55 protein-coding genes (1 of these 55 running past the window's edge) are annotated in these 57,671 nt (G+C 28.6%); 29 read left to right on the top strand and 26 right to left on the bottom strand.

The genetic code is table 11. The features are described 5' to 3' along the window. The 9 genes from ABJG40_RS00400 to mraZ form a co-directional block, all read right to left on the bottom strand. On the bottom strand, positions 1–505 hold a 505-nt coding region (locus ABJG40_RS00400), incomplete at its 3' end, for a glycosyltransferase (RefSeq protein WP_348022597.1). Continuing rightward, positions 489–1,673 (bottom strand): FtsW/RodA/SpoVE family cell cycle protein, encoded by a 1,185-nt coding sequence (locus ABJG40_RS00405; RefSeq protein WP_348022598.1) that lies wholly within the window; start codon positions 1,671–1,673, stop codon positions 489–491. The genes ABJG40_RS00400 and ABJG40_RS00405, both read right to left, overlap by 17 nt. Before the next feature lie 49 nt (positions 1,674–1,722). Next, complete coding sequence (gene murD, locus ABJG40_RS00410; RefSeq protein ID WP_348022599.1) at positions 1,723–3,057, bottom strand: UDP-N-acetylmuramoyl-L-alanine--D-glutamate ligase; 1,335 nt, start codon at positions 3,055–3,057, stop codon at positions 1,723–1,725. After that, the gene (mraY, locus tag ABJG40_RS00415) at positions 3,058–4,284 is read right to left on the bottom strand and encodes a phospho-N-acetylmuramoyl-pentapeptide-transferase (protein ID WP_348022600.1); all 1,227 of its coding nucleotides are present in this window, start codon (positions 4,282–4,284) and stop codon (positions 3,058–3,060) included. Positions 4,285–4,290: 6 nt separating this feature from the next. Beyond that, the gene (locus tag ABJG40_RS00420) at positions 4,291–5,754 is read right to left on the bottom strand and encodes a UDP-N-acetylmuramoyl-L-alanyl-D-glutamate--2,6-diaminopimelate ligase (protein WP_348022690.1); all 1,464 of its coding nucleotides are present in this window, start codon (positions 5,752–5,754) and stop codon (positions 4,291–4,293) included. 1 nt (position 5,755) lies between these two features. Next, positions 5,756–7,720: a penicillin-binding protein gene (locus ABJG40_RS00425; protein ID WP_348022691.1), complete on the bottom strand. Its 1,965-nt coding sequence runs from the start codon at positions 7,718–7,720 to the stop codon at positions 5,756–5,758. A gap of 59 nt (positions 7,721–7,779) precedes the next feature. Then, positions 7,780–8,106: an FtsL-like putative cell division protein gene (locus ABJG40_RS00430; protein ID WP_348022601.1), complete on the bottom strand. Its 327-nt coding sequence runs from the start codon at positions 8,104–8,106 to the stop codon at positions 7,780–7,782. 1 nt (position 8,107) lies between these two features. After that, on the bottom strand, positions 8,108–9,007 hold the full coding sequence (gene rsmH, locus ABJG40_RS00435; protein ID WP_348022602.1) for a 16S rRNA (cytosine(1402)-N(4))-methyltransferase RsmH: 900 nt from the start codon (positions 9,005–9,007) through the stop codon (positions 8,108–8,110). Further along, on the bottom strand, positions 8,994–9,461 hold the full coding sequence (mraZ, locus tag ABJG40_RS00440; RefSeq protein ID WP_348022603.1) for a division/cell wall cluster transcriptional repressor MraZ: 468 nt from the start codon (positions 9,459–9,461) through the stop codon (positions 8,994–8,996). Before mraZ ends, rsmH begins: the two co-directional genes overlap by 14 nt. Positions 9,462–9,662: 201 nt before the next feature. On the opposite strand from mraZ, the gene ABJG40_RS00445 reads away from it, so the two are divergent. Genes ABJG40_RS00445 through ABJG40_RS00455 form a run of 3 tightly spaced genes read left to right on the top strand, consistent with a single transcriptional unit; the run spans position 9,663 to position 11,739 of the window. Then, positions 9,663–10,430: an alpha/beta hydrolase gene (locus tag ABJG40_RS00445; RefSeq protein ID WP_348022604.1), complete on the top strand. Its 768-nt coding sequence runs from the start codon at positions 9,663–9,665 to the stop codon at positions 10,428–10,430. Between the two features lie 2 nt (positions 10,431–10,432). Further along, positions 10,433–11,044: a ribosome biogenesis GTP-binding protein YihA/YsxC gene (gene yihA / locus ABJG40_RS00450; RefSeq protein WP_348022605.1), complete on the top strand. Its 612-nt coding sequence runs from the start codon at positions 10,433–10,435 to the stop codon at positions 11,042–11,044. A 5-nt stretch (positions 11,045–11,049) separates the two neighbouring features. Next, positions 11,050–11,739 (top strand): RluA family pseudouridine synthase, encoded by a 690-nt coding sequence (locus tag ABJG40_RS00455; RefSeq protein ID WP_348022606.1) that lies wholly within the window; start codon positions 11,050–11,052, stop codon positions 11,737–11,739. Here ABJG40_RS00455 and ABJG40_RS00460 read toward each other — a convergent pair. Beyond that, positions 11,736–14,117 (bottom strand): penicillin acylase family protein, encoded by a 2,382-nt coding sequence (locus ABJG40_RS00460; protein ID WP_348022607.1) that lies wholly within the window; start codon positions 14,115–14,117, stop codon positions 11,736–11,738. The genes ABJG40_RS00455 and ABJG40_RS00460 overlap by 4 nt on opposite strands. Before the next feature lie 99 nt (positions 14,118–14,216). Here ABJG40_RS00460 and ABJG40_RS00465 point away from each other — a divergent pair, with 99 nt between their 5' ends. The 4 genes from ABJG40_RS00465 (at position 14,217) to ABJG40_RS00480 (ending at position 18,045) form a co-directional block, all read left to right on the top strand. Continuing rightward, positions 14,217–15,344 carry a DegT/DnrJ/EryC1/StrS family aminotransferase gene (locus tag ABJG40_RS00465; protein WP_348022608.1) on the top strand — a complete coding sequence of 376 codons (1,128 nt, stop codon included), beginning with the start codon at positions 14,217–14,219 and terminating at the stop codon, positions 15,342–15,344. A 10-nt stretch (positions 15,345–15,354) separates the two neighbouring features. Continuing rightward, positions 15,355–16,365, top strand: a complete 1,011-nt coding sequence (gene galE / locus ABJG40_RS00470) for a UDP-glucose 4-epimerase GalE (RefSeq protein WP_348022609.1) — start codon at positions 15,355–15,357, stop codon at positions 16,363–16,365. A 100-nt stretch (positions 16,366–16,465) separates the two neighbouring features. Continuing rightward, complete coding sequence (locus tag ABJG40_RS00475; protein ID WP_348022610.1) at positions 16,466–17,401, top strand: TIGR01212 family radical SAM protein; 936 nt, start codon at positions 16,466–16,468, stop codon at positions 17,399–17,401. A gap of 134 nt (positions 17,402–17,535) precedes the next feature. Next, positions 17,536–18,045 carry a hypothetical protein gene (locus ABJG40_RS00480; protein WP_348022611.1) on the top strand — a complete coding sequence of 170 codons (510 nt, stop codon included), beginning with the start codon at positions 17,536–17,538 and terminating at the stop codon, positions 18,043–18,045. A gap of 203 nt (positions 18,046–18,248) precedes the next feature. Here ABJG40_RS00480 and fabD read toward each other — a convergent pair whose 3' ends face one another. Beyond that, entirely contained in the window at positions 18,249–19,136 is an 888-nt protein-coding gene (gene fabD / locus ABJG40_RS00485; protein WP_348022612.1) for an ACP S-malonyltransferase, read from the bottom strand. Positions 19,137–19,316: 180 nt separating this feature from the next. Here fabD and ABJG40_RS00490 point away from each other — a divergent pair, with 180 nt between their 5' ends. From ABJG40_RS00490 to ABJG40_RS00540, 11 genes are all read left to right on the top strand, one after another. Continuing rightward, positions 19,317–20,003 carry a queuosine precursor transporter gene (locus ABJG40_RS00490; RefSeq protein ID WP_348022613.1) on the top strand — a complete coding sequence of 229 codons (687 nt, stop codon included), beginning with the start codon at positions 19,317–19,319 and terminating at the stop codon, positions 20,001–20,003. Between the two features lie 65 nt (positions 20,004–20,068). Then, positions 20,069–20,779: a DUF547 domain-containing protein gene (locus ABJG40_RS00495; protein WP_348022614.1), complete on the top strand. Its 711-nt coding sequence runs from the start codon at positions 20,069–20,071 to the stop codon at positions 20,777–20,779. A gap of 69 nt (positions 20,780–20,848) precedes the next feature. Continuing rightward, a complete protein-coding gene (locus ABJG40_RS00500; protein ID WP_087522060.1) occupies positions 20,849–21,184 on the top strand; it encodes an arsenosugar biosynthesis-associated peroxidase-like protein in 336 nt (111 codons plus the stop codon). A gap of 69 nt (positions 21,185–21,253) precedes the next feature. Continuing rightward, entirely contained in the window at positions 21,254–22,309 is a 1,056-nt protein-coding gene (gene arsS / locus ABJG40_RS00505; RefSeq protein WP_348022615.1) for an arsenosugar biosynthesis radical SAM (seleno)protein ArsS, read from the top strand. A 48-nt stretch (positions 22,310–22,357) separates the two neighbouring features. Next, positions 22,358–23,734, top strand: a complete 1,377-nt coding sequence (locus ABJG40_RS00510) for a sodium:solute symporter (RefSeq protein ID WP_348022616.1) — start codon at positions 22,358–22,360, stop codon at positions 23,732–23,734. Beyond that, positions 23,719–24,546 carry a metallophosphoesterase family protein gene (locus ABJG40_RS00515; protein ID WP_348022617.1) on the top strand — a complete coding sequence of 276 codons (828 nt, stop codon included), beginning with the start codon at positions 23,719–23,721 and terminating at the stop codon, positions 24,544–24,546. The genes ABJG40_RS00510 and ABJG40_RS00515 overlap by 16 nt, the downstream gene beginning before the upstream one ends. Positions 24,547–24,565: 19 nt before the next feature. Next, the gene (gene arsM, locus ABJG40_RS00520) at positions 24,566–25,534 is read left to right on the top strand and encodes an arsenosugar biosynthesis arsenite methyltransferase ArsM (protein WP_348022618.1); all 969 of its coding nucleotides are present in this window, start codon (positions 24,566–24,568) and stop codon (positions 25,532–25,534) included. A gap of 102 nt (positions 25,535–25,636) precedes the next feature. Beyond that, positions 25,637–26,131: a rhodanese-like domain-containing protein gene (locus ABJG40_RS00525; protein ID WP_348022619.1), complete on the top strand. Its 495-nt coding sequence runs from the start codon at positions 25,637–25,639 to the stop codon at positions 26,129–26,131. Positions 26,132–26,317: 186 nt separating this feature from the next. Continuing rightward, positions 26,318–26,929: a TIGR04282 family arsenosugar biosynthesis glycosyltransferase gene (locus ABJG40_RS00530; protein WP_348022620.1), complete on the top strand. Its 612-nt coding sequence runs from the start codon at positions 26,318–26,320 to the stop codon at positions 26,927–26,929. A gap of 6 nt (positions 26,930–26,935) precedes the next feature. After that, positions 26,936–27,637, top strand: a complete 702-nt coding sequence (locus ABJG40_RS00535; RefSeq protein ID WP_348022621.1) for a DM13 domain-containing protein — start codon at positions 26,936–26,938, stop codon at positions 27,635–27,637. A 90-nt stretch (positions 27,638–27,727) separates the two neighbouring features. Beyond that, positions 27,728–28,543 carry a purine-nucleoside phosphorylase gene (locus tag ABJG40_RS00540; RefSeq protein ID WP_348022622.1) on the top strand — a complete coding sequence of 272 codons (816 nt, stop codon included), beginning with the start codon at positions 27,728–27,730 and terminating at the stop codon, positions 28,541–28,543. Here ABJG40_RS00540 and ABJG40_RS00545 read toward each other — a convergent pair whose 3' ends face one another. The 6 genes from ABJG40_RS00545 to ABJG40_RS00570 form a co-directional block, all read right to left on the bottom strand. Continuing rightward, complete coding sequence (locus ABJG40_RS00545) at positions 28,544–29,272, bottom strand: metallophosphoesterase family protein (RefSeq protein ID WP_348022623.1); 729 nt, start codon at positions 29,270–29,272, stop codon at positions 28,544–28,546. A gap of 173 nt (positions 29,273–29,445) precedes the next feature. Then, complete coding sequence (locus tag ABJG40_RS00550; RefSeq protein ID WP_348022624.1) at positions 29,446–30,720, bottom strand: outer membrane protein assembly factor; 1,275 nt, start codon at positions 30,718–30,720, stop codon at positions 29,446–29,448. Next, entirely contained in the window at positions 30,720–32,153 is a 1,434-nt protein-coding gene (locus ABJG40_RS00555) for a hypothetical protein (RefSeq protein ID WP_348022625.1), read from the bottom strand. Before ABJG40_RS00555 ends, ABJG40_RS00550 begins: the two co-directional genes overlap by 1 nt. An 8-nt stretch (positions 32,154–32,161) precedes the next feature. Beyond that, complete coding sequence (locus tag ABJG40_RS00560) at positions 32,162–32,995, bottom strand: universal stress protein (protein ID WP_348022626.1); 834 nt, start codon at positions 32,993–32,995, stop codon at positions 32,162–32,164. An 81-nt stretch (positions 32,996–33,076) separates the two neighbouring features. After that, on the bottom strand, positions 33,077–34,081 hold the full coding sequence (locus ABJG40_RS00565) for a glycoside hydrolase (RefSeq protein WP_348022627.1): 1,005 nt from the start codon (positions 34,079–34,081) through the stop codon (positions 33,077–33,079). A 24-nt stretch (positions 34,082–34,105) separates the two neighbouring features. Continuing rightward, positions 34,106–34,978 (bottom strand): hypothetical protein, encoded by an 873-nt coding sequence (locus ABJG40_RS00570; RefSeq protein WP_348022628.1) that lies wholly within the window; start codon positions 34,976–34,978, stop codon positions 34,106–34,108. A gap of 158 nt (positions 34,979–35,136) precedes the next feature. Between ABJG40_RS00570 and ABJG40_RS00575 the strand changes: the two genes are divergently transcribed. The 8 genes from ABJG40_RS00575 (at position 35,137) to ABJG40_RS00610 (ending at position 44,162) form a co-directional block, all read left to right on the top strand. Then, positions 35,137–36,486, top strand: coding sequence for an FAD/NAD(P)-binding oxidoreductase (locus ABJG40_RS00575; protein WP_348022629.1), 1,350 nt, complete (start codon positions 35,137–35,139; stop codon positions 36,484–36,486). Between the two features lie 63 nt (positions 36,487–36,549). Next, complete coding sequence (locus ABJG40_RS00580) at positions 36,550–38,172, top strand: 4Fe-4S binding protein (RefSeq protein ID WP_348022630.1); 1,623 nt, start codon at positions 36,550–36,552, stop codon at positions 38,170–38,172. Positions 38,173–38,236: 64 nt separating this feature from the next. Next, positions 38,237–38,698 (top strand): hypothetical protein, encoded by a 462-nt coding sequence (locus tag ABJG40_RS00585; RefSeq protein ID WP_348022631.1) that lies wholly within the window; start codon positions 38,237–38,239, stop codon positions 38,696–38,698. Continuing rightward, a complete protein-coding gene (locus tag ABJG40_RS00590) occupies positions 38,695–39,390 on the top strand; it encodes a glycosyltransferase family 2 protein (protein WP_348022632.1) in 696 nt (231 codons plus the stop codon). Before ABJG40_RS00585 ends, ABJG40_RS00590 begins: the two co-directional genes overlap by 4 nt. Next, positions 39,390–40,880, top strand: a complete 1,491-nt coding sequence (locus ABJG40_RS00595; protein ID WP_348022633.1) for a cellulose synthase family protein — start codon at positions 39,390–39,392, stop codon at positions 40,878–40,880. Before ABJG40_RS00590 ends, ABJG40_RS00595 begins: the two co-directional genes overlap by 1 nt. Next, a complete protein-coding gene (locus ABJG40_RS00600) occupies positions 40,880–42,232 on the top strand; it encodes a mannosyltransferase (protein ID WP_348022634.1) in 1,353 nt (450 codons plus the stop codon). The genes ABJG40_RS00595 and ABJG40_RS00600 overlap by 1 nt, the downstream gene beginning before the upstream one ends. Before the next feature lie 65 nt (positions 42,233–42,297). Beyond that, positions 42,298–43,326 carry a LacI family DNA-binding transcriptional regulator gene (locus tag ABJG40_RS00605; RefSeq protein WP_348022635.1) on the top strand — a complete coding sequence of 343 codons (1,029 nt, stop codon included), beginning with the start codon at positions 42,298–42,300 and terminating at the stop codon, positions 43,324–43,326. Between the two features lie 23 nt (positions 43,327–43,349). Then, positions 43,350–44,162, top strand: a complete 813-nt coding sequence (locus tag ABJG40_RS00610) for an HAD family hydrolase (RefSeq protein ID WP_348022636.1) — start codon at positions 43,350–43,352, stop codon at positions 44,160–44,162. Here the strand turns inward: ABJG40_RS00610 and ABJG40_RS00615 are convergent. From ABJG40_RS00615 to ABJG40_RS00625, 3 genes are all read right to left on the bottom strand, one after another. Beyond that, positions 44,159–45,001, bottom strand: a complete 843-nt coding sequence (locus tag ABJG40_RS00615) for a glucosaminidase domain-containing protein (protein WP_348022637.1) — start codon at positions 44,999–45,001, stop codon at positions 44,159–44,161. The genes ABJG40_RS00610 and ABJG40_RS00615 overlap by 4 nt on opposite strands. Further along, positions 44,998–45,957: a pyridoxal-phosphate dependent enzyme gene (locus ABJG40_RS00620; protein WP_348022638.1), complete on the bottom strand. Its 960-nt coding sequence runs from the start codon at positions 45,955–45,957 to the stop codon at positions 44,998–45,000. Before ABJG40_RS00620 ends, ABJG40_RS00615 begins: the two co-directional genes overlap by 4 nt. A gap of 356 nt (positions 45,958–46,313) precedes the next feature. Beyond that, entirely contained in the window at positions 46,314–48,230 is a 1,917-nt protein-coding gene (locus ABJG40_RS00625) for an ABC-F family ATP-binding cassette domain-containing protein (protein ID WP_348022639.1), read from the bottom strand. A 75-nt stretch (positions 48,231–48,305) separates the two neighbouring features. On the opposite strand from ABJG40_RS00625, the gene ABJG40_RS00630 reads away from it, so the two are divergent. The 3 genes from ABJG40_RS00630 (at position 48,306) to ABJG40_RS00640 (ending at position 51,452) form a co-directional block, all read left to right on the top strand. Next, positions 48,306–48,680: a DUF983 domain-containing protein gene (locus tag ABJG40_RS00630; protein WP_348022640.1), complete on the top strand. Its 375-nt coding sequence runs from the start codon at positions 48,306–48,308 to the stop codon at positions 48,678–48,680. A gap of 130 nt (positions 48,681–48,810) precedes the next feature. Continuing rightward, entirely contained in the window at positions 48,811–50,826 is a 2,016-nt protein-coding gene (locus ABJG40_RS00635; RefSeq protein WP_348022641.1) for a sensor histidine kinase, read from the top strand. Continuing rightward, entirely contained in the window at positions 50,823–51,452 is a 630-nt protein-coding gene (locus tag ABJG40_RS00640) for a response regulator transcription factor (RefSeq protein WP_348022642.1), read from the top strand. Before ABJG40_RS00635 ends, ABJG40_RS00640 begins: the two co-directional genes overlap by 4 nt. A 334-nt stretch (positions 51,453–51,786) precedes the next feature. On the opposite strand, the gene ABJG40_RS00645 is transcribed toward ABJG40_RS00640, so the two are convergent. The 6 genes from ABJG40_RS00645 to ABJG40_RS00670 all read right to left on the bottom strand — a co-directional run. Next, the gene (locus ABJG40_RS00645; RefSeq protein WP_348022643.1) at positions 51,787–52,824 is read right to left on the bottom strand and encodes an FAD-binding oxidoreductase; all 1,038 of its coding nucleotides are present in this window, start codon (positions 52,822–52,824) and stop codon (positions 51,787–51,789) included. A 208-nt stretch (positions 52,825–53,032) separates the two neighbouring features. Continuing rightward, positions 53,033–53,887 carry a gliding motility protein GldN gene (gldN, locus tag ABJG40_RS00650; RefSeq protein WP_348022644.1) on the bottom strand — a complete coding sequence of 285 codons (855 nt, stop codon included), beginning with the start codon at positions 53,885–53,887 and terminating at the stop codon, positions 53,033–53,035. Between the two features lie 16 nt (positions 53,888–53,903). Next, positions 53,904–55,430, bottom strand: a complete 1,527-nt coding sequence (gldM, locus tag ABJG40_RS00655) for a gliding motility protein GldM (protein ID WP_348022645.1) — start codon at positions 55,428–55,430, stop codon at positions 53,904–53,906. 44 nt (positions 55,431–55,474) lie between these two features. Further along, positions 55,475–56,113 carry a gliding motility protein GldL gene (gene gldL / locus ABJG40_RS00660; protein WP_348022646.1) on the bottom strand — a complete coding sequence of 213 codons (639 nt, stop codon included), beginning with the start codon at positions 56,111–56,113 and terminating at the stop codon, positions 55,475–55,477. Between the two features lie 25 nt (positions 56,114–56,138). Beyond that, positions 56,139–57,512, bottom strand: a complete 1,374-nt coding sequence (gene gldK / locus ABJG40_RS00665) for a gliding motility lipoprotein GldK (RefSeq protein ID WP_348022647.1) — start codon at positions 57,510–57,512, stop codon at positions 56,139–56,141. Between the two features lie 106 nt (positions 57,513–57,618). Next, positions 57,619–57,671: the final stretch of a formimidoylglutamase gene (locus ABJG40_RS00670; protein WP_348022692.1), read on the bottom strand. 1,108 nt of this gene lie beyond the right edge of the window; 53 of the gene's 1,161 nt are visible here — the last part of the coding sequence; its start codon lies beyond the right edge, outside the window — the gene reads right to left on this strand; the stop codon is at positions 57,619–57,621.

The raw sequence follows: 57,671 nt of genomic DNA on the forward strand, positions 1-57,671 counted from the left end.
GAACAGGATTTCCTGTTTTTACAATTTTTTCTACCGGAAAAAAACGCTCTAAATTATCATATGCAACACAAATTTTGTGAGCCCTTTTACTTAGTAACTTATTGGTAATTCCTGGATAAGAATTTTGTTCTTGAATTAAAGTTGGTATACCTTTAGAGTTTGCAACAATTAATGTTGGTCCGCTTGCAAAACCACCTGTACCAATAGCAACATCTGGTTTAAATTTTCTAATAATCTTAGATGCATTTCGTAAACTGCTTATCATTTTAAAAGGAAAAGATAAATTATCTACCGTTAATTTTCTTTGAATTCCAGAAATCCACAAGCCTTTAATTTCATACCCCGCTTGCGGAACTTTTTCCATCTCCATTTTATCTTTTGCTCCTACAAATAAAAAATTTGCATCAGGATAACGTAATTTTAATTCGTTAGCAATTGCTATTGCAGGATAAATATGCCCACCAGTTCCACCACCAGAAATTAATATATTAATCGATTGTTTCATGAAGTATATCTAAAGGGTTATCATCTAAAATATCTTCTTCTGTTTCAGTTTTTGATGCACTTACGCTTAGAATCATTCCTAAAGCAAAACACGTCATCCAAATAGAAGTACCTCCACTACTAATTAGTGGTAATGTTTGACCAGTAACAGGAAATAAATTTGTTGCTACAGCCATATTTATTGTTGCTTGAAAGATAATAGGAACACCTACACCTAACACCAATAAAGTTCCGAAAATTGTAGTTGTTTTTTTTATAACCACAAATATTCTAAATAATAAAATAAAATATATAGATACTATTAAAAAGCCACCAAATAAACCATATTCTTCTACAATTATTGCAAAAATAAAATCTGATGTTGATTGTGGTAAAAAATTCTTTTGTATGCTTTTTCCTGGTCCAACACCAAATGTACCACCAGTTGCAATTGCTATTTTAGCTTTTTCAACTTGATACGATTCTTTGCCTTCTTCATCAGAAAAACTTTCTATTCTACTTTGCCAAGTTTGTACTCTATTTGGCATTGCATCTGGAAAAGCTTTTGCTATTAAAACAAAAATTGATAATAAAACGATTCCTGCTCCTAAAATAAACCCTATGTATTTTATTGGATATCCTCCTATAAAAGTTACCATTAAAATCATTACAAAAATAATAGCTGTTGTAGAAAAATTTGCTGGTAAAATTAACATTAATACAATAGCTACTGGCAGCCAAAGTTGCCACAAACTCTCTTTAAAATTAATTAATTGTTCTTTATTTTTTGCTAAATATCTTGCCACATAAACCATTAAAACTAGACCTGCTAAAGTAGAAGTTTGAAAACCAATTCCTCCAATTCTTATCCACCTACTTGCATTTGCTCCTCCAATTGTAGTTCCTTGAGCTAAAGTAAAAATCAACAAAACAATTACTACTGGCAACATTAAAACAGAACCACCAGAAAAATATCTATAAGGCACTTTATGAACACCATAAATAATTGCAAAACCCATCATTAACAAAACAATATGTTTTACCAAATGCCCTAATGTAGAACCAGAACCAACAACATACACCAAGTTTGTACTTGCACTATACACAGGCATAAATGAAAATATTGCCAAAATAGCAACAATTGCCCAAATGGTTTTATCTCCTTTTATATGTTGGAATATAGTTTTCATTAATAAATTTCTTTATACTTTGATATTTAAATTATAGGTTTCAACAATTTTAAAGACTCCTTACTGCATTTTTAAATTTACGCCCTCTATCTTCATAATTTTCAAATAAATCGAAACTAGCACAAGCTGGCGACAACAAAACTGTTTCTCCTTTTTCTGCTAATTTATGAGATACTTTTACTGCTTCTTCTGCACCAGCAGTTTCTACAATAATATCTACAACATTACCAAAAGTATTTTTAATTTTATCATTGTCTAAACCCAAACAAACTATTGCTTTTACCTTTTCTCTTACCAAGGGCAATAAATCATTATAATCATTACCTTTATCTACACCACCAACAATCCACACTGTGGTTTTATTCATACATTCTAAAGCGTAAAAAACTGCATTTACATTAGTTGCTTTAGAATCATTTATATATTCTACACCTCTTATTTTTGCAACATTTTCTAAACGGTGTTCTACACCTTCAAAATCTTCCAAACTTTCTAAAATTGTTTGTTTTCTTACTTTTAGCAATTGAGCTGCCATGGTTGCTGCCATAGCATTTTTTGTATTGTGTTTTCCTTTAACTGATAAAGTTGATAACGGCATAGTAATTATATCTTTATTGATGTTGATTATTATATTATTATTTTCTAAAAATGCTCCATATTCTAATTTTCTTTCAATAGAAAATGGAACTAATTTTGCTTCTGTTTTATTTTCTTTTAACCAATTATTGATTGCTTCATCATCTGCATCAAAAATTAAATAATCGGTTGCTTTTTGATTTTTTGTTATTCTAAATTTTGACGCTACATATTTTTTAAAATCATAATCATATCTATCTAAATGATCTGGTGTTATATTGGTAATAATTGCAATATGACTATTGAATTTTTCAATTCCATCTAACTGAAAACTACTTAACTCTAACACATAATTCTCATAAGATTGTTCAGCAACTTGTTGTGCAAAGCTGTCTCCAATATTACCTGCAACTCCTACATTTAAACCTTCTTTTTTTAAAATATGATGCACTAACAATGTTGTTGTTGTCTTTCCGTTTGAACCCGTGATTCCAATAATAGTAGCATCTGTAAAATGAGATGCAAATTCTATTTCTGACATAACAGGTATAGAACTCTCTATAAGCTTTTGAACAAGAGCTACTTTATCTGGAATTCCTGGACTTTTCATAACAACATCAGCATTTAATATTTTGCTTTCAGTATGATTTTTCTCCTCGAAATTTATTTCATTATTTATAAGAACTTTTTTATATTTTTTAGATATTTCTCCTTTATCAGAAACAAAGACTTCATATCCTTTTTGCTTTCCTAAAAGCGCTGTACCTACACCACTTTCTCCTCCACCAAGAATTACTAATCTTTTCATTTATCTTAATTTCAAGGTAACAATGGCAAAAACCGCTAATAGAATTCCTACAATCCAAAAACGAACAACAATTTTACTTTCGTGATAACTTAGTTTTTGATAATGATGATGTAATGGAGACATTTTAAAAATTCTTCTTCCTTCTCCAAACTTCTTTTTTGTGTATTTAAACCATGAAACTTGCATGATTACACTTAAGTTTTCAACTACAAAAATCCCTGCTAATATTGGCAACAATAATTCTTTACGAATTGCAATAGCAATAACTGCTATAATTCCTCCAATTGTTAAACTACCTGTATCACCCATAAAAACTTGAGCAGGATATGTATTGTACCATAAAAAACCAATTAGCGCTCCTGCAAAGGCAAGAATAAAAACAGTCATTTCACCAGAATTTGGTATATACATTACATCTAAATAATCTGCAAAAATGATGTTACCAGAAACCCATGCAAACACTGCTAAAGTGACTACAATTATGGCTGAAGAACCTGCTGCTAAACCATCAATACCATCTGTTAAATTTGCCCCATTAGAAATACCAGTTACAATAAATACAGTGATTAAAATAAAAACTATCCATCCATATTTTTCATAACCATCACCTAAAAAACTTAAAGCTTTAGAGTAATCTAATTCATTATCTTTAAAGAAAGGAACTGTTGTTTTTGTAGATTTATGCGCTTCACCAAAAACCTTCTTTCTTCCATTTTCTTGCATCACTTGTTGATCAACAGGTAATTGTTCTTTTATGGTAACTCCATCATTAAAATAAAGCATAGAGCCAACTATTATTCCTAAACCAACTTGACCTAAAACTTTAAATTTACCACTTAAACCACCTTTGTCTTTTTTAAAAACTTTAATATAATCATCTATAAAACCTATTAAACCCATCCACACTGTAGAGATTACTAAAAGAATTATATAAATATTATCTAATTTTGCTAATAATAAAGCAGGAATTAATGTTGCTAAAATGATGATAATTCCACCCATAGTAGGTGTTCCTGATTTTTGTTTTTGTCCCTCTAAACCTAAATCTCTAACAGTTTCACCAACTTGTTGTTTTCTTAAAAAATTAATAATTCTTTTACCAAAAATTGATGATATTAATAATGATAAAATAAATGCTGCAGCTGCTCTAAATGTGATAAACTGAAATACACTTGCCCCAGGAAAATGAAATTGACTTTCTAAATATTCGAATAAATAATATAGCATTCTTAATTATTTTTTTAATTGATTGAAACAGTTCTTAATTTCCTCTAAATCATCAAAATGAGTTCTAACTCCATTTATTTCTTGATAATTCTCATGGCCTTTTCCTGCAATTAATATGATATCTCCTCTATTAGAAAACTTACATGCTGTTTTAATTGCCTGACCTCTATCTAAAATTGATATTGTTTTTTTATAATTCTCTGGGGAAACACCAGATTCCATCTCATCAATAATGGTTTGAGCATTTTCTGTTCTTGGATTATCTGAAGTAAAAATCGCTTGATTACTTAATTGAGAAGCAATGTGTGCCATTTTAGGTCTTTTTGTTTTATCTCTGTCTCCACCACAACCAACTACCGTAAACAAACTTTCATTACCAGTTCTAATGTCGTTTATAGTTTCTAATACATTTTTTAACGCATCTGGAGTATGCGCATAATCTACAATTGCAGTAACATTATCTTCTGAAATCACATACTCGAAACGACCGCTAACATTTTCTAATTGACTGATAATTGTTAAGATTTCTAAAATTTCTAAACCTAATAATTCTGCTGTTGCAAAAATTGCCAACAAGTTGGATGCATTAAACTGACCTATTAACTTAGTCCAAACTTCGGTATCATTAATTTTTAAAAGCGTTCCAGAAAATTGCTTTTCTAAAATCTTAGCCCTATAATCTGCAAGTGTTTTTAAAGCATACGTTTTCTTTTTAGCCTTTGTATTTTGCAACATAAAATCGCCATTCTTATCATCTATATTTGTTAAAGCAAATGCTGATTTTGGCAAAGAATCAAAAAAAGTTTTTTTTACATTCCTGTATTCTGCAAAAGTTTCATGATAATCTAAGTGATCATGAGATAAATTGGTAAAAATTCCTCCAGCAAAAATTAATCCTTCTGTTCTTTTTTGATGAATTCCATGAGAGCTCACTTCCATAAAACAATAATCTACACCTGCTTCAATCATTTTATCTAAAAATGAATTTATAGTAACAGAATCTGGAGTTGTATGTGTTGCTTTAAATTCAGTTTCATCAACTAAAATTTTTACTGTTGATAAAAGTCCAACTTTATAACCTGCTTTTTTAAACAACTGATATAACAACGAAGCTATTGTAGTCTTACCATTTGTACCTGTAACACCTATAAGTGGCATTTTCTCAGAAGGATTATCATAGAAATTAGCAGCCATTATAGCCAAAGCAACATTTGCATCTGCAACTTGAATATAACTAACTCCTTCTTTTTTATTTTCTGGACATTCTTCACAAATAATTACAGTTGCTCCTAAATTAATTGCTTTGTCTATATATAAATGACCATCTACAGTTACTCCTTTTTGAGCAACAAAAACATCATTATTTTCAATTTTTCTAGAATCGAAAACAACATTATTTACCTGAATATTTGTATCATCAAATACTTGATTAATTGAAACCTTATATAATATGTCTTTTAAATTTTTCAGCTTACGAAAGTTTTAAAATGATGGTTTTACCTTTTATTAATTTCTCTCCTTTTTTAAGTGATTGAGATTTCACTTTCCCTACTCCAGTAAACTGAACTTTTAACCCAATGTTTTCTAACAATGCCAATGCATCCATACCAGACATACCTCTTACATCAGGAATTGTTTGATACTCCTTACTTATTTTATCATCAAATTTTTTAAATTGATTGTTTATATCTACAAACTCTACTTTACTATCTACAGATTGATTATCTACAGGCGTAGTTGTATATATTTTTTGCGCAATTTCTTTAAACACTGGCGCAGCAACTGTTGCTCCATAATATCCTTTTTCTTTTTTAGGATCATGTACAACCACAATGCAAGAGTATTTTGGTTTATCAGCAGGAAAAAAACCTGCAAATGACGCTACATAATGTTTTGTTGAGTAATAACCACCTTCCCATTTTCCTTCTTTATTTTTGGTTCTAGGAATGTATTTTTTAGCTGTTCCTGTTTTACCTGCCATAGAAAAATTAGAAGAATAGATATTATCTGCAGTACCTTTAACAACAACATCTTCCATTACCTTTTTAATCTTATTTAAAGTTTCATTAGAAGCAATTTTAGAATTTAAAATTTCTGCCTCAAAAACCTTTTCAGTTTTATCTTGCCTTCTTAATTCCTTAATAAATCTTGGCTTCACCATTACTCCATTATTAGCAACAGCATTGTAAAACATTAAAGTTTGCATTGGCGTTACAGAAACCCCATAACCCCAAGACATCCATTCTAAAGAAATTTTACTCCAACTCTTATCTTTTGGTTTTGGAACATAAGGTTTCCCTTCTCCTTTTATCTGAAATCCAATAGGTTTTGTAAAACCATATTCTTCAAGTTTATCTATAAACTTTTGAGGCTTATCATCGTAATATTTTTTTATCAACTTAACAATACCAACATTAGAAGAAACCTCAAAAACTCTAGCTGCAGAAATTTTACCATAACCACCTCTTCTTGAATCTTCTACTTTTCTATTATGAATATAAATTTTTCCTTTTTCAGTATCAACTACAGTTGAAGTATCAATTACCTTATCATCTAAGGCAATCATTAAACTTGCTAACTTAAAAGTAGAACCTGGCTCATGACTTTCCCAAACAGCATAATTCCTTTTTTCATAATAAGTTCCTTTAGAAGTTTTTCCTAAATTAGAAATTGCTTTTATTTCTCCTGTTGCAGTTTCCATAACAACTGCACAACCATGATCTGCTTCAAAATACTCTAACCTACTTAACAACGCATGATGTGTTATATCTTGAATATTTACATCTAACGTTGTTATAATATCATGACCATCAATAGGTTCTTTTTCATTTACATCATTAATAGGTTTCCATTGATTTTTGGCAATTTTCTGTTTCCAACGCAAACCATTTTCACCTTCCATATAATCTGCAAAAGCCCCTTCTATACCTGCTTCACCTCTATAATCATCATACCCAATTGTACGAGCTGCAATTTTACCAATTGGATGCGCTCTCACAGTTTTATGTTCTGCAATAAAACCTCCTTTATAAACTCCTTTATTAAAGATTGGAAATTGCTTCATTTTTAGATAATCTGTATATCCAACATTTCTAGCTATTAATAAATACCTACTTTTTTTATTTTTTGCTCTATTTAATTTCTTTTGATAAAAAGCCGGAGTTTTACCCAACAACCTTGACAATTCTTGAGACAACCCAACTACATTCTTTTCAAAAACCCCACTTCTAACAGCAGAAACAACATCCATTCTAATAGTAAATCTAGACATAGAAGTTGCTAATAAATTCCCATCAGCAGCATACACATTACCTTTATTTGCATATATGGTATCTTGTTTAATAGTTAATTCTGTAGAAAGTTTTCTGTATTTTTCTCCTTCTGTATACTGAATAGAAAAAACCCTAAATACAATCACCAACAAAAACAGCGTCATAAAAGCAGCTACCAAGTAGAATTTTGTAAGTATGCTTTTTTTATGAGTTGCCAATTTTATTAATCTTTTATAGTTACTTTAATTTTTTTTGGAGGGGACTTTAAAGGTTGTAAACCTCTATTTTTTGCTTTTTCTCTGATATTTGATTCCATTTTCATTCTCATCAAAATAGTACCAGTATCTACATATTCTGCCCTTAACTCTCTTTTCTCTTTATTCAATTCAGAAATTCGAATTACTTTTTTATCAGCTTTATGAGCACTTGTTATCATAACTAACAGCAGCATTACTACAAAAATGATAATCCTCCAGTTTTTAAAAGCAGATTCATCCGTAAGAAAACTTCCTCTCAGAAAATCATACACTCCTTTTTTAACTTTAGACATTTTATTTTTTTAATGTTGCTATTCTTAATTTAGCGCTGCGAGCCCTATTGTTTAGTTTAATTTCCTGTGGGGTAGGCACTATTAACTTTCCAACTTTTTGCAACGGCTCATTACTATTTCCAAAAACATCTTTTTCGGGCTCACCACTAAATAATCCTGTTCTTATAAACCTTTTTACCAATCTATCTTCTAAAGAATGATAAGAGATCACACTCAACCTACCTTCCTCTGTTAATAAATTTGGCACCTGTTTTAAAAACTCTTTTAAAACTTCCAATTCTTCATTTACTTCTATTCTAATTGCCTGAAATATCTGAGCAATAATTTTATGCTCTTTTGCTTTTGGCAAATACCTTTGCAATACTTTTCTTAACTGAAAACTTGTATCAATTTTTTCTTCTTGCCTTTTCTCTACTATTGTTTTTGCTATATTTCTAGAATTTCTTAATTCACCATACAAAAACAATATTTCAGCCAATTTCTCTTCAGAATAATTATTGATAATTTCTTTTGCTGAAATTTTAGATTTCTGATTCATTCTCATATCTAAATCACCATCAAAACGTGTAGAAAAACCCCTTTCTGCTTCATCAAATTGATGAGAAGAAACTCCCAAATCTGCCAAAACACCATCTACCTTTCTTACACCATTAAACCTTAAAAATCTCGATATATATCTAAAATTTTCCGGAATCAAAACAAAACGCTCATCATCAATAATATTACCTTGCGCATCTGGATCCTGATCAAAACCAAATAACCTTCCATTTTCTCCAAGTCTTTTCAAAATCTCTTTTGAATGACCTCCACCCCCAAACGTAACATCTACATAAACACCATCCTCCTTAACAGCAAGCGCATCTATACTTTCATGCAATAAAACCGGACTATGATAATTCATTTATACTTGTATTTCCCATTACTTCTTCAGCCAAATCAGCAAAATCATCAGACGCATCATCTATTGCTTTTTCATACTTCTCTTTATCCCAAATCTCAATAATATTTACGGAAGAAGACATTACAACCTGCTTCTTAATACCTGCAAACTCAAATAAATCTTTTGGAATTAAAATTCTTCCAGTCGCATCTAATTCTACCATTTTTACACCTGCCGTAAATCTTCTGATAAAATCATTATTTTTCTTATTAAACCTATTAAGCTTGTTTATTTTCTCCATCATCAAATTCCACTCTTTCATCGGATACAACTCCAAACAAGGTTGAAAAACAGCTCTTTTAACCACAAAACCTTCTTGTAATACAGAAGACAATTGCTTCTTGAAAGCAGACGAAAACATCATCCTTCCTTTAGCATCTGCCTTACATTCATATGTACCAATTAGATTTATCACTTAAAAAACGTTTAATTGAAATCAAAAATATATAAATTTTACCACTTTTTACCACTTTTTACCACTTTGTTAATAAATAACGAGTTTATTAACAATTCATTGCACTTTTTATATTTAAAACATAAACAAAGGGTAAGCTTAAAAACATTATCTATTTCATAAAAAAGAATTACATTTGCTTTTAAGTGAATTGATAAATAAATGACTGACAATTTAATTACTGAAGGAAAGTTTAAGTACGCTGAAGCTGGAGAAGGACCTTCAATCATTATATTACATGGTTTAATGGGAGCTTTAAGCAACTTTAGCTCTACTTATGAACATTTTTCTAAAAACGGATACAAAGTTCTTATTCCAGAACTACCTTTGTACTCTCTTCCTCTTTTAAAAACCAATGTTAAAAATTTAGCGAAGTTTTTAAAAGAATTTATGGAGTTTAAAAATATTGATAATGCTATTTTACTAGGAAACTCTTTAGGTGGTCATATCGCCCTCTATTTTACAAAACATTACCAAGAAAAAGTAAAAGCTTTAGTACTTACAGGGAGCTCAGGCTTATATGAAAACTCTATGGGAGACAGTTACCCTAAAAGAGGGGACAGAGGTTATGTTACTAAAAAAGCACAAGATGTTTTTTATGATCCTGCAATTGCAACTGAAGAATTAATAGATGACGTATATGTTGTAATTAACGACAGAAACTCCCTAATTAGAACTTTAGCAATAGCAAAAAGTGCTATTAGACACAATATGGCAAAAGATTTGCCAGAAATGACCTTACCTGTTTGCCTTATTTGGGGCAAACACGATAAAGTAACCCCCCCAGAAGCTGCAAATGATTTTCATAAATTATTGCCAAATTCAGAATTATTTTGGATTGAAAAATGCGGACATGCTGCAATGATGGAAAGACCAGAAGAATTTAATGAAGTTCTAGAAGATTGGTTGGTTTCTAAAAATTTTAAATAGCCATGAAAATAAAATCGGCTGAGTTTATAATGAGTAACAGTAATGTTATCAAAGCTCCAAAAGACAGAATGCCAGAATACGCCTTTATTGGACGTTCTAATGTTGGTAAATCTTCATTAATTAACATGTTAATGGAGCGTAAAGACTTGGCTAAAATTTCTGGAAAACCAGGAAAAACTCAACTTATTAATCATTTTATGATTAATGACCAGTGGTTTTTAGTTGATTTACCAGGATATGGGTATGCTCAAGTATCAAAAAAGAAAAGGACTATTTTTCAATACTTTATAGAAAACTATTTTAAAGAACGAGAACAACTTGTATGTACATTTGTATTGATTGACTCTAGACATGATCCTCAGAAAATTGATTTAGAGTTTATGAAATTCTTAGGTGAAAACCAAATTCCTTTTTGCATTGTTTTTACAAAAGCAGACAAATTAGGAAGTTCTAAATTAAATAAACAAATCACTTCTTACAAAAAGAAATTATTAAACACTTGGGAAACACTTCCTCAATCTTTTATTACCTCATCTTCTACAGGTCTTGGAAGAAAAGAGTTTTTAGATTTTATTGATGCCATTAACCAAGATGTTGCAAAAGATTTTAAATAATTCTAATGCATTCTACCAAAGAAAATTTACAAATTTTATTTGAAGACAATCACATTATCATTGTAAATAAACGCGCAGGCGATATTACACAAGGTGATAAAACTGGTGACAAACCTCTAAGTGAAGTTGTAAAAGAATACGTTAAAGACAAATACAACAAACCTGGAAATGTTTATTTAGGCGTTGTTCATAGATTAGACAGACCTACTTCTGGAATAATCATTTTTGCAAGAACTTCTAAATCTTTAGAACGACTAAACAAAATGTTGCGTGATAAAACCATCAATAAAACATACTGGGCCGTTGTAAAAAATCATCCAAAAAAAGAAAAAGACACGTTAATAAATTTCTTAAAAAAGAATCCTAAAAACAATAAATCTACAGCTTTTTCTAAAGAAATTGACGGTAGTAAAAAAGCTATTTTACATTATACCGTTATTAAAAAACTAGATAATTATTCTTTACTAGAAATTGATTTAGAAACAGGTAGACATCATCAAATTAGAACGCAATTATCTAATATTGGTTGCCCAATAAAAGGAGATTTAAAATATGGTTTTAACAGAAGTAACAAAGATGGAAGTATTCACTTACATGCTCGTAAAATAGCGTTTACCCACCCAGTTTCTAAAGAAATAATTAAAATTACTGCTCCTACTCCAAAAGAAGTTATTTGGAACGCTTGTATAAACTAATCTTTAGGTTTAAAAATCAAAACATTTTCACTTTGCTCTATTTCTGCTTGATTAATTTTCATTTTTACAAATTCACCTTTTAGATATTTTTGAGCTTGATCTTTATAATGTTTACTAAATACTCTACCAGATTGTCCTGTAGGTAAAATTCCCAAACTATTGTCAACATCAGAAAAATCTACAATTCTTCTTGTAGAAGGTCCTGCTTTTACTTTATAATAACCCGTAGAATCAATATCATAAATTTGATTATTTATCACTTGATCTCCTCCTGTTGTTACAAAAGGACCAACATTAAAATATTTTCTTAGCGCTGGCACTTCGCCAACAGCATGCTTGTATTCAACCGAAATTACTCTATCCCAAGTCCAACTATCTATATTTTCTCCTAATTGATTTTCTAAAAACTCAAATGCTTTTTTAAAGGAATTAGTTACTATTTCTTGTTTTGTTTCAATCTTGCCTTTTGTAGTAATATCATCCCACCAAATTGATTTCTCTCTCTTGACTTGAACTGGTAAAACTTTTTCTACAAAAGGAGTATTTATAAATTGATGATATCCTTTTCCTAATTCATCTGCAAAAGTATTTTTCTGAAACTCATAAACTAATCTATTATAAATAACAGGAGCAACCTCTTGTTTTTCAAAATTTCCTTTCCAGTTTTCTAAGATTGAAATTATTTTTTTCTGACTAACTGTCAACTTTGTTTTATCAATAGATTTTATTAAGTCATTGGCTATTATTGGTGCATTTAGAGATGTAACATCATAAATCATCTTTGAAACATCTTCTTTTGTCCAATTATTTTTTGGTTCTAATAAATCTACAATTCTTTTAGCCCTATCTTCATTTAAATAATAACCAGGATAGAGTTTTCCTGCAATAGAATCTGGTTGATTGTTTGCAGAATAAACATAATTTAAACTAGGATTTATAGCTTGTGGATTGTCATTAAAATCTAAATATTCTAAAATTTCATCATTCCCAGAAGCTCCATCTAAATACGTTTTGGTATACACAGAATCTCTATATTTATACAATTTACCAGATGCAAACCACGCAATATTATTTTTAGAATCACCATACATCATATTTAAACCTGGAGCATGTAATTTACTTGCTCCATTTTTAAAATCAGACAGACTTTTTGCATGAGAAACTTCATAAGCTACGTCTAAAATTTTGTTCTCTAACTTTGTGTAAATCCATTGCATTGCAATCGGACGCTCATCTTCTATATGCTCAATTATATCATTCATAATCGGTCCATGTCTACCAACTTTTATTGAATAAACAATATCTTTTTCATCTTTAACTTTAATTCGTTTTTCAATTAAATCATAATTAATATATCCATTTTCTGTTTTGTATTGATTTGAATTTTCTGGGTTTTCTTCTTCAACATAAAAATCTACATCATCGTTTTCAAACATAGTTAAACCATAGGCATAATCTTTATTATGCCCTAACAACGGAAAAGGAACTAAAGCTAAATGAAAACCATACAACTCATAATCTGGAGTTTTAAGATGAGCTTGATACCAAACTGAAGGTTGTGAAAATGCAATATGAGGATCGTTTGCAAAAATTACTTTACCGTTTTTAGTTTTATTTGCCCCAATAACCCAAGAATTACTTCCAATAAATGGAGATATTGGCAAATCTTCAAAAAGATGATGCATTTCTCTCGCTAATCCTGCTTTAATTTCTAAGTTTGTTTCGTTTTTAATTAAGGTTAAATTTTCATTTTCTACACCAATTAACTCGTTAAAATATGCATTGCCTAATTTTTCTTTAACTTCTGTTAACAAAGGATCTGTTTTATGAGCAATTGCAAAACTAAACGCCATGTACCCAAAAACATTATACATATCTTTAAAAGTAAACTGTTCTTTTTTTACACCAACTAATGTGTACTCTATGGGCGTTTTCCCTTCTTCTATATATTGATTAACACCATTTAAATAAGAAGCAACCATTTTATATTTTTCAGAATTTTTATCTAAATTTAAAATCGTTTTTTCTGAAGCTTCTTCAATTCCTAATCCAGAAAAGAATTTATCAGTTCTTATTAACTTCTTCCCAAAAATTTCAGACAATCTACCTGCAGCCAATCTTCTTATCAACTCCATTTGCCATAATCTATCTTGAGCATGTAAATATCCTAAAGCCACGTAAGCATCTGATTGATTTTGAGCATTGATATGTGGCACACCAATATCATCGAAATATACAGTAACTTCTTTAGAAATATTTTTCAACTCTAATTCACCAGAATAATCTGGTTTATATGTTTTAGAGTACAACCAAACAGAAACAAATACCAATACAATAAGAATTAATAGAATTCTTAACGAACGTTTCAAAAACTTCATGAAAATTGATTTTTTTCAAAGATAACAGAAATATTATTTACAGATAACTACAAAGAAAATGAAAGGAAGTTCGTATTTTTGGTGGGCAAAATTTTTTATATGAAAAAAATTCAAATGGTTGACCTACAAGGTCAATATCAACAAATAAAAGAAGCTGTAAATACTTCTATAGATCAAGTTTTAAATTCTTCTGCTTATATAAACGGACCTCTAGTACATGAGTTTCAAGCAGATTTAGAAAAATATTTAGATGTAAAACACGTAATTCCTTGTGCAAACGGAACAGATGCATTGCAAATAGCAATGATGGGCTTAGATTTAGAGCAAGGTGATGAAGTTATAACTGCAGATTTTACTTTTGCTGCAACTGTAGAAGTTATTGCTTTATTAAAACTTACTCCGGTTTTAGTGGATGTAGATGCTAAAACATTTAATATAGACATTGAAGCTTTAAAAAGAGCAATTACTCCAAAAACGAAAGCAATTGTTCCTGTTCATTTATTCGGACAAGTTGCAAATATGGATGCTGTTATGGAAATTGCTAAAGAACATAATCTTTTTGTGATTGAAGATAATGCACAAGCAATTGGTGCAGATTACACGTTTAAAGACGGAACTAAAAAGAAAGCTGGTACAATTGGTAATGTAGGTACAACTTCATTTTTCCCTTCTAAAAACTTAGGTTGTTATGGAGATGGTGGTGCCATTTTTACAAATGATGATGAATTAGCTCATACTATTCGTGGAATTGTAAATCATGGAATGTATACTCGTTATTATCATGATGTAGTTGGTGTAAATTCTCGTTTAGATTCTATTCAAGCAGGAGTTTTAAAAACGAAACTACCTCTCTTAGACAGTTATTGTGATGCAAGAAGAAAAGCTGCTAACTTTTATTCAAATGCTTTTGCAGAAAACACAAACATCATCACTCCTAAAATAAGTGATTTCACTACACATGTTTTTCATCAATATACTTTACAGATCACAAATGGTAAAAGAGATGATTTACACAAGCATTTGTTAGAAAAAGGAATTCCGAATGCAATTTATTACCCAGTAGCATTACATTCTCAAAAAGCATATGCAGATTCAAGATATAACGAAAGTGATTTTACTGTTACAAATGGATTAATAAAAACTGTGATTTCTTTACCAATGCACACTGAGTTAGACACTGAACAATTAGAATTTATTACAAAAACAATTTTAGATTTCGTTAAATAAAATTACTGCTATGAAAAGAATATTAGTTACTGGTGGTTTAGGTTTTATAGGTTCTCATACAGTTGTAGAACTACAAAACGAAGGTTTTGAAGTGGTAATTATTGATGATTTATCTAACACAACTATTAGAGTTTTAGATAAAATTACAGAAATTACTGGAACAAAACCAAACTTTCATCAAATTGATTTAAGAGTAAAAAGTGAGGTAAAAAACTTTTTCGAAAATAATAAAGTTGATGGAATCATCCATTTTGCTGCTTTTAAAGCTGTTGGAGAAAGCATGCACAAACCTTTAGATTATTATGAAAATAATTTAGGGACTTTAGTTTACTTATTACAAGAAATGAGTGACAGAAAGTTAGACAACTTTATTTTCTCTTCTTCTTGTACTGTTTACGGACAAGCAGATGAATTACCAATTACAGAAAAAGCACCTGTAAAGACAGCTGAATCTGTTTATGGAAACACAAAACAAATTGGTGAAGAAATTTTAAAAGACGCCAGTAACGCTCATGATTTAAATATCATTGCTTTAAGATATTTCAACCCAATTGGAGCTCATGAATCTATAAAAATAGGAGAACTTCCTTTAGGAATTCCTCAAAATTTAATTCCTTTTGTAACACAAACTGCCGCAGGAATTCGTGAAGAATTATCTGTTTTTGGTGATGATTATGATACTGAAGATGGAACAGCTGTACGTGATTATATTCACGTAGTCGATTTAGCAAAGGCACATATTGCAGCTTTACAAAGATTAATCAAAAAAAACAATAAAGAATCGTTTGAATACTTTAATGTTGGAACAGGAAAAGGAAGTTCTGTTTTAGAAATTATTAAAGCTTTTGAAAAAGTAAATGATTTAAAATTAAATTATAAAATTGTAGACAGAAGAGCTGGAGATATTACTGCTGCTTATGCAGATACTACTATTGCTAATAAAGAACTGAACTGGAAAACAGAACTTTCTTTAGAAGACGCTTTGAGTTCTGCTTGGAAATGGCAACAAGCTCAAAAATAAATTTATAATTACTAAAACTCCAATTTTTAATAATTGGAGTTTTTTTTGCTTCAACATAATTACTTATAGATACATACCATATAGATTAAAATTATTTTTAATGAAATTTATTGGAAAACGCTATTTAGATTACTCATCTTTCATAAAATTAACTTTTGGAGAAAGAGTTCAAAAGATATCTTTAGATATTGGTTTTTCTTGTCCTAATAGAGATGGAACTAAAGATTATGGAGGTTGTACTTATTGTAATAACAACACTTTTAATCCAGATTATTGCGAACCTCAAAAAGGAATTAAACAACAATTAGAAGAAGGAATTTCTAGATTTTCAATAAAATACAAAACACAAAAATATTTAGCATATTTTCAAGCATACACAAATACATATTCAGATTTTGAATCGTTAAGAAAAATGTATGATGAAGCTTTAAGTGTACCAAATGTAGTTGGATTAGTTATTGGCACAAGACCAGATTGTATTTCTAATGAAGTGATTGACTATTTAGAACTCTTATCAAAAAAACATTTTATCTCATTAGAGTTTGGAGTTGAAAGCACACTAAATAGGACCTTAGAAAAAGTAAACAGATGTCATTCTTATGATGAAACAATTGCAACCTATGATAAATGCAAAAACAAAGGATTTCATTTAGGAGCACATTTAATTATTGGCTTACCTGGAGAAACAAAAGAAGATTTGTTAAACCATGCAATAGAAGTTTCAAAACTTCCAATAAACACTTTAAAATTACATCATTTACAGATTGTAAAACAATCTATAATGGCATCTCAACACAAACGAAATCCAGAAAATTTTGATCTTTTCACTGTAGAAAAATACATCAAATTTATGTCTGAATTTGTGTCTTTATTAAGACCAGATATTATTATTGAACGTTTTATAAGTCAAGCACCAATAGATTTATTAATCGCTCCTAATTGGAATGGACTTAAAAACTTTGAGATTGTTTCTAAAATTGACAAACAATTGGAATTAGAAAATACTTGGCAAGGGAAAAATTATGAAGCTTTTTAAAACAGTAAATGATTAAAAAGTAAAGTAGAAAACAATTTAATTTGTTTCTAAATTTTTAAAAACCTAACTTCGTTAACTTCGAATATAAGTCAATAAAAACGACACATATTCGTATTTAAATTACACACAAGCTAATGACAGAAATATTTACAACAAAAAAACTAGAAAAATTAATAAAAAAAAGAATTGAAAATAGAGCTTTAGATATTGAAAATATTTTTGGAAAATGGAATGCTTCTGTATTATATATTGCTAGAAAAAAATGTTTAATTTTTGTTAATTCAAAAAGTTTCTATTCTGTTATAATTCCTAGATTTTCAACTACTGAATTAGATAAAATTCATTTATTGTTCCTTGAAAGTTTTTACGCACAATTAGATTTTGAAAAAATTAAGATCGATGCAGAATTTCTTGTTGACAATGTTGGTGAGTTAAAATTCTACTCCACTGATAACGATAAAAAAATGACTGGAATTATTAACTATAATATTTCAAAAATAGATTACCTTAAATACGAATATGAAATTTTTAATTCTTCTGTGATTCGAGAATTAACAGAGAAATTGAATTTGACACCTTTCAAACAATTAAACTGGAGTCAACCTAAAGAAATAATGCAGAAAATAATACAAAAAAGTGTGTAACACACTTTTATAATTTATTGTTAATTATAGCCTGCTTACAAAATCCTTCCAGATTTTCTGTTCGGTCTTTATTTGCTAAATTAGTTGCTTAACCATGTAACTTTCAATAACAGAAACACATGAACGAAACCACAAAATTTCCCATAAAAAAACGAACCTTTAAAAGTTCGTTTTTTTAATATCTCAAATAATTTGTTTAAAATTTATTCAGATAAACTTGCTCCACTAGCTGCAACAGATCTATCTATTTTACGCATTAAACCTTGTAACACTTTACCAGGTCCAACTTCAATAAATTCAGTTCCACCATCAGTAATCATAGACTGTACACATTGTGTCCATTTTACAGGCGCAGTTAATTGAGCTATTAAGTTTTCTTTAATTTCATCAGGATTTGTAACTGCTTTTGCAACTACATTTTGATACACTGCACACGTTGGTTTACTAAATTCAGTTTCTTCAATTGCAGCAGCTAATTCTTCTCTTGCAGGTTCCATCATTGGTGAATGAAATGCGCCACCAACAGGTAATAATAAAGCTCTTCTTGCTCCTTTTTCAGTTAAAACCTCACACGCTTTTTCAACAGCAGCAATTTCACCAGATATTACTAATTGACCAGGGCAGTTGTAATTTGCAGCAACCACAATTCCATCAATTTCAGCACACGTTTCTTCAACAATATTGTCTGCTAAACCTAAAACTGCAGCCATTGTAGAAGGTGCAGCTTCACATGCTTTTTGCATTGCCAAAGCACGTTTAGAAACTAACTTTAATCCATCTTCAAAAGTTAATACTCCATTTGCAACCAATGCAGATAATTCTCCTAAAGAGTGTCCTGCAACCATTTCTGGTTTAAAATCATCACCTAAAACTTTCGCTAAAATTACAGAATGTAAAAATATTGCAGGTTGCGTAACTTTTGTTTCTTTTAACTGTTCAGCAGTTCCTTCAAACATAATATCTGTTATAGAAAACCCTAAAATACTGTTTGCTTTTTCAAAGTATTCTTGCGCTAAGGCAGATTTTTCGTATAAATCCAATCCCATTCCTGTAAATTGCGCTCCTTGACCCGGAAAAATATATGCTTTCATTTAATTGTATTTAATTGTTGTTTGTTTCGGCAAAAATAATCAATTTTATTGGAAGCTATTTCCTGCTTTCCACTATATCTTTTTGTAAAAAACAAAAAGGATGCCGTTTCAATCAGGGCTAAACTTGTTTGCAAACTTATAGATTACCTGTACTGATAGAATATTTATTAACTTCGCTTTATGACAATTAAAGACAAACAATTAGCCAACAACATCTATTTAATTCTTGCAGCTTTATTTATTGCTTCTTTGGTCGCTTCAAATCTAATTTTTCAAAAGTTTTTCTATTGGGAACCTTTTGGTTTGTATCGTTTTGAAATTTCTGTCGGAATTTTACCGTATCCTATTACATTTCTAATTACAGATATTTTATCAGAAATCTATGGAAAGAAAAAAGCAAATCAAGTTGTTATTGCAGGGATTTTTGCTTCCTTTTTTTCGATGTTTATTATTTTAGTGGCAGATTTTGCTCCGGCAATAGAGAATTCACCAATTAACGACAAAATTTTTCATCAAGTTTTTGGTTTATCACCTTTAGCTGTTTTTGCATCAATGATTGCCTATCTATTCGCACAATTTATTGATATAAAAATATTTCATTTCTGGAAAAACCTCACAAAAGGAAAACATTTATGGTTAAGAAATAATTTCTCAACATTTCTATCACAATTTATAGACACATTTACAGTTCTCTTTTTACTATCTTCTTTTAAAATTTTACCATGGAATATTTTTACAAGCCTTTTAATAAGTGGCTTCCTTTTTAAAGTAATTATTGCAGCTTTAGACACTCCTATTTTATACGGAGTTGTGTATTTATTTAGAAGAAAATTCAACTTAAAAATCAATGAAGAAATCACGAATTAATTTAAATAGATTTTTTGTAATTAATTAAAAAAGCATTCGTCTAAAAAGTTAGAAAACAATATAAAATGAAAAAAATACTTTTATCACTTATAATATTACTTACTTTTTCGCAAGGTTATTCACAAACTTCTATATTTAACGAGTTACTTCAAAAACACGTTACAAAAGACGGAATTGTAGATTACAAATCTTTCAAAACAAATGAAACCAAATTAGATGATTTTATTTCTTATTTAGAAAAAACATCACCAGCAAGTTCTTGGTCAGAAAACAAACAAAAAGCATTTTGGATTAATGCTTACAATGCATATACAATCAAATTAATTTTAGGGAATTATCCTCTAAAAAGTATTATGGATATTAAAGAAGAAGGAAAAACTGCTTGGAAAATTCCTTTTGCTAAAGTTGGCGGAAAAACATATACGTTAGATCATATTGAACATCAAATTTTGCGTAAAGACTTTTCTGATCCTAAAATTCACGTTGGTGTAAATTGCGCTTCAGGTTCTTGTCCTAAATTAGGAAACACTGCTTTTACAGAACAAAACGTAGAAGCAGAATTAACGCGTTTAATGAAAGATTTTGTGAACGATTCATCAAGAAATAAACTTTCTAAGAAGAAGGTTCAAATTTCTTCAATCTTCGATTGGTTTAAAGATGACTTCACAAAAAATGGTTCTATAATCGACTTTTTAAATAAATATTCTGATACTGAAATTAGCTCGAAAGCTAAAATTAGTTTTCTAAAATACGATTGGACTTTAAACGGAAAGTAACACAGTTACTTTAGGTATTTTTTTTAAAAACAAATTGTATATTTAATCTTTAAAAAATTACATTAATTTATGTCAAAAAACTATTATGATGCTGCCGATTTAAGAAAATTCGGTAAAATAACAGAATGGAATGAAGAACTTGGAAACAAGTTTTTTGACTACTATGGAAAAGTATTTGAAGAAGGCGCTTTAACTGCTCGTGAAAAATCTTTAATCGCTTTGGCTGTTGCACATACAGAACAATGTCCTTATTGTATAGACGCATATACAAAAGACACTTTACAACGTGGAATTACTAAAGAACAAATGATGGAAGCAATTCATGTTGGTGCTGCAATTAAAAGTGGTGCAACTTTGGTTCATGGAGTTCAAATGATGAATAAGGTAAACAAACTTGACGGATAATAGTTAACAGTATTCAGTAGCACTATTCAGTTAAGTGTCTACTGTAAACTGAGACTGTAAACTTATAAAATGGCTACAAAATCGCTAAAAGCAAGAAATAACGACATTGCAAATACTTCTCGTCAGATGGAAATTCTTTCTGAAGGAATTTTTGAAAATGGAGAATTACCCACTTTTGCTGCTAAAATTAAAGAAACTAATCAGTTTCCTTTACGTCCTAAAAAACTAGAAATTCTACAAATAAACTTGGGTTATATGTGTAATCAAGTTTGTGAACATTGTCATGTAGACGCTGGTCCGGATAGAAAAGAAATCATGACATTGGAAACGATGAATGAGTGTTTAGACGTTATCAAAAAAACAGAAGCACATACGTTAGACTTAACAGGTGGCGCTCCAGAAATGAATCCTAATTTTAGATGGTTTGTAGAAGAAGCATCAAAAGCAGGAATTAAAGATTTTATTGTGCGTTCTAATTTAACAATTATTAGAGCCAATAAAAAATATTATGATTTGCCAGAATTCTTCAAAAAACATAATGTACATGTAGTTTCGTCAATGCCACATTGGACTCGTGGAAAAACAGACAAACAACGTGGAGATGGAGTTTTTGATAAATCGATAAAAGCTTTACAAGAATTAAATGCAGTTGGTTACGGAATGCCAAGTTCTGATTTAAAATTAGATTTGGTTTACAATCCTTCTGGTGCTTTTTTACCTGGAGATCAAATGGCATTAGAAAATGATTTTAAAAAAGCGTTAAAAACAGATTTTGATATCGATTTTCATAATTTATTTGCCATTACAAATTTACCAATTAGCCGATTCTTAGATTATTTAATTGCATCAGAAAACTACGAAGATTATATGTATAATTTGGTAGAAGCTTATAATCCTGCTGCTGTAGAAAATGTAATGTGTACAAATACACTTTCTGTAAGTTGGGACGGAAATTTATACGATTGCGACTTCAACCAGATGTTAAACTTAAAAGTAAACTCTAAAGTAAAACACATTTCAGAATATAACGAAGAGTTACTACAAAATAGAAACATCATTATCAATCAACATTGTTATGGCTGTACTGCTGGAGCAGGAAGCAGTTGCCAAGGAGTTGTTGCATAAAAACTCGTTTTTTTAAACGTTTAAATGCAATTAAACTATTAATAAAATATGATTGAAAACGCTATCTTTTTAGAAATATTAACTTCGAATTTTAGTGTTACACATTGGCAATGGATTTTAATAATTAGCTCAAGTTTAATCTTGTTCTTTTTATCGCCACTTACAAAAAACACAGATGAGTTTTTTAAAGCTGTACACAAAAAGAATGCACCCAATACCTTGGTATTAACGGGTAGCTTAATTATCTCCTGGATTTTTGCAAAAAGCATTACCAATGCAGCAAATTTAGGCTTGTCTTTTGGTATTGTTGGCGGTATTGCTTATGCTGGTTATTACCTTTCTTTTGCGGTTGCAGGTATTATTATTTATCAATTAAGAACCAAAGGAAACTTTAAAAGTATTCATCACTTTTTGATATCTAAGTTTGGTAAAAATGCCATGGCTATCTTTTCTATATTGATTGCTTTTCGTCTTTTTAATGAAGTTTGGAGCAACACTATGGTTATTGGTAGTTACTTTGGCACTCAAGGAACAAGCGGTTATTATTTGGCAATTATCGTTTTTACTTTGTTAACATTATCCTATGCTTTAAAAGGCGGATTGAGTAGTTCTATTTTTACAGACGTCATACAAATGGTATTATTTTCTGTTTTATTAGGCATCATTTTAGCTACCATTTTTTCTGCGGATAATTTTTCTACAGAACAAATAGTTACTTCAGGAACTTGGAGTTTCGAGTTGGGTTTAAACCTGTTTTTCGCTGCAATTATTCAATCTTTTAGTTATCCTTTTCACGATCCTGTTTTAACAGATAGAGGTTTTATTTCTTCACCAAAAGTAACCAGGAAAAGTTTTTTATGGGCAAGTGTTTTAGGTGCAATTTGTATTATCCTTTTTAGCATCATTGGTGTGTATGCAGAAACAAAAGGAATGCAAGGACAAGCAGCTGTAGAAGTTGGAAAAGCTTTGGGAGTTGTTATATTACTAGTAATCAACTTCATTATGATTACCTCAGCTGCCTCAACTTTAGACTCTACTTTTTCATCTTTTTCCAAATTATTAGCGGTAGATTTAAATTTAGGAAAATCAGTTTCATTTGGAAGAATTACTATGATTATCGTTGCCGTTCTAGGAACAATTCCGGTGTTTTTAAATGCTGAAATTTTATCTGCAACTACCATCTCAGGAACTATGGTTATTGGCCTCACTCCTGTCTTTATATTCTGGAAAGTAAAAGTACCCAAAATTAGTTTTTATTTACCTGTAATTTGTGGTGTATTTTTTGGACTATTATTAGTATTAAAATCATTTCCAGAGTCGCTTATTTTTACAAAAGGAAAATATGCTGATTTACTTTGGGTAAATGTTTGGGGAATTTTAAGTTGTAACATTTTATATTTTATTCCGAAATGGATCAAAAAATAACAGATTTAGGTAAAATATCAGGAAAAACTTTACTTTTTGGTGGAGTTTACAGCAATTTACAAGCTTTAGAAGCTTTAAAACAAATTGCCGAAAAAGAAAATATTAATCCAGAAAATTGTTTTTGTACTGGAGATATTGTTGGCTACTGTGCACAACCAGAAGAAACGGTACAATTATTTAAATTGTGGGGCGCAAAAAGTATTGTTGGTAATGTAGAAATTCAATTAAGAGAAAATGCAAAAGATTGTGGTTGTGAATTTAGAGAGGGTTCCCGTTGCGATGGTTTTTCTCAACTTTGGTATCCGTATGCACAAAGTAAATTGTCTGAAAATTCTTTAGACTTTCTAAAAACATTACCCAATAATATTAATTTTGAATACGCTAAACAGAAAGTAACTGTTGTACATGGTTCTTCTTTTAATGTCTCAGAATTTATATTTAAATCAACAGATTGGGCAATAAAAAATCCTAATTTCGAAGCTACAAATAGTGATGTTATTATTGCTGGTCATTGTGGCTTGCCTTTTTATCATCAAGAAAAAGAACAACTTTGGCTAAATCCAGGTGTTATTGGTATGCCTGCAAATGATGGAACTCCAAATGTTTGGTATGCAATTTTAGACGATTCAAAAGAAACCTTTAACTTTACACATTACACGTTAAAATATAATTATAAACTAACGAGTAAGTTAATGCAAAACAGTTTGCTTCCAGAAGAATATTCTAGAACCATTGCTACAGGAATTTGGGATAATACAGAAATCTTACCTCCTATTGAAACAGGTTTACAAGGATTTGGAATTCAACTTTAATATAAAAAAATATAAGAATATGAGTTATTTAGAAACTACACATAATGTATATAAAGAAGCAGCTTTAACTCCAGATGTTGGCTTGTGCTGTACTACAAATCCTATTTGGGAATTACCAGGTTTAAAGATTCCTAGAATTATGCAAGAAATGAATTACGGTTGTGGTTCTACAGTGCATGCTAGAGATTTAACCAACAATCCTAAAATGTTATACGTTGGTGTTGGTGGCGGAATGGAGTTGCTTCAATTTGCATATTTCAACAGAAATAAAGGTGGAGTAATTGGTTTAGATGTTGTTGACGAAATGTTAGAAGCATCTGCAAAAAACTTTAAAGAAGCAGAAGAACAAAATGATTGGTTTAAATCTGATTTTGTGGATTTACGCAAAGGTGATGCAATGGATTTACCAGTAGAAAGTAATTCTATTGACGTTGCTGCTCAAAACTGTTTGTTCAATATTTTTAAATCTGATGATTTAAAAAAAGCAATTGAAGAAATGTACAGGGTTTTAAAACCTCATGGAAAATTAGTGATGAGTGATCCTACTTGTGAGCAACCAATGAATGATGAATTGCGTAATGACGAACGTTTACGTGCTTTGTGTTTAAGCGGAAGTTTATCGATTTCAGAGTATGTAAAAGCATTAACAGATGCTGGTTTTGGAACGATTGAAATTAGAGCTAGAAAGCCTTACAGAATCTTAGATCCTAAAAATTATCCAACAGACGAATTAATCTATATAGAATCTATCGAAGTTGCTGCAATTAAAGATCCAATGCCAGCTGATGGACCTTGTATTTTTACAGGAAGAGCAGCTATTTATTATGGTGATGAAGATTATTTTGATGACAATGCTGGTCATGTTTTATTAAAAAACCAACCTTTAGCTATTTGTGATAAAACTGCAGGTCAAATTGCAGCTTTGGGTAGAGATGATATTTTTATATCAGAATCTACTTTTCATTATGATGGTGGAGGGTGTTGCTAGTAAATTAAAGTCATTGCGAGGCACGAAGCAATCTTTTTATTAAAAAAGGGATTACTTCGTCATTCTTCCTCGTAATGACAGAACTATAAAAGAGTCTTAATAATGAAAAAAATACTTTTACTTTTTATGCTGATAAGTTCAGTTTCTTTTGGTCAAAAGAAACTGGATAAACTGTTAAATAAATTCAATAAGAATAATGTTCCTTACATTTCTGTTGATAGTTTAGCTTCAACAAAAGCTATTTTATTAGATTCAAGAGAAGAAAAAGAATATAAAGTAAGTCATTTAGAAGATGCAATTCTTGTTGGTTTTGATCATTTTGAAGTAGCACAAACTATAGCGAAACTGCCAAAAGACAAAAACGCTAAAATTGTGGTGTATTGTTCTTTAGGGATTCGTTCTGAAATTGTTGCAGACAAACTTATTAAAGAAGGTTACACCAATGTTTTTAATTTATATGGAGGAATTTTCGAGTGGAAAAATAATGATTATCAAGTTATTGATACTTTAGGAAGCAACACCGAAAAAGTACATACTTTTAATAAAGATTGGAGTAAATGGCTGAAAAAAGGAAAGAAGGTTTATGAAAAAAAATAGTTTGCAGTAAGTAGTTACAGTTTTCAGTACCAATACAATTAAAAAGCACAAATATCATTTTGAGCATTACTAAAACAAAATATATTTTTGTTGAAAGTAGCTTGCGAAGCAATAAAATGTAATCGAAAAATCTCTTTTCAATAGCATAGATTTCTCCACAAGGTCGAAATGACAGAAAAATAAAAAATGCCTAAGAATCTACTTTTAATCTTCACTAGAAACCCAGAACTTGGAAAAGCAAAAACTCGTTTAGCAAAAACAGTTGGTGATGAAACTGCTTTAGAAATTTATAAGTTTTTATTAGAAAAAACCAGAGAGATATCTTCAAAAGTTTCATCTGACAAAGCTGTCTATTATTCAGTAAAAATTAGAGAAAATGATATTTGGGATTCATCTATTTATCAGAAACATCAACAAGTTGGTGAGGATTTAGGGTTAAGAATGCTAAATGCTTTTAAAGATAGTTTTGAAGCTGGTTATGAAAAAGTGATGATTATTGGTAGTGATTTATATGATTTAACATCAGAAAATATAGAAACTGCTTTTGATGAGTTAAACAATAATGATTTGGTTATTGGACCAGCAGAAGATGGAGGTTATTATTTATTAGGAATGAATTCTTTACAGAATAAAATCTTCAAAAATAAAAATTGGGGAACAGAAACGGTTAGAAAAGATACTTTATCTGATTTAAAAGATAAAAAAGTGAAATTATTAGCGTTTAAAAACGACATAGATGTATATGAGGATATTTTAAATATTCCCGAAATTATGTCAACGTTTATAAACTCTAAATAATTTTACATGAAAACAACATTACTTAAGTTACTTTTCACTTTTTCTCTTATTCAATTAAATGCTCAGTGTTCAGAAAATGGAACAAATTTTGGCAACAATACAGCTACTGCTTCCTATAATATTACAGGTGATGTAACAATTACTTTAAACACCAATAATACAGTTACTTTAAATTTAGGAAGTAATTTCAGTACAGCTTCAGGGCCAGATGTAAGAGCTTACTTTGTAAATTCCGAAGGAAAAACGAATGCCGAAATAAAAAATTCTTTAATTACTAATTTAGATAATTTTCAATTCGGAATAATTAACCCTAGTGGATCACAAACCTTTACAACTGTGATTCCTGAAGGTAAAGACATCACAAAATTTGACACGATTTTCTTTTATTGTTTGCAATTTAATGCTTTTTGGGATTTTGGTTCTATAACTCCATTCAATAGCGATAGTTGCTCTGTTTTATCTGTAGAAGATACTTTTTTATCTAAAATTAGTTTCTATCCAAATCCTACAAAAGATAAAATTCATTTTTCAAATCCAACTTCTATTTCTGCTGAAATTCGTATTTTTACCATTCTAGGAAAACAAGTTTTTCATCAATCTAAAATAACAGAAAAAACCATTGATATATCTTCTTTTAATAAAGGAATTTACATTGTTAAAACAACGGTTGGTGAGAAATCTAAAACACAGAAACTAGTCATTAATTAAAAATCGTCATTGCGAGGCACGAAGCAATCTCTCTATAAATAAAGAGATTACTTCATTCGTACCTCTTTCGCAATGACAAATGAAAGACAAATGAAGCAGCAACAACTTACAGAAACTATCGATTTTTTAAAATCAAATGGAATTACAAATCCAGAAATAGGAATTGTATTAGGAACTGGTTTAGGAAAACTAGTTGATGAAATTTCAATTGAAAAAGAAATTGCGTATTCAGAAATTCCAAACTTTCCTGTTGCAACTGTAGAGTTTCATTCTGGTAAATTAATTTACGGAGAATTATCTGAAAAAAAAGTATTGGTAATGTCTGGTCGTTTTCATTTATACGAAGGTTACAATGCTTGGGAAGTTACTTACGGAATTAGAACTTTACATGGTTTAGGTATTAAAAACTTATTGATTTCTAACGCTGCAGGAGCCATTAACCTTTCTTATAAAAAAGGTGATTTAATGCTGATTGAAGATCATATTAATTTACAAGGAACTTCTCCTTTAGCTTTTCAAGGCGCTAATAAGTTTGGTAATATTTTTGTAGATATGTTAGAGCCATATTCTAAAGAATTAAACGCAAAAATCACAACTATTGCTAAAGATCAAAACATCTTATTACATAAAGGTGTTTATACAAGTGTTTTAGGACCTCAACTAGAAACAAGAGCAGAATACAGAATGTTACAAATTTTTGAAACAGATGCTGTTGGTATGAGTACTGTGCCTGAAGTTATAGTTGCCAAACAACTAAACTTGCCTTGTGCAGCAATTTCTGTTTTAACAGATGAATGTGATCCTAAAAACTTACAACCTGTAGATATTGCAGAAATTATTGCAATTGCTGGTAAAGCAGAACCAAAAATGATTACACTTTTTAAGGAAGTTATTAAGATTATTTAATTAATTTCTCCCTTTTTCATCTGGATATAAACCTGGTAAATTATCACTTTGTACAAATTCTTTTGTAACAACATTTATTGCAGTAACTCTACCCGTAAAAGCAGCACCTGTATCTATATTCCATAGATTTTCTATATTAACAGGAAAATTCTTTTCATAATTTGTAGTTGGTGTATGACCAATAAAAATCTCTGTATACAATTTTAATCTCTTTGGATAATACATAGAACTTCTTTTCAAGTTTCTATTCATTGCCAAAGCCATTTCCCATAAAGACCTGTCTAAATAAAAATATTCTTGATGCTTTTCTTTTTTTACTCCATGCAAAGAAGTAAAACCAGCATGTAAAAACAATCTATTATCCTCATCTATATGAAATAATGGTAAGTTTTCGAAAAAGATAAGATGTTGCTTTTTTTCTTCTTCAGAAAATGCTTGATAACTTTCTATGGTTTCTTTACCTCCATGTATATACCAAGATGGATTTACGTCATTATGATTTTTTAACCAATTCTGACACCATACATCATGATTTCCTTTGATAAAAACACATTTGAATTTTTGAGATAATTCTAATAAAAATTGAACAACTTGTGCAGACTCACTCCAACCATCTACATAATCTCCCATAAAAATGATTTTGTCTTCTTCTTTTAGTTCTAGTTTATTTAAAACTTGAATTAAAGCTTTTAAGCCTCCATGAATATCTCCAATTGCAAAAGTTCTCATCTTTATTTTATTTTAAGACAAAACTATTAGTTTTTAAACAGACAAAAAATAATTTATGAAACTTTTTGATGATAAACACTCAATTGCGTTAGGGATTGAAATGGCATCCTTTTTATTTTTTTTTAAATAAAAAGATATAATGGAAAGCCCGTTAAAACGCCCAAATAAATTTATTAAAAATATTGACCAATACCAAAAACCAATCCTCCTTTAGATTGATTTGGATTGTTAGAAAGTCTAAATCCGTAATCGACTCTAAAAGTGGCATTGTATATTTTTTTACTAATAAAACGTAAGCCAAAACCAGAATAAACCATTAGATTTTTACTTTCAAAAAAATCATTTAATTCACCTCCTGGATTTCTCCAAGACCCAATATCTGAGAATAAATTGGTTTGAATTGCTAACCAATCTTTGTCTAAAATGGTGTGTCTGTATTCTGTATTCCATACTAAACTACCTGTTCCTCTATCTACTAAAATACCTACTCCTCGCAAATTTACGTTGTTATCTAAAGCAAAAGGTGCAAATGGAGTTTGCTCGTTAGATGACAAACCAAAACGAATTCTGTTTGCCCAATTGCCTTTATCTGCTATTCTTTTATAATAGAAAAAATCATTCCAAGTAATAAAAAAATCTTTCTGAAAAGGATTGTTTGAAGTTACAAACTGTGTATATAAAACACTTTTAAAGCCGTTTATATATTGAAAATGATAATCTAAATCATCATATATATACAACAACTTTAATAATGTTTTGTCTAAATCTAAGTTTTGTGGAACTGATGGATCTGTTGCACCAGATAAATATTGGTATTTTTCATTGAAGAAATTTACACCAAAATTTAATTGATTTTTAAGGTTTATTTGATACAAACCTAAAACCTCAAATGAAACATTATTATATAAATAATTTGCTGTTTTATCTCCAAAATAAAGAGGTTCTTCACTTTTCCAATTTTGATGATTAGCGGCTAAACCCCATTTCTTAGAAAACAAATTGGGTGCTTTAAAGTTAATACCATAAGAATCAAAACCATTATTTTGATAAAAACCACCTAAAGTAATGTTGCTTCCTAAAAAATTATAGTCGTACAAACCTAATTTATATGAAAACTTGTGATTGGTGGTAGTCCAGATATTAACTTCTGGTATGATTGTATAATTCTCTTCAACATTTATAAAGACATTGTATTTATTTCCGTGAGAATGAAATACTTGATAATAGACATGACTAACAGCAGGCAATCTTTTTAAAAGTATTATGTCTTTCTCTATGGTTAACGAGTCTAAAATATTTCCTTTCTTTGTTTCTAAAAGTTTAAAAACAAATGATTTATTTATTTTTTCTGTTCCTTTAATCTTAACATCTAGAATTATTTTTTCTTGTGAAAAAACAAGGGTTGATAAAGATAATAAAAGAAAAAAAATAAGATACTTTAAATTCACTATTCTGCTATAAATGATTCTTGAATGACCAAATTTACCCAATTATTAGAACTTAAACCAAAAACCGTAAAATTATATTCATCATTTAAAACCAAATCTGGTGGCGTTTCTAAATTTATAGTTGAAATTACATTTGAAGAATCGTAATATTGAAATGTTTTATCGGTAGTAAATGTTCCAGAAACAAAATCATTATCACTATCTGTAAATACTTGTAAATATTCTACATTTTCTCCTGTAGAACTATCTATCCAAGTAAATATTGGTTTTAATCTTTCTGATGGGTCTATCGTTAATAAATCATCTTCTTCTGAAGCCCATTCTGTTGGGCTTTCATCTATTTTAATTTTTATTGGATTCGATTTATACAAAATATCTCCAATAACATAGGTTACAATACACCAACTCTCTTCACTATCTGTTCTAGAATACCTTCTTAATTTACCTCCATAAACAGCTTCATCTGTAAGGTCTTTTCTTCTATAATTCGAAAAATCTGTTTCAACTACAGAAGTATTATCAGTTTCATAATACCTCATGTCTGAAGCTCCTGTAAAAGGGTAATAATAAATATATGTTTCGTCTTCAGATTCTTCTTTACTACCTGCAAAAGCAAACACTGTTTCAATTGTTTTTTCTGAATTGTCTTCTAAATACTCTTCTAAACTTCTTGGAATAAATGTTTCTTGAATAACTGTATTAACCCAATTATCTTCACTAACAGCCATCATTGTAAATAGATATTCTGTATCTTCTACTAAATCTTCTAACGTTTCATCATCATCATTAATATTTAAAACCACTTTAGTATCATCATTGTAAAAATCATCTGTGTATTCAAAATATGTATTTTCTGTATAAGTTCCTGATAAAAAAGTGTCATCTTCACTTTCTGAGATGACTTGAAAATAAATTTTATTGTCTGAAATTCCGAAATCTGACCAAGTAAAATTAGGTTCTAAAGTACTTTTGTAATCAATATCTACAACATCTGTCCAACCAGTTGGATTTGTTGCATTTTTTAAACGAATTATATTAGATTTATGCAATTTTCCATCTAACATATAAGTAACCAAACACCAATTTTCATCTGAACTTGATCTAGAAAATCGTTGTAATTTTCCTCCAAAAACATCTGTTACTGTTAATATTTGTCTTCTATATTTAGATAAATCAGTTTGATCTACATCTAAACTATCAGCCTCATAATATCTAATATCTGTTGCTCCTTCAACTGGATAATAAAAAATATAAGATAAACTTGTACTTCCATCAGCACTTGCTGCACAAGCTATAACTTCTCCTAAATCGTCAGAAGATGATGCATCTATGTACTCTTGTAAATTTCTTGGAACTGTAACATCATTATCTTCTGAACAAGAGAAGAGAAAAAAAGTTACAAAAACTGCTATCAAATAATTTTTAAAAGTCATCTAAGTGTTTAAATTTTTAAAGTCATAATTGGCAAGGTAGAATGATTTGTTAAATCTTCTGCTACACTACCTGCAAAAATATGAGATAATCCTCTTCTACCATGAGTTATTACAGAAATTAAATCTGCCCCAACTGCATTCGAAAAATTAAGTATACCTTTTTCAATAGATCTATCGCAAACATAATTAACATTAATTAACCTAGAAGTATCTCCTTCTACTTTCATTAAAAAGTCGATAGCCATTGTTTCCATTTCTGAAGTTGTTTTAAAATCCTCATTCGGTAAGTTTACATATAATAGGTGTTTTTGGGCATTTAAAAATGCTAATGATTTTAGCACCTTTTTAAATGCTGGTATGCTTTCTTCAGAAAAATCTGTAGCTACAACAATATCAGAAAAATCTACATTTACCATTTCATTTTTTATAACTAATACAGGTAACTCTGCATACCTAACCACTTTTTCTGTATTAGAACCTACAAAAAATTCTTTTAAACCACTTGCTCCATGAGACCCCATAACTATTAAATCTGCATCTACTTCTTTGGCAATAGCATTTACTTCACTAAACACTTTATAATGCTTAATAATAGGTACAATTTTAATACCTTCTAAATAGTCTTTTACTAAAAAATCTTTAAATCTTTGTTCTGCTAATTTTAGGAAAAACATTGCTTTTTCTTGCTGATTGATTTGACTTTCTGTTAAAGAAACTTCTTGTATATCTAGCATATGAAGTGCATAAACAGTTGCATTGTATTTCTCTGCTAATAAAGCAGCTGTTTTTAATGCATATTCAGAATGTTTAGAAAAATCTACTGGAACAATTATTTTTTTCATTTTTGCGATTTAATTATTTATAATAACAAATTTAAGTACTAAAGTTACTAATTTATAGGATATTCGTCATATTTAAAAAATCTATTTCTGTCTATAAAGTTTTTTTAACAACTCTTCTGCAGGTTTATTTTGTACGGTAAACATATGGTTTTTTAATCCTCCAACTTTTTCATGTTTATCAAACCATTTCCATAAAAAACCACCAGCAAACCAATCTTCCTTCCAGAATTGATTGTGAATTGCTTGTAAGCCATTTACTTGGGCTTTTAGATTTACATCTCCTAAATCTCTATCAAATTTCCATGGTTCTTTACCTGTAAAATCTACACTTCTGTAACCAAACTCTGTAAATAAAATAGGTTTATTAAATTGTTTCTGAATTCTAGAAATTTCATCTTTATGCGTTTTCCACCCTAATTCTAAATCTTTAATAGAAGGTGTTTTTTTATCACTCAAAGGAAAATATGCATCTATACCAATATAATCTATTTCTTTCCAAAAAGAAACTCGTTTAAATTCATCCCAATTAGCAGCATAAGTTAATTTTCCTTTATAAATTTCTCTAATATTTACAATTAATTCTTTCCAATATTTTGGTCGTTTTAAAACAAATTTTTCTAACTCTGTACCTATACATAAAATATCTGCATTTAAATCTTGTGCAGCTTTTGCATAGGTTAAAATAAATTCTGAATATGTATCTTCTAATACTTTCCATTTTTCTTCAGAATCCATTTCTATAAAACCTGTATACTCTCCTCTCCAAACCCAAATTTGAGGTTTTACCATGATTTTAACATTCTTATGTTGAAAACTTTTAGCGTATTGTAATAAACCTCTTTTGGTTTCTCCAAACCATTGTCTTTTAGTATTATGAATTATTTTTGGAGAAGACAATTCTCTTATAAAACCAAAAGGCATCAATGCAACATAATTGCCTTGTGCCTTTATTACAGGTGTTATATTTTTAGAATTTATAGTGTCTCTTGAAGCGACAAAACTAATTCCGTTTATTTTTTTTTGTTGACTATTACATGAAAGATGAACTAGCAACAGCAATAGGTAAAAGAGTTTATTTGTTTTCATAAATCTCTTAAAAATAGTTTTTTCTTAAAACAATGCTCTTAAACCAATGTTAAAACTTTGTCCTAACCCTGTTTCATTACCTCTAACAAACTTGCTATACAATACTTCTAAGTTTAAAGTTTGATTTAATTGATATTTTCCTCCAAAACCTAAAGATGTAAAATCTTGAGAAAAATCACCAAATCTTTGATAATGTTGTACAAAACCTAAAATAGTAGATTTATCACTTGGAAAATAACTCATAAAAACTCCTGGTGCTAAAACAAAAGTTTTATTTGCAAAACTTGTATCATCTCCAAAATTGTATTCTGTATTCAATTCTGTGAACAATTGCCAATCTCCACTATTAAATGTATAATCATAAAAAAATCTATTTTGAAAAGTGTAAGCAGTTTGATCTAAATACACCTCATTTGTATCAGATTCTTCTGAAATAATTGGAATATGAAATGCAGATTGAATAGAAAAATTACCAATACTTTCTATAGGCTGCCATTTTAAAGCAGGTGCAAAAGAAGACAATCCGTTTCTAGAATTTACATCATCTTCGAAACCAAAAACAGATGTTGCACTTTTACCTCCATTTGTATTAGATCTATATTCTAATAATAAACCAATATTTAATCTATTAGTATCAGAAATTCCTGTAAAAATATCTAAGGTAGAAGTAAAATAATTTTCTCTTAACTTATCTCCTTTTACTCCATTATAATTACCTTTTGTTTCTGTATATAGATTATTAAAAAACTTTACATCCCATTGACCTTTATCTAATAATTTAGAAGGTGTATATGTTTGAATATTACTTTTATCAGATTCTATATTTTCTTGTCCATAAGAATTTAGAGTAATCATTAAAATAAAGATAAAGAGTAATTTAGATATTATTTGTTTCATATTATTGATTGGTTTTATTTTGATATAACATCAGTCTTTAGATTTATTAACAACTTACAAAATTTTAAAATATTCGTTATTTAAAACAATTCTAAATTATGTTTTAAAATTAAGTTCTTAACTTTAACTTCGACATAATTTGCAACAATCAATTAACTATGAACCACATTGTAATCATTGGAAACGGCATTTCTGGAGTAACAGCTGCTAGACATATTAGAAAGAATTCTGATAATAAAATAACAATTGTATCTGCAGAAACCAAATACTTTTTCTCAAGAACAGCACTCATGTATATTTACATGGGACACATGAAATTTGAGCACACACAACCTTATGAAGATTGGTTTTGGAAAAAAAATAACATCGAGTTAAAAGAAAATTTTGTTAACACCATTAATACAGATACAAAAACACTTGAATTTACCAATGGAGAAAACCTTACTTACGATCAATTAATTATTGCAACTGGATCTAAACCCAATAAATTTGGATGGCCAGGGCAAGATTTAAAAGGTGTTATGGGCATGTACCATAAACAAGATTTAGAAAAACTAGAAAAATATGCTCCTAATAATAAAACTTGTAAAAGAGCAGTCATTGTTGGTGGGGGGTTAATTGGTATTGAATTGGCAGAAATGTTAAGAAGCAGAAAAATACCAGTTACTTTTTTAGTGCGTGAAGCAAGTTTTTGGAACGGAGTTTTACCAACACAAGAATCTGAAATGATAAATAATCATATCAAAGAACATCATATAGACTTACGTTTAAGCACCAATTTAAGAGAAATTAAATCTGATGAAAATGGACATGTAAAATCTGTTATTTTAGAAGAAACTGGAGAAGAAATATTTTGTAATATCGTAGGTTTAACTGCGGGAGTAACACCCAATATCAATTTTATAAAAGAATCTAAGGTAGAAACAAAAAGAGGTGTATTAGTCAATAGATATTTAGAAACAAATATAAAAGACGTATACGCTATTGGTGATTGTGCAGAACAACATAAAGCTATTGGTTTACGTAGAAACATAGAAGCTGTTTGGTACACAGGTAGAATGATGGGAGAAACTGTTGCGCAAACCATTTGTGGTAATAAAACCGCTTACAAACCCGGACATTGGTTTAATTCTGCAAAATTTTTAGATATAGAATACCAAACGTATGGTTGGGTTTTTAGTGAACGTAATAAAAAAGAGAATGAAACTTATTTTCAATGGAAACATCCAAAAGAAAATAAATGTATCACGATTTCTTTTGATAAAAATACAAGAAAATTTTTAGGAATTAACACTTTTGGAATTCGAATGCGTCATAAAATTTTTAATAAATGGCTCTCTCAAAATAAAACAATCGAACATGTTTTAGAATATTTAGCTGATGCTAATTTTGATCCTGAATTTTACAAACTTCATGAAGCAGAAATTTTATTAAAATTCAATTCAGAAAATAACGCCAATATTCAATTAAAAAAGAAAAGTTGGAAACGAATATTTGCAAAATCATAAAAAACAGCTTCTAAGATTAATTTTTTATTAGAATCTTATAACTAATATAATAAAATACACAATTTGAAAACCATAAAACATACAGGTTTAGTAATCTTTTTAATAGGATTAGCCATATTTACAGGAAGTATTTTTACAGGAACTTTTAGTTTATCAGAATCTGAATTAGATTCTTATATTAAAGAAAAAGGATATAAAAGTGAAGTGATAAAAACACAACTCATAAAAGCTATTGTTACAAATAAAGACTTAAATATATTTGAGTTTTCTAAAGGAGTTAGAGACGCTTTTAAAATATCTAACAACCATTATGATAAACTGATTACAAAATACGATTCAGAAAAAAACTGGGATAAAAAAGGAGCACAATATCAATACAAAATCTATGGAAAACCACATACATTAAGTTATGAATTGGCAAAAAAATCTGGTAAAGGTTTCATTAAAAATAATGCTGGTTTACTATGGCTCTTAACATTTGGATTGGGAATTATTGGTGCTTTGTTATTTATTCTTCCAAACTTAATTTTATTAGGAAAACCAGGTATTAAAAATGATGGAGTTTATCTAGAAACAGCAACCAATAGAGGTTGGATTGCTTGGTTAGTACTTATTTATTTAGTTAGTTTTTACTTAGTATTGTATTTTATGCCAGATTATGTTGTTAATTGGACATATATTTTAGACCCTATTAGTAACTTTTTAAATGGTGGAGATGCTTCTCAATGGTTTGTGTATGGGTTTTTATACTGTACAATTATGTTGGTTATGGCAACTAGAATGTATATTAAATACAGACACAATAAATATCAAATTGTAAGAACTACATCTGTATTATTTTTTCAAATTGTATTTGCTTTTTTAATTCCAGAAATTATGACCAGCTTAAATATGCCTGGATATGATTTTAAAAATGCTTTTCCTTTAGATTATGATTTTTTCTTTGAATGGAATTTAGAAAGTTTAAAAAACAGTGGAGGTATTGGTATTTTTATTCTTGTTTGGGGTGTTGTACTAACACTTTTTATTGTTCCTGTAATGGTATATTTTTTCGGAAAAAGATGGTACTGTTCTTGGGTTTGTGGCTGTGGAGGATTAGCAGAAACTCTAGGAGATCCTTACAGACAGCATTCCAATAAAAGTTTAAATGCATGGAAACTAGAAAGGTGGTTAATACATAGTGTTTTAGTTTTTTCTTTAGTGATGACATTAGTAACACTTTATTGTTATTTCTCTGGCACAGATTCTTTTATTGGCATTAAATCTCAATGGATTAAAGACACATATAGCTTCTTAATTGGAGCGTGGTTTGCGGGTGTTATAGGTACTGGGTTTTATCCCATCTTTGGAAACAGAGTTTGGTGTAGATTTGGATGTCCGTTAGCAGCCTACCTAGGTTTAGTTCAACGTTTTAAATCTAGATTTAGAATTACTACCAATGGTGGGCAATGTATTTCTTGTGGAAATTGTTCTACTTATTGTGAGCAAGGAATTGATGTGAGATCTTATGCTCAAAAAGGAGAAAACATAATAAGATCTAGTTGTGTAGGCTGTGGTATTTGTTCTGCTGTTTGCCCAAGAGGTGTTTTAAAATTAGAAAACGGACCAGAAGATGGAAGAATAAATCCAACAGAAATTTTGTTAGGAAATGATGTAGATTTAATGGATCTAATAAACAAAAAATAAGTTGAAATTTTTTAGTTTTTTAAATACATTTTTTAAGAATTTAAGACTTTGTTGTAGTTTTACATTGGCAATTATTATATGTTCTTCTATAAAAATTTTCTCTCAAAAAAAATACCACAAAGAATATTTTAAAAACGGACAATTAAAAGAAGAAGGTTGGGTATTAAATAATAAAAAAACAGCTTTTTGGAAATTTTATTACAAAAACGGAACTGTAAAAAAAGAAGGGCATTTTTTAGATAATTTAGAAACGAATTATTGGTATTTTTACACAAAAGATGCTTCCAAAGAAAAAGAAGGACATTTTAAGAATGGAACCAAAAATAATTGGTGGTTATTTTATAATGAAAAAGGTTATATCAACCATAAATGTCAATTAAAGAATAACAAAAAAAATGGATACTGCTTAATTTACAATAATAGAAAATTAATAAAGGCGTCTAAATTTAATGAAGGTAAAAAAATAAAAGAATGGACAGACTTTTCATCCTTTAAAAATGATAATAGTCTCAATGATTTAAGATGACAAAACCTATTATAAAAGTTATAATACCTGCTTATAATGAGCAAGACTCTATAACAAATGTTATAAACGATATTCCTAATATTGTTGATGAAGTTATTGTAATTAGTAACAACTCTACAGACAATACAGAAACTAATGCAGTAAATGCTGGCGCAACTGTTTTAACAGAAAACAGAAAAGGCTATGGTTACGCTTGTTTAAAAGGAATGAATTATATTTTTAAACAAACCATAAAACCAGATATTGTTGTTTTTTTAGACGGAGATTACTCTGACTATCCAGAGCAATTAACAGAATTAATACAGCCCATTTTAGATGATAATATTGACTTAGTTATTGGTGCTCGTGTAAAAGAATTAAGAGAAAATGGAGCAATGACTCCGCAACAAATTTTTGGAAATTGGTTGGCAACATTTCTAATGAAATTATTTTTTGGAGCAAAATTTACAGACTTAGGTCCTTTTAGAGCCATAAAATACACTAAACTTTTAGCTCTAAAGATGGAAGATAAAACCTATGGTTGGACTGTAGAGATGCAATTAAAAGCCTTAAAACAAAAACTTTCTTATGTAGAAGTACCTATGCAATATAGAAATAGAATTGGTGTTTCTAAAGTTTCAGGTACCGTAAAAGGGAGTATATTTGCAGGTATAAAAATATTAGGTTGGATTTTTAAATACAGTTTTAAATAGTGGTCTTAGAATACATTATAATTATCATTTATTCCATAGCATTAATACTTATTTTTATGTATGCTTTGGCTCAATTAAATTTACTTTTTAATTACTTAAAAGCAAGTAAAAAAATAGATAATTCAGAAAAATATGATTTTTCAAATCTAGAAGAAATTCCTTTAGTTACTATTCAATTACCCGTTTATAATGAACTGTATGTAATGGAACGGTTGTTAAAAAACATTGCTAAAATAGATTATCCAAGAAAAAAATTAGAAATTCAAGTTTTAGATGATTCTACAGATGAATCTGTAGACGTTACAGCAAAACTGATTAAAGAAATTAAAACTTTAGGATTAGATATTAAGCACATAAGAAGAACCAACAGAAAAGGCTTTAAAGCAGGTGCTTTAAAAGAAGGTTTAGAAATTGCTAAAGGTGAATTTATTGCCATTTTTGATGCAGATTTTTTACCAAAACCAGATTGGTTATACCAAACTGTACCTTATTTTAAAAACCCAAAAATTGGTGTTGTACAAACAAGATGGGGACATATTAACAGAAACTATTCTACACTAACAAAAATACAAGCATTTGCTTTAGACGCACATTTTACATTAGAACAAGTTGGTAGAAACAGTAAAGGTCATTTCATCAACTTTAATGGTACTGCTGGTGTTTGGAGAAAAGCCTGTATTTATGATGCTGGAAACTGGGAAGGTGACACCCTTACAGAAGATTTAGATTTAAGCTATAGAGCACAGTTAAAAGATTGGAAATTTAAATATTTAGTAGATGTAGAAACTCCTGCTGAATTACCTGTTGTAATTAGCGCTGCAAGATCGCAACAATTTAGATGGAATAAAGGTGGTGCAGAAAATTTTCAGAAAATGATGAAACATGTTATTACAAATAATAAAGTTTCTCTAAAAACAAAAATACACAGTCTATTACACCTTTTAAATAGCTCTATGTTTACCTGTATTTTTTTGGTTGCAGTTTTAAGCATACCAATGCTGTATATTAAAAATGAATATACTCATTTAAAATATTACTTTTATGTTATGAGCTTTTTTGTTATGAGCTCATTAATATTTTTTATCTGTTATTGGTATATGTTTAAAAACATTTATGGAGGAGGTTTTGTGAAATTTATTAAATATATAGGTTCTTTTTTTACGTTTTTTTCTATTGCAATGGGTTTTTCTTTACACAATACAATAGCAGTTTTAGAAGGTCATTTAGGTAAAAAAAGCGAATTTGTTAGAACTCCAAAGTTTAACATTGGCACACTAAAAGATGGTTGGAAAAACAATAAATACATTAAGAAAAAACCATCTATACATGTTGTCTTAGAAGGACTTCTAGCTTTGTATTTTGTCTTTGGCATGTATAGTGCATTTATTGTTGGAAAGCAAGGAGGTGATTTTGGTTTATTCCCTTTTCATTTTATGCTTTTTGTTGGTTTTAGTTATGTGTTTTTTAAATCAATATTTTCTAAAGCTTAGTGTTTATTTTAAAAAAATATAAAGATATTTTACTAATTTCAATTAGTGTAATTCTCTACTTTTTCTTTGCCTATTTTTTAAAAAGAACAGAATTTTACAGCCTACTATTTTTGTGGTTTTCTCTTTTTGGATGTTCTTATTTCTTAATAAAAAGTAAATCTTTAAAAACCTCTACACTTATTGGATTGGTTCTTCTTTTTAGATTGATTTTTCTTTTTTCAATACCTAATCTATCTCAAGACTTTTATAGATTTATTTGGGATGGACGTATGATTTTTGAAGGTTACAACCCATATTTATCTTTGCCTGAAACCTTTATTCAACAAGGAAACGCTCCAATTACAGATGCTAATAATCTATATAATGGAATGGGAGAAATGAATGGGAGTCATTACACAAATTACCCTCCTATAAATCAGCTTTGTTTTTTAATAGCAGCACTTTTTGCAAACAAAAGTATTTTTGGTTCTATAGTAGTATTAAGATTTATAATAATTTTGGCAGATGTAGGAATTTTATACTTTGGAAAAAAACTGTTAGAAAAATTAAACTTACCTATAAAAAATATTTTTTGGTACGCTTTAAATCCTTTTATAATCATAGAAATGACAGGTAATTTACATTTTGAGCCTGTAATGTTATTTTTCTTGGTATGGAGTTTATACAAACTGCATCAACAAAAATGGATTTGGTCTGCAATTCTTTTAGCTTGCTCTGTTTCTGTTAAATTAATCCCTTTATTATTCTTGCCTTTATTTTATCAATGGTTTGTAAAAAAAGAACAAAATTGGTTTTACGGAATAAAAAAAATTATTTTATTTTATGTTATTATTCTTAGTACAATTTTATTCTTGTTTGTTCCTTTTTATACATCAGAATTCTTAACCAATTATTCAAGTTCTGTTGGTTTGTGGTTTCGTAATTTTGAGTTTAATGCTAGTTTTTATTTTATTTTTAGAGAAATTGGTTATCTATTTAGGGGTTGGAATGAAATAGCAATTATTGGTAAAATAACTCCGGTTTTAACTATACTTTTCTTAATTATATTAACTTTTTTCAGAAAAAACAAAACCACAATTCAATTAATTACAGCTTTACTATTTGGGTTGTGTTTTTACTATTTTACAGCAACAACTGTACATCCTTGGTATCTAGCAACTCCATTAATTTTATCAATATTTACTAAATACCGTTTTCCAATTATTTGGACTATAGTTATCATTTTCAGCTATCAAGCATACGCAAATTCACCTTGGAAAGAAAATTTATGGTTTATTGCTTTAGAATATTTATTTGTTTATAGTTTTCTTTTCTTTGAAATTAAAAAGAAATCAAATATTATAAAATTGTAAAATAATCAATTTTTAAGTCTATAATTAAGGTATTTTTGTATTTTAGACATTAATATTGATTTAAAATGAAAAGACTTACCATAAAAGACATTGCAAAAGAATTTAGCGTTTCTATTTCTACTGTATCTAAAGCGCTGAATGATAGCTATGAAATTAGCGTAAGTACCAAAGAAAAGATTCAGAAGTACGCTAAAGAAAATAATTATAAACCAAACTTTAATGCTTTAAGTTTAAAAAATAGACAAACTAAAACTTTAGGAATTATTATTCCTAATATGTTAAACTATTTCTTTGCCCAAGTTTTTAATGGTATGGAAAAAGTAGCCAATGACAGAGGTTATAAAATTATTTCTTGCATATCTAACGAATCTTTTAACAAAGAAGTAGAAACTATAGAAATGCTATCTAATGGTAGTATAGATGGTTTTATATTATCATTGGCAGAAGAAACCGTTTCTAAAGGAGACTTTAAACATTTTCAAGAAGTAATAGATAATGGAACTCCAATTGTAATGTTTGATAGAGTTGCAGATAGTATTAAGTGCGATAAAGTGGTTACAGATAATTTTGATAGCGCTAGAAGTACTGTTAGTTATTTAGTAAAATCTGGTCATAAAAACATTGCTTTTATTTCTACTATGAATAGCCTAGAAATAGGAAGAAGAAGACAATTAGGCTACTTAAAAGGTTTAGAAGATCATAATTTAAAAGCAGAAAAAAACTTGATAATTAACATTGATGATAATTATAAAAATTATGAAAAAATTTTAGAACCTATTTTAAAAAACAACACAATAGATAGTGTAATTGCTACAGACGAATCTTCTGCAATTGCAGCCATGAAAGTAGCTATAAAACAGGGGCATAAAGTACCAGAAAATTTTTCTGTAATTTCTTTTTCTAACGGAATTTTAGCTAGACATTCTAGCCCAAGAATGACAACAGTTAGCCAACATGGAGAAATTATGGGGGCAACTGCAGCAGAAATGTTAATTAACAGACTAGAAGATAAATCTGACATTAAAAAGAAACCAGAAAGTATTATTGTTAAAACAGATTTAGTAGAGAGAAATTCAACTAAAAAAATCTTATAAACACAAAAACATATTTAGATACTATGAACCTCTCTAAAGTAAAACTAGTAGTTTCTGATATGGATGGTACACTTCTTAACTCTAAAGGAGAAGTTAGTAAGCAATTCTTTGATTTATTTAAAGAATTAAAAAAACAAAACATTTATTTTTGTGCTGCTAGTGGCAGGCAATACAATAGTATTGTTAACAAATTAGACACAATTAAAAACGATATTTTTGTAATTGCAGAAAATGGAGGAATTGCAAAAAAAAGAGATAAACTACTGCTAAAAACACCAATATCATCAAAAAAAATAAAAGCAATCATACCTGTTTTAAGAACAATTAAAGATGCTCATATTGTTTTATGTGGCAAAAATGGTGCTTTTATAGAATCTAAAAATCAAGATTTTATTACTCTCTTTCAAGAATATTATAATGCCTTTAAAATTGTAGATGATTTAACTAAAGTTGCAGATTCTGAAATGTTTTTAAAAATAGCGATCTATCATTCAGAATCATCTAGTAAATATATTTATCCTATCGTTAAAGAATTTGAAGATAAAATGCTCATTAAAGTTTCTGGTAAAAACTGGTTAGATATTTCTGATGAAAAAGCTAACAAAGGTTTTGCTTTAAGAAAAATTCAAAAAACTTTAAACATCAGCAAAGAAGAAACACTTGTTTTTGGAGATTATCATAATGACATAGAAATGCTAAAAGAAGCAGCATTTAGTTTTGCTATGCAAAATGCTCATAAAGACATTATTGAAATTGCAAATTATACAACAGAAAGTAATGATAATTTTGGAGTAGAAAAAATACTTGAATTACTTGTAAATAAAAATTTTATCTAATTTATAAGTAAATGCTGGTCTATTGCTATTGAGTTACTTTTTAAACCATTAATTTCTTTAATCTTAGCAACAGAAGTTTTAAACCTTTTAGCTATAGAGTACAAAGTATCTCCTTTTTTTACTTGATAATATTTGCCAACAGATTTTTTAATAGTTTCTTCTTTTTTTACTACTTTTTTAGAAGATTTATTTATTTTAAAATCTTTCTTTTTAATTTTATCAAACTCGTATAATTTATAAGTTTCAATAATCTTAATCAATTTGTTTGGATACTTTTTATCGGTTGCATACCCTGCTTTTTTTAGTCCTTTCGCCCACTTTTTATAATCTCTTAAATTATAATTAAATAAGAAAGCATATCTTTTTCTTTGGGTTAAAAATGCTGAGTGATCTTTATAAGAAGTTTCTACATATTGATACTTTCTAAAACACTCACCTAGTGCGTCATCATCATGATAAACACGTTCTCCTTTCCATTGCGTATGGCATTTTATACCAAAATGATTGTTAGATTTAGAAGCTAATTCGCTTTTACCACTACCCGATTCTAAAATTCCTTGTGCTAATGTAATACTTGCAGGAATTTTACTTTTATGCATTTCATTTACAGCAATAGGTGCAAATTTTCTAATATAAGCTAATTTGAGTTTACTTAATTTAGGGTTTTTCTTTTCTAATTTTTTAGTAATTTCTTTTTGATTTACAGAAGGTAGTTTAACTGGTTTTTTTTCATTTAAAACAACTCCAGGATTCTTTTTTCTATTTATTGTATTTTTACTAGAACCACAACTTACTAATACAAGCAAACTAACACAATACAATGCAACCTTTAATTTCATATCCCTTTAATTATCTGTTGATCTTTTTTTACTAACATTTGGTTAAAACCTTCTATTCCTTGCAAACCACCTGTATGAATTGCTAATATTTTAGTCCCTTCAGTAAAAGTGTCTTTCTTTATTAAATCTAGTACACCAAACATCATTTTACTTGTATAAATAGGATCTAATAATACTCCTGTTTTTTCAGAAAAATCGTTTATAAATGTAATTAATTCTTCACTATGTTTAGCATAACCTCCAAAATGATATTGCTTTTGTAGTTTCCAATTATCTTTTCTAATAGTATATTTTCTTATCTCTTCGGATATAAAGCTCCCTTTTAAGGCAGGAAACCCTAATACTTTTTGATTTTTATTTAACGATTTAATTAGTCCAGATATTGTACCTCCTGTACCAACTGCAGCACATACATAATCAAATTTAGCATCTTCTTCTGTTAAGATTTCTTCACAACCTTCAACTGCCAAACAATTTGTTCCTCCTTCTGGCACTAGGTAAAAATCTCCCCATTTATTTTTCATTTTTTCAATAAAACCAAAAGAAGATTTTTGTCTATACATTTCTCTAGATACAAAATGAAATTTCATTCCGTTTTCTTGAGCTGCTCTTAAAGTAGCATTTTCTTCAAATGTTTTTTTAAAATTTAAACCCAATTCTTCTCCCCTAATAACTCCAAAAGTTTTTAATCCTGCTAATTTACCAGCAACAGCTGTTGCTGCAATATGGTTAGAAAAAGCCCCCCCAAAAGTTAAGATAGATTTCTTTTTTAATTTTTTAGCTTCAGTAATATTATATTTTAACTTTCTAAATTTATTTCCAGATACTTGTGGGTGAATTAGATCTTCTCTTTTTATGTAGAGTTCAATCTTTTTTTCTTTTAAAATTGGAAGGGAAATTTGTTGGTTTTTAATGACAATCTCGCTGTCAAAAAAAGAATTGTTTGAAGTATTCAATAGTTAATTTTTAGTTACGCAAAAATAACAGTTAATAGTTTGTATCCAAGAAAATTTGTTTGTGTTTAACATTCTATTTTCACTAAAACTCTAATAAGCTTAACCTCATTCTATTATTTTAAAATTTAATTATAAATAACTTTATTTATAACAATATAAATAATTGAATCTAAAATATTTAAAAGTTATAACTCTATAAAATTGTAAAAAGCCTTAGGTATAAAAAGTTAAATATTTTTAAAAGAGTCCTTTACTTGCAGATGAATGTGGTTATTAGATTATAAAATTAATTTAAAAAAATATAGAAATAAAAATCGATATTTAATTTCTTTTATTTTTAAACTATCATTAAATTTTTATTTAAAATTAGATACTTCATCTTCTACTTTTTCCCAATCTTCCATTAAAGTATCTAGGTTCGCTTTTTTAGCTTTGTATTTTTCAAAGAAATTTGGTCTTGCAGAAACTGCATCATAATTTTCTGCCAATTCTAAATCAATCTTTTCAATTTCTTTTTCTAAATCTGCAATTTGAGTTTCAATATTAGACAGTTTGTTTTTTAACTTTTTCAATTGTTTTTCTTGTTCTCTAGACATTTGAATGGCTTCTTTTTTCTCAGAAGTTTTATCAACTTTTACAACCGTTCTTTTTTCTGCCTCTCTAAGGTTTTCAATTTTATGTTGTTCTAAGAAATAATCAATATCGCCTAAATATTCTTTTATCACTTTATCTTTAAAACCATAAACTGTACCTGTTAATCCTTGTAAAAAATCTCTATCATGAGACACTAAAATTAAGGTTCCATTAAATTGTTTTAAAGCTTCTTTTAAAACATTCTTAGAAGCAATATCTAAATGGTTTGTTGGCTCATCCATTATTAACACATTAAATGGCTGTAATAATAACTTACAAAGTGCTAAACGATTTCTTTCTCCTCCAGAAAGTACTTTTGCTTTTTTATCTACTGCATCTCCTCCAAATAAGAAAGAACCCAACATATCTCTAACACGCATTCTGTTACCATCTGTTGCAGCATCTTCCATTATTTCTAAAACTGTTTTTTCTGGTGGTAAATGTTCTGATTGGTTTTGTGCAAAATAACCTACTTCTACATTATGACCAAGTTTTAAATTTCCTTCAAAAGGAATTTCGCCAACCATCATTTTTGCTAAAGTAGATTTTCCTTGACCGTTTTGGCCTACAAAAGCAATTTTGCTATTTCTTTCAATTAATAAATCTACGTTTTCTAAAACGTGTTTATCTCCATAACTTTTGCTCAAACCTTCTGCTTCAACAATAATTTTTCCTGGTTCTTTAGAAATTGCAAAACGCACATTCATTGCAGCATTATCATCTTGATCTACTTCAATTAACTCAACTTTATCTAGCTGTTTCATTAAAGATTGCGCCATAGAAGCTTTACTTGCTTTGGCTTTAAATTTGTTAATTAAATGCTGTTTTTGTTTTATTTCTTTTTCTTGATTTTTCTGTGCTTGTAATTGTTTTTCTTTTATCTCTCCACGTAATTTTAAAAACTCAGTATAAGGTTTTTTATAATCGTAAATCTGACCTAAAGAAATTTCTATAGTTCTATTTGTTACATTGTCTAAAAACATTTTATCGTGAGAAACTAAAACAATAGCTCCTGAATATGATTTTAAAAAGTTTTCTAACCAAATAATAGATTCTATATCTAAGTGATTCGTTGGCTCATCTAAGAGTAAAATATCATTATTCTGCAAAAGCAATTTTGCCAATTCTATACGCATTCTCCATCCACCAGAAAAAGTGTCTGTTAATTTATCAAAATCATCACGCTGAAAACCTAAACCTTGTAAAATTTTCTCTGTATCTCCTTGATAATTATAACCACCAAGTAACTCATAACGTTCTGTATTATCTGTTAAATCATGAATTAAATTAGTATAAGCTTCACTTTCGTAATCGGTTCTAGTGGCTAACTGTTCATTAATTTCATCTAGCTTTAACTCAATTGATTTAATTTCTTCAAATGCTTGATACGCTTCTTCTAAAATAGTTCTTCCTTCTACAAAATCTATATCTTGTCTTAAAAAACCTATTTGTACATCTTTATCAAAAGCCATTGTACCACTACTTTCTATATCTTTAGAGAGTACTTTTAAAAGTGTAGATTTTCCTGCACCATTTTTACCTATAAGACCAATTCTATCTCCTTTATTTAGTTTAAAAGTGATTCCTGAAAATAAATCAGTTCCCATAAAAGAAACTGTTAAGTTGTGTACGTTTAACATGTAATGTAATAATTGTTACTTAAAAAAAAGTTGAAAACTTTATATTTGCAAAAGTATACAAATTTATATCTTATTATGTTTAAAAAAGGAAGCAAGTTATACAGTATTGCAAATGCTAAATGCCCTAGATGTCATGAAGGCGATTTTTTTAAATATAAATTAACTTTTAACCCAAGTAAAGTTACCAAATTGTATGACAATTGCCCAAAATGTAATTTAAAATACATGATGGAACCTTCCTTTTTTTATGGAGCAATGTATGTAAATTATGGAATAACTGTAGCTCTTTCTATAGCAACATTTATAATTACTAAATTAATTTTCAATTTAACTCTTTTACAATCTTTTATAGCCATTATTATTGCTCTCTTAATCTTAGCTCCTTTTAACATGCGCTTATCTAGAATTCTTTGGATAAATATGTTTGTTTCTTATCATTCTAAAAAATAAAAAACTTTATAAAACTATATTTCTAATAAATTTATTTCTACATTAGATAATTAATATAAGTTATTTGGGTATTAATACTAACCTATTAAAACCTAATTTTACCAATATTTGTGTTTAATTCCCCCAAAAAATGAAACATGTAAAAGTATTTTTATTTATGTTTTTTTTTACACAAAATATTTTACCAATAGATCATAGAATATTTATAAAAAAAAAAGACACAGCATCAATTAAAATTTTAAAACTAAATTATTTAGACAGTGTACTAATTAATAACCATAAAAAAGATTTAGAAAACTACATACAAAATATTGAAAACTACGTTGATTTAGCTATAGACCTAAAAAAATACGAAAGTGCGATTTTATCTGTTTTAAAATCATATAATAAAATTAGTTTTCAATTTAATCAGCCCAAAAAAGCAGAACAATTACTTTTTAAAATTGAAAAATATTCTGATAAAATCAAAGACTCTTATTTATTAGGTGGTATTTATTTAAAAAAAGCAGAAAACTTCTATTCAAAAAACAATTTTAAAGAAGCTATTAAAAATTATACTTTTTCTATTAACAATTATACTGACAAAAAAAAAGATTTATTACATAAAGCAGATGCTTATTTTTTTAGAGGGCAAACGTATGCAAATATTGGTGAGTTTATTAAATCTATTAACGATTACGAAATAGCTCTTAAATACTACCAAAAACTTAAAGACATAGAATATATTTTTTTTACTAAAACTGCCATTTCAAAAATATATACAAAAATGGGGTTTTATGATAAAGCTATAAAAAGTCTTTTAAAAATTATAAAAGATAAAACAACTAAAAATTACACAACTGGACTTACTTCTAACTATTATAATTTAGCTCTCAATTATAAAAAAATTAACAATAAAGTAGCCTATAAAAAAAATCTTTTTAAAGCTTTAAAAACAAAAGAAAACAGAAATGATAATGATGGCTATTTACCATACTATCAAGTTGCAATTGCACAATATTATATAGAAAATGATAGCTTAGATAAAGCCAAAAAATATCTTGATTTGGCTAAAAAAGAATGCTATTTAATGCCAAAGAATAACTATAGTTTAAATTTTTATAATAAAACTAAAAGTGAATTTTTATTTAAAATTAAAAAATATGATGAGGCTTTAGAATTAGGTAAAAAAACAATTGTAAAATTTAAAGAAAATGGAGATTTAAACTCCTTTAAAGAGCTTAACAAATTATTATATGAAATTTATTTAATACAAAATAAAAGTAATAATGCTCTTCATCATTACAGTTTATATGTTAAAGCAAAAGATTCTATTACAAACAAAAGTAAGGTTAGTGCATTAAACTTTTATAAAGCGATACTTGATGCAGAAAAAAAAGAAAAAAAAATTGTTTCACAAAGAAAATCAATAAATGTTTTAGCTAAAAAAAATAAAAAAACAAAAGATTTAATTATTTATTTAAGCATAGGAAGTTTTTTGTTTTTTATAATTTTTTATTTGCAGAATAAACGAATATATTTAATAAAAAAAAAAGAAATCCAAGAAAAATACTTACAACAATTATTACAATATCAAGAAATTGAAAGAAAAAGAATCTCTAAAGATTTACATGACAGTTTAGGTTATAGTTTGCTTTTAATAAAAAATAAAATTTCATTAAAAAAAGATTTTCAAACAGAAAAGTTATTAAACGGAGCTATAGAAGAAATTAGAAATATTTCTAAAAATTTACATCCGTTTCAATTAAACACTATTGGAATTTCTACTGCAATTAATAATTTAATACATGAAATTGACAAAAACAGTGATACATATCTTTTTGGTGAAATTAAAGATATAGACAATTTATTAAGTAAAGAAAAAGAATTAAATATTTACAGAATAATACAAGAGTGCCTTTCTAACATTGTAAAACATGCTAAAGCAAATTCTGGAAAAGTAAAGTTAATACAATTAAAAAATTATATTAACATTACAATAATTGATAATGGAATTGGATTTAATTTTGAAGAAAAATATAACGACAACGAATCATTAGGGTTAAAAACAATTAATGAAAGAGTTAAATTTTTAAAAGGAACGATAAAAATTAGATCTTCTAAAAATACTGGCACTAATATTAACATACTATTACCTCTAAAATGAAAACAACTATTTTTATTGCAGACGATCACCCTTTATTAATAAAAGGGTTAAAAGACCTTTTAATTGAAAAAAAAATGTATGTTATTGGAGAGGCCACTGACGGGCGTTCTGCTCTTAATTTTATACTAAAAAATAAACCAGACATTGCTATTTTAGATGTTGAAATGCCATCATTAACTGGTATAGAAATTGCTCAAGAATGTAAAAGAAGAAATTTACTAACTAAAATTATAATTATAACGCTTCATAAAGAAGTAAGCTTATATTTAAAATCTAAAAAACTAAATATTTATGGTTATTTACTTAAAGAATTTGCTTTAGAAGAAATTGAAACCTGTATTAATTCTGTAAAAAAAGGAGTCCCTTATTTTAGCAAACAAGTAAAAAACTATATGGGTTTTACTAATGAAGATAATACTGTTTTAAAAGAATTAACTCTTACAGAAAGAAGAATTTTAAAATTAATTTCGCAACACAAAACAAATAAAGAAATTGGTCACCTACTATTTATATCTCCAAGAACTGTAGAAAAACACAGAAGTAAAACCATTATGAAGTTAAATTTAGACCAGCAAACAGGCTCTTTGGTAAGATGGGTTCAGAAAAACAAACATCTTTTTAATTAATATAATAAGTTTGGGTATTAACACCCAATACTTTTAGCTAAAAAATTTATTACTTTGTTGTATATATAAAACACCTTAATTATGATTAAAATAATAAAACTTTTTTTTAGTAAAAAAAAATCATTTGAAATTGGGAATTATATAGATAATAGTGAACAGGAAAATTATACAGAACAATTAAAAAAATTTATTGCAAGCACAAATTAGTCCCTGTCTATCTAATAATTATAACAGACTAAAATTAATTGATAGTTTGTTAGAAGAATACTCATTTTTATGATGAGTTGTATCCCCCCAAAAAGCAATCTTTTATTTTTAAAAGGTTGCTTTTTACTTAAAACCTTGTAATATTTATATCATTATCTAAAATTTGGCCATTTTCTAAATAATGAAATAATTTTTTTGCTACAGTTGGTGCAATCATTACTCCACGAGTTCCTAAACCGTTTAAAACAATTAATTGCTTAAACTTAGGATGTGTTCCAACCAAAGGTCTTCTACCAGAAACTGTAGGTCTTATTCCTGCTGTTTGATTAACAATAGTATAAGGTACATTTATTACTTTTTTTAATTTTTCTATCAATTCTTGTTTACCTTCTTCAGATGGATTAGAAGTTTTGTCTGTCCAATTAAAAGTTGCACCCACTTTATACAAATCATCTCCTAAAGGAAGTACAAAAAGTGTTGACTTTAATAAAAAATCAATATTTAATTCTGGAGCGTGAATAGTAAGCAATTCTCCTTTTGCCTCATTTAATGGTAGGTAATTAAAAAATGGATTTTTTTTAATTCCATAGCCTTCACAAAAAACTATTTTAGAAGCATTTATATCTTTGTATTCTAATAATTCTTTATCTATATTTAATGCTTGATATTCAAATTTTTTAAATCTGATTAAATCTCGTTCTTTAAGATATTCTCTATAAGATTCTACTAACCTTTTTGTATCAATTCTACCTGTTTCTTTTACATTTCCAAAACTAAATTCTGCAATAACACCTTTGTAATTTTTAGTATCTAATTTAGGTTCTAAATAATCAACTAATTTAGGTTTGTCTAAAGCTGAAAACCAATTGTTTTGATCTTCAATAGATTTAAAAGCTTTTTTGATTACAAACTTCTCATCTATTTTAATATTTAACTTTTTTTCTAATTTTTGATAAAAAGGTAATGCTATTTCTAATTGTTCTTTTGCGTTCCAAACTGGTGTAAATCTTTTTAAAATAACAGGGTTATAAACTCCACCAGCAACTAAAGATGATGTTTGAGAATCATCTTCAAAAACCATAAATGTTTTTTTTGCTTCTATTAACTCTTCTACAAAAGCTAAACCAGCTAAACCTAAACCTACAATTATGTAATCTACTTTCATGTGATAAAAATAAGTTAATTTGCTATTAGTTTTTAATTTTATTATTTTTTTTAGATATGTCTAGCCCTGATTGAACGGTTTGTTTGAGCTCTTTTTTATTCCTTTTTAGGATAAAAAAAGCGAGTAGTGAAAGCAGGAAATAGCTTCAAAAAAAAAAAAACGTTCCAATATTTAGGAACGTTTTTTAATATTTTTTGTGTTATTAGAATTAGTAATTCCACATATCCATTTCTCTGTTTCTAATGCTTTCTTTAATCTTGTTGGCTTCTAATAATTGAAATAAAGAATTACCTCTTACATAATCTGCAATAGCTCTATTACCATAAATATTTTCTTCTCTAACAATTGTACTGCTAAACCTTCTTGCATTTAACAAGTGATCAAAAGAAATTGGATGTGCTACATTTTTTGGATTAAACACTTTTGCATCGTATAAAACATCTCTTGCAGATGGAAAGAAAATCCAAAATAATTCATATAAATTTTCATCTTCAATATCTTGAACTCCTATTGTTTGTACATCTTTTCCCATTGGTGCTAAAGCCAATAATCTGTATTTTAATTCTCCTTGACGTTTATCAAAATACCACATTCCTTTAATCATGTAACCTTCTACATCTTGTGTTTGAAGTCTTACAGTATCTGTATATCCATTAGACTCTCTAATACTAGTTAGTCTAGATTCTATTTCGTTTTGAGTGATTTTAGATGTAAAAAAAGAATCTGAATATGCTTCTTTTATTTTACCTTGTTTAATTCCTTTAATTAAAGTATCGAACAACGATCTTCTATCATTAGAAATATTGGTTGTATCAATAGGGAAATAATATGGTAAATTTATTTTTTGATTTAAATCTATAAATTCCCAAACAACTTTAGACCATAAAACATCTCTATCATCTATATATCCGTAAGGAATAGGGCCATCATTATCTGCTGCAAGTTGTTGTTTGCTTTTCTTTCCTATTTGAGAAGGATCTTTTGCGTTCAATAAACCTGCTTGCGCATTAATTGAAGCACTTAGCATCAAAGCGAAAAATAATATTAAACAATTTTTAAACATAATTACGTTTTTTCTTCTAGTTTGTTAATTCTATATTAACTGGTAATACCTTTTTAAGATTATATCCATTTGCAGTAGCCTTAATACCATAAATGTTAATAATATCTCCTCTTTTAGCTTTCGACAATTTCTGTTTAGCTGCAGCACTTAATGTACTTCCGTTTACTAAAATAGTTAATTGTCCTGGTACTTTAATTTTAAAACTTTTTACTTTAATACTTAAATCGAATTCAAAATCTGGTAAACCTGCTGCAATTGGCGCATTAGATAGCCCTGATTTTGGCATTCTTACTGTACCATATTGACCTCTTACAGATCCCATAGCTGCAGGAATATCTTTAATTCTAAATGTTGCCTTAGAATTTACAGTTTTTCCACTACTTAATTTTGCACTAACATTTATAGTTGCAACATTACCTGCTGCAGGTCTTATAACAAAACCCTTACCTTTTTTTGATAATTTACCACCAGTAGCAGAAACTTTTAAATTATTAGAACTCACACCTGGCAATGAAACAGAAATAGGGTTATCTAAACCTCTATAAACTACATTCATTTTGTCTGCAGAAACTACAGCTGTACTTGGTTCTGGTATTACAGAATAAGAACTTTCAAAAGGAACAGGGACTACCTCACCATTTTGGGTAAAAGATATTGTTCCTTTTATATCATGATTACCTACATTACCAGCAGGCATATCAATAATTACTTGCCCTGATTGAATATTCTTATAATCTCTACCATTTAAAACAACGTTATCTGGTACCATTGTAGCATCATAGCGTCCTAATACTATTTTACCTGTAACTTTTTCTCCTGCGAAATAGGCATTCTTTTCTAAAGATACAATTCCTTTATAGTTATCTAATGATAAAGCTTCTTCTAATTTACCTCCTAATAAATCTGCAACAATATCTGCTTCTGTATTTTTAATATCAGCTTGCATTTGTGTTAAATTTGTTAAAGAAGCCACTAAAGGAAATCCTTTGTAACGATAATCTAACCATTCTATAGTATTACCATCTGTATCAGTTTCTGCATTTGTAGAGAAACGCTTTTCTATAACTGAGATAAATTTATTACCACTTCCTAAGACAGAAAGTACATTAGTTCTATAATTATTAATCTTATCTAAAAACTCCTGACCTTCAGCAGTATATTTATCACCTTTAAAGAAATATTCATCTAAAAAAGCAGTTTTATCCATTGCTTCATAATCTTGCTTATCATCGATATCAGCAGTCATTTTTCCTTTTAAGGCATCTAAATATGAGTAAAAATTTGAAGAAAAACCTTTTATTTGTATAGCTTGTTTATTTAATTCTCCAAATTTTTCAGCTTGTTCAGAAGCTTTAGTCGCTAAATTAGCATAAGCTTCATTATTTTTTGCTGTTGTTGAAATGTTGTTTTCTGTTAACTTTTCATTCATAAAACCAAACGCAGATAAAACTTCTTTACTCATATTTAATGCTAACATAGCAATAAACACTAAATACATTAAGTTTATCATTTTCTGTCTTGCGGACATTTTTCCTCCTGCCATTCTAATTAGTTTTTAAATTAATATTCATATAGTTTAACTAATTATTATTTAGACATTGCAGAAAGCATACCTCCATAAACTCCGTTTAAAGAAGATAAGTTTTTTGCTAAAGATTCCATTTGTTCTTTTAGTTTTTCTGTGTTCTCAACTACAGCTCCATTTAATTCTGATTGCTTAGTTGTATTTTCTACTTGCACTTTATACAAATTATTTAAAGTTTCCATTTGAGCTGCCGCCATAGAAACTTGCTCATTATATTTATTTGTAGAAGAAACAGATTCTGATGCTGCAGATAAACCTTCTGCAGCTCCTTGAAAGTTTTTCATACTATTACCTAGACTTTTCATTAAGGTAGCATCAATATTTGCTTCTTGTAATAAGTTGTCTAATTTTTGAGATAACAAACCTTGCGCACCTATTTCTTCTTCTTTTTCTGCAATGATGCCATCTTCACCTAATTCTGGGTATACTTTAGACCAATCAAAATCATCTTCTGGTGTATCAAAGGCAGAAATTGCAAAAATAAAAGCTTCTACTAACAACCCTACAGTTAACATTAACCCTCCTGTTAATGGGCCAATTGTAATGTGTTGTATTTTGAATAGTGCTCCAATAATTACTACTGCTGCTCCCATTCCGTAGAAGAAATTCATTGTCTTCTTATAAGTTCTTGATTGTGCCATGGTTTTTCTTATTTTAATTTTTTTATTATTTGTTAGTTGTACCTATATAATTTTGAACGGTTCTAAAACCAATGTAACTTCTTGCAGTATCTGCGTACTCATAATCTCTAGAACTAACTTCTAAAAAGTATGCTACATCTTTCCAAGAACCTCCTCGTATAATTTTTCTTTTATTTTTTCTATCCTCTACATTTGGATTCATAGTAGAAGCCATTTGATATGAAGAAGAGTTGTAAGCCGAATTCGTCCATTCTGATACATTTCCAGCCATATTGTACAAACCGTAATCATTTGCATTAAAAGATTTCGCTTCCATTGTATAAAGCGCTCCATCAACAGCGTAATTACCTCTAACAGGTTTAAAGTTTGCTAAAAAACAACCTCTATCACTTGTTGTACTTCCTGTACCCCAAGGATACGTCGCAAATTCTAACCCTCCACGTGCTGCATATTCCCATTCTGCTTCTGTTGGTAATCTAAAATCAGGAACAGAAGTTGCGTTTTTCTTACTTTTTAAATAATCATTCTTAATTTTAGTTCTCCAATTACAAAAAGCGTTTGCTTGCCCCCAAGTTACTCCAACAACAGGATAATCTCCATAAGATTGGTGGTAAAAATAATCTTGATGCATTGGATCATTATATGAATAATTAAAATCCTTAACCCAAACTGTTGTATCTGGGTAAATATTTAAAACTTCTGTTTTAACAAAATCTTTTCTATTTCCTCCTTTTCTAGCTGCATTATCTCTATCAAACCAAGAATATCTATATTTTAAGAATTTAACATTAAAAGTTCTTACACCATCTATAGCTTCTTCTCTAGGTACGTATAAAGAATCCATCACTTCTACGTAATCTACATCAGGGTATTCATCTCTGTTCCAAATAATATCATTTTCTTTGTTTAAAGGTTTTATAGAATCAATTCCATCCCCTAAACTCCAATAATTTTCATACATATATTTTTGATATGCTGTAGCCTCTGTTGTATCTGCAACTGCAAATGCATAATCATGAATACCACCAGAAAGTGGTGTTCCATCAGGGTTTGGTGTTGCAATCATAGCTGCAAACTCTTGTTGGTAACCCAATCTAGTTCTTACAATAGAATCTTTTACCCAATTTACAAAGGCTTTGTATTCATTATTAGTAACTTCGGTTTCGTCCATATAATATGGCCTTACCGTTACTGTTTTTGTAGGGGCATTCATAGTCCCAATAATATCTTGGTCTTGTTTACCCATTGTAAAAGAACCGCCAGGAATTAAAGTTGTACCAAATGGTTTTTCTGAAAACCATTTTTTCTTAGACTTTACCCCAACTAGTTCTCCTCTATCATTAGAGCCACAACTGTATAAAACTGCTATTAAAAGTGCAAATATTGCTGCTTTCTTCATATTCTAAAATATCTTTACTAAAAAGTCCGTAAACCTATTATTTTTTTTGCTAAAAAACAATACTCAAATTGCATTTTAACGTTCTATTATTCTAATATTATATTAATTACACCAATTTACTCATAGCCTTATACCACTTTTCTGGTATTATTTGCTTTG

The sequence above is a fragment of the Polaribacter sp. genome, from assembly GCF_039939415.1.
Taxonomy (GTDB): domain Bacteria; phylum Bacteroidota; class Bacteroidia; order Flavobacteriales; family Flavobacteriaceae; genus Polaribacter.

Excerpts from the sequence above, each read along its gene's own strand:
- ABJG40_RS00405 (WP_348022598.1), bottom strand. The coding sequence starts at position 1,673 with ATGAAAACTATATTCCAACATATAAAAGGAGATAAAACCATTTGGGCA.
- murD (WP_348022599.1), bottom strand. The coding sequence starts at position 3,057 with ATGAAAAGATTAGTAATTCTTGGTGGAGGAGAAAGTGGTGTAGGTACA.
- mraY (WP_348022600.1), bottom strand. The coding sequence starts at position 4,284 with ATGCTATATTATTTATTCGAATATTTAGAAAGTCAATTTCATTTTCCT.
- ABJG40_RS00425 (WP_348022691.1), bottom strand. The coding sequence starts at position 7,720 with ATGACGCTGTTTTTGTTGGTGATTGTATTTAGGGTTTTTTCTATTCAG.
- ABJG40_RS00430 (WP_348022601.1), bottom strand. The coding sequence starts at position 8,106 with ATGTCTAAAGTTAAAAAAGGAGTGTATGATTTTCTGAGAGGAAGTTTT.
- rsmH (WP_348022602.1), bottom strand. The coding sequence starts at position 9,007 with ATGAATTATCATAGTCCGGTTTTATTGCATGAAAGTATAGATGCGCTT.
- ABJG40_RS00445 (WP_348022604.1), top strand. The coding sequence starts at position 9,663 with ATGACTGACAATTTAATTACTGAAGGAAAGTTTAAGTACGCTGAAGCT.
- yihA (WP_348022605.1), top strand. The coding sequence starts at position 10,433 with ATGAAAATAAAATCGGCTGAGTTTATAATGAGTAACAGTAATGTTATC.
- ABJG40_RS00455 (WP_348022606.1), top strand. The coding sequence starts at position 11,050 with ATGCATTCTACCAAAGAAAATTTACAAATTTTATTTGAAGACAATCAC.
- ABJG40_RS00460 (WP_348022607.1), bottom strand. The coding sequence starts at position 14,117 with ATGAAGTTTTTGAAACGTTCGTTAAGAATTCTATTAATTCTTATTGTA.
- ABJG40_RS00465 (WP_348022608.1), top strand. The coding sequence starts at position 14,217 with ATGAAAAAAATTCAAATGGTTGACCTACAAGGTCAATATCAACAAATA.
- galE (WP_348022609.1), top strand. The coding sequence starts at position 15,355 with ATGAAAAGAATATTAGTTACTGGTGGTTTAGGTTTTATAGGTTCTCAT.
- ABJG40_RS00475 (WP_348022610.1), top strand. The coding sequence starts at position 16,466 with ATGAAATTTATTGGAAAACGCTATTTAGATTACTCATCTTTCATAAAA.
- ABJG40_RS00480 (WP_348022611.1), top strand. The coding sequence starts at position 17,536 with ATGACAGAAATATTTACAACAAAAAAACTAGAAAAATTAATAAAAAAA.
- fabD (WP_348022612.1), bottom strand. The coding sequence starts at position 19,136 with ATGAAAGCATATATTTTTCCGGGTCAAGGAGCGCAATTTACAGGAATG.
- ABJG40_RS00490 (WP_348022613.1), top strand. The coding sequence starts at position 19,317 with ATGACAATTAAAGACAAACAATTAGCCAACAACATCTATTTAATTCTT.
- ABJG40_RS00495 (WP_348022614.1), top strand. The coding sequence starts at position 20,069 with ATGAAAAAAATACTTTTATCACTTATAATATTACTTACTTTTTCGCAA.
- ABJG40_RS00500 (WP_087522060.1), top strand. The coding sequence starts at position 20,849 with ATGTCAAAAAACTATTATGATGCTGCCGATTTAAGAAAATTCGGTAAA.
- arsS (WP_348022615.1), top strand. The coding sequence starts at position 21,254 with ATGGCTACAAAATCGCTAAAAGCAAGAAATAACGACATTGCAAATACT.
- ABJG40_RS00510 (WP_348022616.1), top strand. The coding sequence starts at position 22,358 with ATGATTGAAAACGCTATCTTTTTAGAAATATTAACTTCGAATTTTAGT.
- ABJG40_RS00515 (WP_348022617.1), top strand. The coding sequence starts at position 23,719 with ATGGATCAAAAAATAACAGATTTAGGTAAAATATCAGGAAAAACTTTA.
- arsM (WP_348022618.1), top strand. The coding sequence starts at position 24,566 with ATGAGTTATTTAGAAACTACACATAATGTATATAAAGAAGCAGCTTTA.
- ABJG40_RS00525 (WP_348022619.1), top strand. The coding sequence starts at position 25,637 with ATGAAAAAAATACTTTTACTTTTTATGCTGATAAGTTCAGTTTCTTTT.
- ABJG40_RS00530 (WP_348022620.1), top strand. The coding sequence starts at position 26,318 with ATGCCTAAGAATCTACTTTTAATCTTCACTAGAAACCCAGAACTTGGA.
- ABJG40_RS00535 (WP_348022621.1), top strand. The coding sequence starts at position 26,936 with ATGAAAACAACATTACTTAAGTTACTTTTCACTTTTTCTCTTATTCAA.
- ABJG40_RS00540 (WP_348022622.1), top strand. The coding sequence starts at position 27,728 with ATGAAGCAGCAACAACTTACAGAAACTATCGATTTTTTAAAATCAAAT.
- ABJG40_RS00545 (WP_348022623.1), bottom strand. The coding sequence starts at position 29,272 with ATGAGAACTTTTGCAATTGGAGATATTCATGGAGGCTTAAAAGCTTTA.
- ABJG40_RS00555 (WP_348022625.1), bottom strand. The coding sequence starts at position 32,153 with ATGACTTTTAAAAATTATTTGATAGCAGTTTTTGTAACTTTTTTTCTC.
- ABJG40_RS00560 (WP_348022626.1), bottom strand. The coding sequence starts at position 32,995 with ATGAAAAAAATAATTGTTCCAGTAGATTTTTCTAAACATTCTGAATAT.
- ABJG40_RS00565 (WP_348022627.1), bottom strand. The coding sequence starts at position 34,081 with ATGAAAACAAATAAACTCTTTTACCTATTGCTGTTGCTAGTTCATCTT.
- ABJG40_RS00570 (WP_348022628.1), bottom strand. The coding sequence starts at position 34,978 with ATGAAACAAATAATATCTAAATTACTCTTTATCTTTATTTTAATGATT.
- ABJG40_RS00575 (WP_348022629.1), top strand. The coding sequence starts at position 35,137 with ATGAACCACATTGTAATCATTGGAAACGGCATTTCTGGAGTAACAGCT.
- ABJG40_RS00590 (WP_348022632.1), top strand. The coding sequence starts at position 38,695 with ATGACAAAACCTATTATAAAAGTTATAATACCTGCTTATAATGAGCAA.
- ABJG40_RS00605 (WP_348022635.1), top strand. The coding sequence starts at position 42,298 with ATGAAAAGACTTACCATAAAAGACATTGCAAAAGAATTTAGCGTTTCT.
- ABJG40_RS00610 (WP_348022636.1), top strand. The coding sequence starts at position 43,350 with ATGAACCTCTCTAAAGTAAAACTAGTAGTTTCTGATATGGATGGTACA.
- ABJG40_RS00615 (WP_348022637.1), bottom strand. The coding sequence starts at position 45,001 with ATGAAATTAAAGGTTGCATTGTATTGTGTTAGTTTGCTTGTATTAGTA.
- ABJG40_RS00625 (WP_348022639.1), bottom strand. The coding sequence starts at position 48,230 with ATGTTAAACGTACACAACTTAACAGTTTCTTTTATGGGAACTGATTTA.
- ABJG40_RS00630 (WP_348022640.1), top strand. The coding sequence starts at position 48,306 with ATGTTTAAAAAAGGAAGCAAGTTATACAGTATTGCAAATGCTAAATGC.
- ABJG40_RS00635 (WP_348022641.1), top strand. The coding sequence starts at position 48,811 with ATGAAACATGTAAAAGTATTTTTATTTATGTTTTTTTTTACACAAAAT.
- ABJG40_RS00640 (WP_348022642.1), top strand. The coding sequence starts at position 50,823 with ATGAAAACAACTATTTTTATTGCAGACGATCACCCTTTATTAATAAAA.
- ABJG40_RS00645 (WP_348022643.1), bottom strand. The coding sequence starts at position 52,824 with ATGAAAGTAGATTACATAATTGTAGGTTTAGGTTTAGCTGGTTTAGCT.
- gldN (WP_348022644.1), bottom strand. The coding sequence starts at position 53,887 with ATGTTTAAAAATTGTTTAATATTATTTTTCGCTTTGATGCTAAGTGCT.
- gldM (WP_348022645.1), bottom strand. The coding sequence starts at position 55,430 with ATGGCAGGAGGAAAAATGTCCGCAAGACAGAAAATGATAAACTTAATG.
- gldL (WP_348022646.1), bottom strand. The coding sequence starts at position 56,113 with ATGGCACAATCAAGAACTTATAAGAAGACAATGAATTTCTTCTACGGA.
- gldK (WP_348022647.1), bottom strand. The coding sequence starts at position 57,512 with ATGAAGAAAGCAGCAATATTTGCACTTTTAATAGCAGTTTTATACAGT.